We start from the raw sequence: 57671 nt of genomic DNA on the forward strand, positions 1-57671 counted from the left end.
TATCTGTTGGTTGGTATGATTACTAACTTTTTTCGTGGGTGGATCACCGATTTTACAACAGCATTGGTTGAGCGTCAGCAAGGTGTTCAGTTAGAGCGTGAAGTTCATTTTAGCTAGTGGGGAAATAGAAATGTTTCAAGTCTTACGCATAAACAAAGGCAATGGCGGCTGGGGTGGTCCTCTTGAGTTGTCTGTCGAAAATAACAAAAAAGTAGTTTACATCACTGGTGGTACTAGACCGAGCATTGTCGATCGTATCTGCGAACTAACGGGATATGAAGCCGTTGATGGATTTAAAACTAGTATTCCGGATGATGAGGTTGCAGTTGCTGTAATCGATTGTGGGGGGACTTTACGTTGTGGTCTATATCCTAAAAAACGTATACCAACAGTAAATATTCATTCTACGGGTAAGAGTGGTCCGCTTGCGCAGTTTATCACGGAAGATATTTATGTTTCTGGTGTACGAGATACTGATATTGAGTTAGTTGGTTCCGAAGGTGGAAAAATAGCATCAACATCAGATGATTTAAAGGTAGAAAGTACATACGACACGACTAAGAAGTTATCTCAGCAAAGTGATAGTTTGCTTGCCAAAATTGGTATTGGAATGGGCTCAGTTATGGCAACGTTCTTTCAAGCGGGACGCGAAACGATCGATACTGTTCTGAAGACAATTCTTCCCTTTATGGCGTTTGTATCGATGTTAATTGGGGTCATTATGGCTTCAGGTTTGGGGGATTTGATTGCTAATGCATTGACACCTCTCGCACAAAATCCCTTTGGTCTCGTCACGTTAGCATTGATCTGCTCGTTTCCTTTGTTGTCGCCTTTCCTTGGTCCTGGAGCCGTTATTGCACAAGTCATTGGTGTCTTGGTTGGAACTCAGATTGGTATGGGAAATATCCCCCCTCATTTAGCATTACCGGCTTTATTTGCCATTAATGCACAAGCTGCAGCGGACTTTATTCCTGTCGGGCTTGGTTTAGCGGAAGCAAAACCGAAAACTGTAGAGATTGGGGTTCCATCAGTTTTGTACTCACGTTTCTTGACGGGAGCCCCAACTGTTTTAGTTGCTTGGTTTGTTTCAATGTTTATCTATCAATAAGGAGCATATGAATGCTACCTCTTTATAAAGTACAAATTAAAAGAGTTGGGGAGTTTGCTAATTGCGCCCTAGAAGATGACATGATGATCATTTTTAGCGAAGTCGCTCCAAGCGATGCTGCGGATTATTGCTTTATCCATGATCACGATGAGTTGAAAGGTCTGATAACGCAAGGTGGTTTATTCAAACTCGGGCAGCAGCAATATCTAATAACCGCTGTAGGTGATGTCGTGAACCAAAACTTGGCTCAATTGGGACATATTACTATTAAGTTCGATGCATCAAATGAAGCGCAATATCCAGGATGTTTGCATGTAAAAGGTCGACGACCTCAGAGGGTGATCTGCGGTGAAGAAATTGTCTTTTTAAATTAAATATTAGTGCTTTGAGTATAGATGAATATTTTGTAAGTAAGGTGTTGAAAATGAGTAAAGTAGCTTTGGTTGTTGGTGGTGGTCAGACCTTGGGTGAGTTTATCTGTCTAGGTCTTGCTGATGAGGGATACCATATCGCTGTCGCAGATTTGAATGGCGATAACGCCAAGTTAGTGGCGAAAAAAATCAATCAAGAATATGGATCTGAGAGCGCATTTGGAGTTGAAGTCGATGCGACCAAAGAGCATAGCGTTTTAAATATGATTAAGAGTGTGGATGATCATTTCGGGCGAGTTGATCTACTTGTTTATAGCGCAGGTGTGGCGCAAGCCGCGAAAATTGACAGTTTTCCTCTAGATGCATGGCAAATGTCTATTGATGTAAACCTTACTGGGTATTTTCTCTGCGCCAGAGAGGCGTCGAAAATAATGATCCGTGAAAAACGAGGAGGCAGGATTATACAGATTAACTCGAAATCGGGTAAAGTTGGTTCGAAACACAATAGCGGTTATTCAGCATCCAAATTTGGTGGGGTTGGTCTAACTCAGTCTTTAGCGTTGGATTTAGCAGAACATAACGTAACAGTGCATTCTTTAATGCTAGGTAACTTAATAAAAAGTCCAATGTTTCAGTCGCTATTGCCGCAGTATGCTAAAAAACTTGGAGTTCCTGAGTCTGAAGTTGAACAGCTGTACATCGATAAAGTACCTTTGAAATTGGGTTGTGAATATCAAGATGTATTGAATGTGTTGAAGTTTTATGCAAGTGATGAAGCTTCGTATTGCACTGGACAGTCGGTCAATATTACCGGTGGTCAAGTGATGTTCTAATCCATCCCCCATGGATAATGCTCAATGCTCCAACTAAGAGGGCGAACAATATTGGGCAAGCTTATGCTTGCCCTTTTTTTCTGAGAGGAGGTGAATGATGGATCTTACTGGGATGTTAATCTATTTGGCGGTTATTGCTTGGGTTTTGCAGATTACCCTTGGGTTCCTACAGATTCGTGCTTTTAACCGTATGCTTCAAAGTATGGCGAAAAAAGGGCGAGTTAAAATTGGAAGGACTCAGAGGCGTTGGAAGCCTCGTACAGTTGTTGTGTTAGCTCAAGACGATTCAAATCATGTCGTTGACGCTAGAGTTATGAAAGGAATGTCTGTATTTGCACGTCCTAAAGTATTATCACTATTGGTTGGTAAAAAGATTCCTATTTCACCGGCACTTCTGACAAAACTTGAACTCAATGTTCAGGAAGCGTTAAACGTCGCAATTTCCAAGCAATAATGAAAGATTGTTTTTCATTGTCTTTTAAATTGAAAGGTAAGTGTTATAGACTATAAGTATTTAATTATTAAGTCGATGCTATGAATCTAGATAACAGAAGAGCGCAGTTGTTAGAATTCCTGCGTACCAATGGTAAGACATCCGTGAACAGCCTAGCTGATACTTTCGAAACATCTGGCGCAACTATACGAAGCGATTTACGCTCCTTAGAACATGAGGGATTGGTCGTACGTCGTTATGGTGCAGCAGAAGCTTGTCTGCTTAGTGCAAATAATGCCGAAGATCGTTCTATGGACGAAAAACAAACAGTAAACCTCGAACGTAAGTGCCTCATTGCTCGAGAAGCTGCGCAATTAGTTAATGACGGAGACTCAATTATACTTGATTGTGGTAGTACCACACTACAGATGGTTGAACACTTTGAACGTGTAATGGCATTAACATTAATGACCAATAGTATCCATATTGTTAATGCAGTAGCAAATCTTGAAAAAGAGCATACCGTATTGGTACCAGGAGGGACTTACCGGCGCAAATCTGCGTCTTTCCATGGAACTTTGGCAGAACAGGCATTTAAACAATTTTCATTCGATAAACTCTTTATCGGAGCTGATGGATTTGATTTGGCTCAAGGAACTACTACTTACAATGAGGCGTATCAGGTCAGTCAAGCTATGTGTCAAGCTGCACACCAAATAATTGTGGTAACAGATTCATCCAAGTTTGGACGACGTAGCCCGAATGTTGTCGTTCCTTTAAACAAGATCGATATACTAGTCACGGACGCTCAGATCGGAAAGGAAGATATTCAGTTTCTTGAAAGTAAAGGTATTGAAGTCATAATTGCTGCGGGATGATAGCGAACATCATTTGAACGAAGGGAAGTTATTATGCTTCCTTTTTTTGTATGTAGTTTTCATTATGTTGCCTATTTCAATTTTTAGCTTTTAAAATGAAAGTCTCTGGTGATTAAATTCACGCTTTTTTATTTTTCCTCTTTTTCAAAGTGTCAATAAACGAAACACTGTAACAATAATTGCTTTGTCTTTGAGAAATGATGATATGGATTGGATCGTCGAAGGAGCCAACTGGTTCATTGGTTTGTTTGAGGCAGGAGGGGAGGTATTCAGCAGAATGGTCTCTGATGTACTGCCTCTACTCGTATGTTTGCTCGTTGCAATGAATGCGCTAACACGATTCATTGGTCAACACCGGATCGAACGCCTAGCGCAAAAAAGTGCTTCAAATCCTTTATCACGATATTTGCTTCTACCAACTATAGGTACTTTTGTCTTTTGCAACCCAATGGTTTTGAGTTTAGGGCGATTTTTACCTGAAAAGTATAAACCGTCGTATTATGCTTCTGCCTCTTATAGTTGCCATACAATGAATGGTATGTTCCCGCATGTTAATCCTGGAGAGCTTTTTATCTATCTCGGTGTTGCTGCTGGGGTTGTTCAGCAAAATTTACCGCTAGGTCCTTTGGCAATTTCATATTTGTTAGTTGGCTTAGTAACAAATTTCTTTAGAGGATGGATTACCGATTTAACGACGAGCTTTGTAGCAAAGCAACAAGGAGTAGCCTTAAGCGATAAAGTTGATTTTCATACTGATGAGGAGAAGGTATGAAAGTGTTAAAAGTAACACCTGGACCGGGTGGTTGGGGGGGACCGCTGTCAATACCGGTTAATCCAAATAAAAAAATAGTTTTTATAACTGCTGGTATTCGCCCCAAATTTATTGATGAAGTTGTAGCTCTTACAGGGATGAAAGCTGTCGATGGTTTTGAAATGTTCGTCCCCGATGAAGATATTGCATTTGTTATTATTGATTGTGGTGGTACGTTACGTTGTGGTCTATATCCAAAGAAGGGAATACCTACTTTGAATATTCATGCGACAGGAAAAAGTGGTCCCTTAGCACAATACATTCGAGAAGACATTTATGTTTCAAACGTATGTAGCGGTAGTTTCTCCATGCAACCCTTTGAAACTGAAGATAAAACCAATTGCGATCATTATATCAGTGAAGAAAATTTCGATACGAGTAAAAAACTATCGCAACAAACTGAAGGACTTTTAGCTCGGATCGGTATGGGTATGGGATCTGTAATGGCAACATTAAACCAAGCAGGTCGAGAAACTATCGACACGGTTTTAAAGACAATTTTGCCTTTTATGGCGTTTGTATCGATGCTTATTGGTATCATCATAGCTTCCGGATTAGGGGACTTGATAGCTAATGCTTTAGCACCTTTAGCAAGCAATCCCATTGGACTGCTAACCATTGCGCTAATTTGTTCGTTTCCTTTGTTATCTCCCTTTCTTGGTCCAGGGGCCGTCATTGCACAAGTTATAGGGGTGTTAGTCGGTACGCAAATTGGAATGGGAACCATTCCTCCACATCTTGCACTACCAGCATTGTTTGCAATCAATGCCCAAGCAGCCTGTGACTTTATTCCTGTAGGTTTAGGTTTAGCAGAAGCAAAGACTGAAACCGTTCAAGTAGGTGTGCCCGCAGTATTGTACTCTCGGTTTTTAACTGGTGCGCCCACTGTTTTAGTTGCATGGGCCGTATCACTTTTTATCTATCAATGAGGGGTTATGTTTCAATATCAAACTAAAGTTGTTTCGGTAGGAGAATACGCCAAAGATTCTCTTGAAGATGATATGGTTATTTTATTTGGTCGCAAAGCTCCACTAGAAGTCCAAAATTATTGTTTTATTCATTCGGAGTCATTTCTCGTAGGAGAGATAAATCATAATACGACATTGTTAATTGGTGATTTCGCATACGTTATCACTGCAGTAGGGGATGCTGCGAACCTCAACTTAGCGAAACTAGGTCATGTTACGTTAAAGTTTGATGGGCGACGAGAACCAGAGCTCCCTGGAACAATCCATTTATTAGGACCTAAGCTCGTGACGCTAAACGAAGGAGACAGTTTAATTTTTGGTTGATAAAAGTAATTCAATTGAACGATAGAGCTTCGTAAACTATTACAGATGGCTTTTAGTTTACTTTAATCACCATAACACTGTAATGACGCCGCTTACGATTGCAAAAACGATGGTGTATTTTCTCGATTTTTAGACATTGTCTGATGTCTTTTCTTCGTCAGTCTCCTTTGCCTTCCAATATATTCTTTGAATTTCTCTCATAAGAAAGTTTCCGATCGCTCTGAATGTTCTTGAAATTTGATATTAAAAGAATGATGTTATTTTTCCTGTCAACATAACTTATCATTGGGGAAAATAAAGTGTGAGAACTTTATGATAAATAAAGATTTTATCTGTGAAGTTTTTGTGAGTTTCTGCTGTTAATTTGAGGGAAAACTAATAACAAGGAGAAGTCAGTGAAAGCCCCAACGTTACAGCCAGAGCTCAACAGTTTTGTTGGATCTTCATTAGTTGGATCGACACAACGATTCACATTTCTTTATGAGGCGTTTTCAGAGTTGTCTGCGGACGATCAAGCTTTATTTGAGGAATACGGGCAAGGTCCCTCTGCAATTCCCAAATATTCGTGTTTACATACTGCAATTGAGGCGATAGCTAAAATACAACCTGATGATATTGCAGTTGTTCATGACAATAAGACTATTACCTATCAAAAACTAAATGAAAAAGCCAACGCTTTAGCCGCTTTTTTACGTGTACATGGCGTAGAAAAAGGAGATGCAGTAGGTTTATTTCTTACGAGATCTATTCCTATGATTATAGGGATACTTGCGATACTTAAACTTGGTGCTTGTTATGTACCTCAACATGCGGGAGTTGCGCCTGCGAGAGTATTAAAGCATGTGATAAATACAGCAAAAATCAAAGTTGTTTTAACACTATCTGATTTTTCCGATCTTCTTTCAGAATGTGAAAGTCAAAAGTTATTCTACTTAGATGAATTACTCCAAACATTACACGTAGCTGAAAACTTAGAGCTGCCAATAGTAAGTTCCGACTCAAGATGTTTTATCTTGTTTACATCAGGTACTACTGGCACACCAAACGGTGTACAAGTTACGCACAAAAATGTCGCAAATATTGTGATGACATCGCCAGGTAACCTTGGGATAACCCCAGGGATGAAAGTAGGGCAGATATTAAGTATTGCTTTTGACATGTGTGCATGGGAAATCTTTGTCACACTTTGTCATGGTGCAACCTTATTAATACGCGGTAAAAATATCCAAGAGACGGTTAGTCAAGCAGATGCAGTTATAGCAACACCCTCAATACTAGCTAGTTTAAACCCTGAAAGCTGTCAATCCATCCAAGTTGCTGCGGTAGCGGGTGAGCCTTGTCCTAAACCATTAGCTGATACTTGGGCTTCCTTCTGCCGTTTTTATAATTCCTGCGGACCGACTGAAACTACAATTATTAACACTGCTCAGCACTATTCAGTGAATTGCGATGAACTAACAATAGGAAAGCCGACACCCAATAACACTGTGTATATATTGAATGACGATCTAAAGCCTTGTGCTATAGGTGAGGTCGGTGAAATGTGGGCTGGTGGCTTATGCGTCACTGCTGGTTATATTGGAAATGAAGAGCTCAACAACGACCGCTATCGTCAAGACCCATTTCTTGGCGGTGATTACAAAATGTTCCGCACTAGAGATTTGGGTAGATGGACTGAACAGGGTGAGTTGTTGCATTTAGGGCGGACAGACGATCAAGTCAAAATCCTTGGCTTCAGAGTCGAGTTGGATTCCGTTTCTCGAGTATTGGAAAAGACACCATCTTGTCATCAAGCGGTAACGTTAAAGGTTGATTGCAAAACTCTTATTGCCTTCGTGACTCCTAGAAATATTGACCCGGAACAAGCAAAAGAGACTGTTAAAAAACACCTTCCTTATTATTGCATTCCTAGAGTTATTGTCCCTCTTGAGTCATTGCCTAAAACTTCAAGAGGAAAAATTGACAAACGCCAGTTATTGGCTCTGTACGTCCAGTCACAAACACCTCTTATGGAAGGCATATAATGAATTCACTTGAACAAAATAACATTGTATTGCCAAAGCAAACATCTTGGTTTCGTCGTGTTTGGTCTTATCCTGCAATGGAGCATTATTACCGACTCATGTTTTTAGTGCTCGTTATGAATCTAGCAACACTATGGTATGGGGTCGTGAACGCTGCTTGGTTCTCGGCTCAGTCAATAGCGTTATTAACCATCGCAAATATGGTTGTATTGAACTTAACCGTTGCTGTTTTAGTTCGGCAACAATATGTCATAAACTTTTTATTTTGGCTCGCGACAAGAGCACCAACTTCTTGGCCTTTGAGCATTCGTTGGCACTTAGGGAAGATCTATCACCATGGCGGGCTTCATAGCGGCAGTGCGATTGCTGCCACTGCATGGTTTACAATTTTCGCTGGAAGTGTGGCTTATAGTTACCAGTATGATTTAACGTCTATCTCAAGTCTTACTATCGGTGTCAGTTACGTGATTCTCGCGCTATTGATACTGCTCGTATTTATGGCATTACCTAACATTCGCAAGAAATATCATAATGCGTTTGAAAAAACACACCGTTTTGGAGGATGGAGTTTACTTACGTTATTTTGGGTTCAAACCTTCTTGTTAGGCGCAGACCTTCAACCAGAATTGACTGCAAGCGCATTAATGTTGTCTTCTTTCTCATTCTGGTCTTTAGTCATTGTGACATTGAGCGTTGCTTTACCTTGGTTCCGACTTCGCCGTGTGCCGGTTAATATTGAAACTCCGTCAGATCATGTCGCGTTGTTAAAATTTGACTATGGTGTAACCCCTTTTGCTGGTTCATCGACCGCGATTAGTACTAATCCTTTAATGGAGTGGCATCATTTTGCTAATGTTCCGAGCCCTGGCCAGTCTGGTTATCGATTAACTGTATCTCGCGCGGGAGACTGGACTGGAGAGCTAATCAAAACGAAGCCCAACCATCTGTGGGTGAAAGGCATACCCACTGCCGGGGTTGCTAATATAGAAGTTCTTTTTAAGCGCGTAGTATATATCGCAACAGGTAGTGGTATCGGCCCATGTTTACCTCATCTATTAGCTAAACAAGTACCAATGCATTTGGTTTGGTCAACTCGATCGCCCCGAAAAACGTACGGCGATGAACTTGTTGATGAAATTCTTTCTGTTCAGCCTGATGCAGATATCTGGGATACAACTGAAAAAGGAAAGCCGGATATGGTGAAACTAGCCTATGCAGCATATAAAAAATTTGATGCTGAAGCGGTTATCTGCATATCGAATCAGAAACTTACTAAAGAAGTGGTATTCGGCTTAGAAAGTCGAGGAATTCCCGCTTATGGCGCAATTTGGGATTCTTAAATGATTACTTCTAGGAGGCTAAGTAATGACGATTAAAATTGAAAAGATAGACCGTGTCATACTCGTTACTATCAATCGCCCAGATAAACTGAACGCACTAAATACTGTGGTTATGTCTGAGCTTATACAAGTACTGACTAAGTATGACCAAGATCCGGAGGTCGGATGCTTTGTGATAACAGGGACTGAACGAGCGTTTGCAGCAGGAGCTGATATCGCGGAAATGTCAGATAAAAGCTACGTTGATATGTTGAGCATAGATTACTTTTCAGGTTGGGATATGTTTTGTGCAATCAGAACACCAAAGATAGCCGCTGTTTCAGGTTATGCGCTTGGTGGTGGCTGTGAACTGGCGATGATGTGCGATCTTATTTTTGCTGCAGAATCAGCATTATTTGGTCAACCAGAAATTAAATTGGGTGTTATCCCCGGCATTGGAGGAACACAACGACTTCCTCGCCTCATTGGAAGATCAAAAGCAATGGACTTAATTTTGACGGGGCGGTCGATGGATGCATATGAAGCGGAAAGGTCGGGTCTTGTAGCTCGAGTAATACAATCTAATAACCTGTTAGAGGAAACAATTACAGCTGCTAAGCAAATCGCTGGTTATAGCAAACCTTCTGTTATATTGGCTAAAGAAGCAATAGACCGTGCCGATAATCTGCCATTAAGTGAAGGAGTGTTGTTTGAGCGACGAGCATTTCATTCGCTATTTGCAACCTTAGATCAGAAAGAGGGAATGAATGCGTTTTTACAAAAACGCGCCCCGAAGTTTCAAGGATGCTAAATTAATTATAGAACTTCACCTTTGAGATTATGAGCAAAGGTAGACAAGGAGATGTATAGTGCGGTCTATCTAAAAAGTAAAAAGGAGTAATAGATAGACCGCGATGATGGATGCTAAGAGGGCAGATAACTAGTACTCTCAAAAGGTTTTTTAGGGGGCTCAAATGTATATCATTCTGGCTACGATGTTGCTTGTCTAAACAGTGGAATCGAAGCTCTGAAAATCATCGGTTGGCCACTACTTCTTTCAATATAAACACAATAGTAAAGGCTCGATCTTATTGTTTAATCGGCTCAACTATAGTGGTTAGCGCATTGGCTACGGTTTTTAGATCCTCTTCTAATCCACCAACCAAAATTATACTCGACTTTCCAACTGGCATAGTAAGAGTACTGTAATTCACCTTATTGCTATAGGATGGATCTGTGCTAGTTACATTAGTTAAGAAAACGCTAATATTTCCCTTTTGACCTTGCAGTATTAGATATAACGCATCTTCACCGCCAAACCCACAATGGTTCAAATAGCGCACGTCGTAAGGAATATTTTTTGAAAATTCGTAATTAAAAGGACTTAACTTGGCGTTTATTTCGTCGAGTGATACATTTTCTTTTATATTTTTTACAAAATCGTGATCTCTTGTGACTCGTTTCATGGCAATGTCCGCGAGGCTTGCGTTAGCACTACGAACGAGAACATTTTTCCATTCTATTTGACTAATAAATAAACCGGTTAAAAAAGCCACTGATAGTACTATTATCGTATTTTTTTGTGCGAAATGTTCCTTTAATGTTTTCATCTTTATTTAAATGTTAATTTTTAGGCGCAAAGAAGGGTTTGATTGAATATGACTTTCAATTGTTAACGTGCACGTCTAAATTCGCTATTACTGTAATTTACAAGTACTACGCTTTGTTCTTCTAGGGATTATACCAATGAAAGTCTCATATGTGTGTTAGGTTGAGTTTTATCTTATAATGCCTCCGTTATCCTTGCTGAAACGATTCAGTTGGAGGATGTTAATAAACGATTAGGTTTTTAGCAACCTTGCTTTCTTTTAATTGTGAACAACTTCTACAAGTTAAAACGAGATAAAAACGCATAAGTTTTCAGGGTATGATTCTTTAAAGCTTATGATGAGCACTCATAAACCAAGAAAAACTGAAGATATTGACTTTATTGGACAATGACTAAATGAGAAATATTACATACAAAATGGGTTATTATTTTGCATGTAGTTAACTTTTGTATCCGTACAAACTCATTAGTTAAGGTTAAACCTTGTGTTAAAGAAAAATACTTTATGAGCATTTGCTAGCTATAGTTTTACCAACCCAATAAACTTGAAACAAAGCAAACCTTTAAAATCAATCGCTTGGATTTTTTGACTTTAGAACTTCTGGGATATTCAACGACAGGAGTAGGTTTTAATTGGTGCTGCCTGGTTCGACTTAGTTACATGAAAGGTTTCGGAGAATTAAGATAGGAAAGTATGATTTCGCGTGAAAACGGTAGTTAGTGAGAGTTTTATATGGTGATAAAACTCTAGCACTTGCTACCGCTTTAGTTTTTAGTTTTTAGTTTTAGCTTATCCCCGTAATGAACCGTTTTGTGAAAATTTCGTTTCTTATTCAAAAACAGAATCTAATCGGGTACGCCTTTACAGCTCCCTTGTATTTGCTAAGGATCCACTACACCCTAGTGGAAGGAATACCCATTTTTATGCTTATTTCTATATTAGGGGGCTTGATTTCACTTAAGGTTCAAAAAATCAATATGGGCGTGCTGGAGCAACTAATCTTAATGGTAGTTCTTCTTCAAGAATATAAATATCACCATTGTCGGTATATAGGGTAAAACCAGCGTTAACTGGGACGACCCGTTCTATTCTTGCTGAAATTTTTTGGTTTCTATAACTACCTCCGGCTTCTTTAAAACCCCATGTCTTTACCATCACATATGGTTGTTCGGTAGATTGGTAATCTTTTACAAAAAGGTATGCTCCTTCATTAGAAAAGAGTTTTCCTGCTTTGCCGGATATATCGACTCCCCCTATATCTGAAAAACCTACATAGCTTGGGCGATTGTTGTCGTAGTAATAAAACTTAGTGTATTCACCAAACTCGACTTTAGCATCCAAATCCCAAATCCCTTGCCATGAAATGACAGCGCCATCGGAAAGAACAGCAGAATAACCATAACCATTTGAAGCTACGTTTACGACGTTGGTTAACTTGTGATCATGTTTTACTGGCTCAGAGTAAATGTTGCCGCCTGTAAAGATACTACCCCAAGTTACCACTTCGCCTTCAAATGTAGTTGCTGCAAATGAATTAGATGCGGCCTCAATAGACTTAACGTTGGTTAAAGGGGCTTCTAAGTTATAACTAACCGATTTTTTTACAGGTTCGTAATGTGCTGGAATCGTGACTTGTTTTTTTCGCCAGCCGCAAACAGGGTCAACGTCGTAATAACCTTCTTCTAATCGACAAGTTTTAGCCGTGGCAACATATTGTTGCTCGAAGGTATAATAGTCATAAGAGAAGGTACCTCCGTGTGCACTATTTCCCCATACACCAACACTGTTGTCTTGCGTTATATAAGCAAAGGCATGATCATTATTTATTAGAGATTGAACACCGTCACTGACATGCTCCCCTTGTGAGTTAGAAAGAGAACCCCAGCGATAGAGATTGTTTTGGTCAGTTAAGATTGCATAATTGCCAAGGTAGGAGTTTTTCAATTCGGAAAACTCAATAACTCTACCAAGTAGGGTTGAGCATGATTTACTGCCGTTTTTTATGTTGAAGATACATGTTTCTCCCTGATCAGATTCAGTCGCTAAACTCTCATTGCTGCTAAAAATGGCGTTTACACTGCTGACCAGTAGTTTCTCAATCTTATCATCTTTACCAACTAAAAAGACATTTCCCGCTTCTGTCAATACAGCGAAGTATTGATCTAAAACCCTTATATCTTTAATTCCTTCGGAGTTAATAAAGGAGAGGTGGTCATTGTTGTGATTTACAGGTCCCCATACATAAAAGTTTTCATTGCTCTTGACTCCACCAAATGCGAATTGAGTTGCAAAGATTTTTTTAAATCCAGAATTTTCAACAGCAGGTAGCTTTTGAAATCGTCCGACAGCTTGGTATGCCATTGAACCATCTAAGATGTGATCCCATTCGAGAATAGTCCCATCGTTATACAAGGTTACTTTACTGTAGTCATTTGAAACCTGATCAATAGGAAAAGCTTTCTGGAAAGTCTTGGTAAATGTTGAAGAAGGTTGGTCATGATATTGGAGATTGATAGAAACCTCTATTGGTAAAATATGTTCTCCTTTTGAAAGTGTATAGTTACAACTGTCGGATGCTTTCTTCTTGTCAATTTTCCACGAGCAAGTAAATATTTGACTCCCATCAAGCACACCATCTGTTGAGGCTAGTGCTAACAAACTATCTTGACTTGTATACTCATTTTCTCGGTGAGATGAATAAAGCTCAGATTTAAGCCTAATATCGGTAATCGATATACCTTAGTTCGGAGAAGGAGGGTTGGGTTGTGATGGAGTGATATTATTATCGTCGTTTCCTCCGCAACCGACTAAAACAAGCAAAACTAAAAATGGTGATTTGAATTTCATATCTCTACTTCTTAAAGACATAATTAGCGTGAGGGTAGTGGCTATGGCTCTTCTTTGTCCCCTCAACTGCCTAATTGTAATACTAACTACATGCTCAACCTTGCGTTTTTCAGTATACTTTATAAGTTTCAGAAGGGGTAATGATTTTAAATGTTGCGAATTAGCCTGTGCTTGGTGATTTATACCGAAAGAGTAGGCTTTCGATACACTAGAAAGAGTATTAATTTAAGGGGTGTCTTTATCTTATTTACATTGAAAAAATAGACAATGAACGGCAATTTTCAGACAAAATTCTGCTTGTTCTCTCTCGTATATTACCTTTGTGGTCAACGCGATGTAGTGCAAACACGCTCTTTTTCAAGTCAGTATCTAATACAGTCACAGCTATGTTAGTTTCTCCATTACGATCCTTATAATCCAGCGTATTATAAAGTGAACCATAAAACTATCATTCGAGTGTATGGGTTTGTATTGATTATTCTGTGCCAAGCGAACTGGAACGGTTCTGCCGGATCTTTGATAGTGCTTGCCTAGCATATGGTAAAGACCATCTACTCACTCTTAAGGAGATTGGTGTTTTACGCATAGTGAAGTATTTCATCAACCAACAATTGTCCTTCGTCGTCAGGGTCGCCAGCATGAACAATCGTGTCGGCTTTTTGATGAAGCTAAGCACGGTTTGAAGTTGGCTTTGGTGAGGGAAGTTTTCTCCGCGATATAAACCATCATAATGCCTCCTAGTGTTCGCTTGAGCCTTCGACGTAGGTGTTCCCTGCGTTGCCGAAGTAATAGGTTTCCCCGTACTGCTCGCCATCTTGGAACGTCTCAACGTAACTGATGGTATGCGAGCAGTATTTTGGGCTTGAAGTCCCCTCTTTGTGGTTAATATGGCAGCTCTGGTCTTTAATGATTTGGCTCGGTCGAACTTCTGTTTTATTGCATCGGCTCCAGTCTTTGCCGGTTTCCCACTTCACGCATTCAACGCGTGGTGGGATGTAGGCTGCACGACCATCGCGAGCAAACATTTTGGAATCATTAGACGGAGTGCCAATAGGAACGTCACCTGAAAACAAACAGGACGTAAAGCTTGGAAGGGGAGGCTTGAACTTTTTAATACGCTTTACGAACGCTTTCTTAGCGCCGCTGCAACCACTTGGAAAGCCAGTTGGAAGACAAAGCCAAATAGCGCACTCATCGTCGCTTGCAGCGAACACAGGTTGAACAGGCAATAAAAACGCCGCTGTGATAGCGACCATAAACAGTTTGTGTTTCATGGGATGTTCCTCAATGGAGTTTAAGGCGTGGGATTTCAGGGATATTTGCTTCGGAGTATTTCACTCGCTCTGCGAACACAGGCTCTTCAAAATAAATGATTTTCTCTGCAATGAAGGGGCGTTGGTTCTCTTTCAAAATCAGGGTTTTGATACCGAGCTCTTTCGCAATAGGATGCTTCTCAAAGCCAAGCTCAACGATTTCATGCGGCATCATCAACGGGCGTTTCAGCTCATCTTCACTGGTTGTTCGGCTTGAGCCTTTGCCCGTACTGCGGCTGATTTTGCGCTTTTTCACCGTTTTAGTACCCAAGGTGTCAGAGAGGCGGCGAACGTTGTCGTCCACTTCTTTTGGTGGATACACCACCTTGACGCCGTGGTTTTTGCGAATGTTTTTCGCGTTTTCTCGGCCGTACACTTCTTCGAGTTGACCTTCGTCTTGGTAAATGGTCAAAAATCGCAGGTTGTAGCCTGCGGTGTAGCTGATTGCTTTTTCGATTTGCTTGACTCGACCAAGGGCCGTGAACTCATCGAGCAAACCCAAACACTGATATTTCAGGGTGTCGTCGTGTTCAGGTAGGGTGCGGGTGTTTTCTGAAATAAGTTGCTCGAAGAATAAGTTGAACAGCTTACCGAAATTTTTGAGGTTGGCGGGTTGGCAACCGACGTAGATGGTCATGCGTTTTTTGCGCAGCTGACGAAAATCAAAATCGGAGCCGCTGACGGCTGCTGCGGTGACTCGGTCACTGAATATTGCTAACGGACTAAGCAAGTTACTTTCAACGCTCGAATACGTATCTTCAGCCATCGACAAGCAGTTATTGAACTCAAAGCGAGCATCGTCTGAGACGTAGTCGTTTTTGATTTCTCGGCGCATCCACGCTCTTAAGCCTCCCTCGATGCCGCCAAGTTTCAGCACGTAGGGCAAAGAGGGCGTGATGCCTGTGATGGACTCGGTATCGAGCATCCAACAACTGAGTCCCTTAAATAGCTTACCCGCCAATTCGTTCCAAATATCGCTCTTATCCCCAGAAATTGGGTATAAGCTGCTAGCAATATTGAGCACATCGCTTACTCGAAATACGGGACTTCTGCGAACGTAGTCGTAAGGATTCCATTGGTGGGTGCGTAGCTCTTCGCGCTCTCGCGATTGCTCATCAATGGCATACCCATCTGGCGCAAACAAGAAAACGTCTTGGCCGCATTGCTGACGAAACCCGCCGCTTTTGACCAAGTTCTCGAACTTAATATCGACACAAACCAACGAATCGGGATAGGTCACGCAGTTAGGGATAACGATGCCGACCCCTTTACCGCTCCGCGTTGGGGCAGGGACTTCAACAAACTGCGAGCTCTCTAGCTCGATGAAACGGCCTTTAAAGCGGCCTGTTGGCATCTTGCCTAACAAGATGCTTGGCTTCCTGTTCTTGGCTTTTGGGTTAGGAAAAAGACCTGAGTTCGCCAAGTCCATGTCGGTCGCGAACTTCGCACTGCCGTGGATTTCTTCTTTTTCTTGGCTGGCAATGGCTATCACGATAGTCATCAGCGTTGGAAACAAAGTGATGGCGATACTCACGGCCACACCAATCACCAAGAACTTCTTGATGTCAGGGTTGTGGCTGTAAGTTTGCCACTGGTCAAAGAGGCTGTGATACGTCAGGTGCTCTAACGAGATATTGGTGAGCTTGTAATAGGCAGCGCCGCCACCATACAGGCCACCAATTAAACACAATAGGGTAAAAAAAAGGAACATGGCGAACAATATTCCTTTTTTCTTTTTCGATAGCGCCATGATTTAGCCCTCGCTTAACAGTCGATTCTTCTCGACGGGGTCGTAAAAGAGTTCGACGAGGTGAGTGTGTTTGAAAAAGGCAATCACATCGATGCTGGTTCGAATGGTTCGCATGATGTGGTGATAATCGAGTGTTTGGCCGACTTCGGATTGTTTCACTAATCCCGCCAGTCGTGCGGGTGTGGAATAACAGTCGTTGGCGTGAATGGTGGTGATTGAGCCTTCGTGTCCGGTGTTGAGCATTTCAAGGTACGTCCATGCCTCATCCCCGCGCAGCTCGGCCAGCAACACATGGTCGGGTTTCATTCGCATACACGACTCGATGATTTGTTTCGGGGTTAAGCCGCCTTGTTTGTAAAACAGATGAAGGTGATTGGGATGGTTAGGTAAGTCGAGCTCATGCACATCTTCAATGGTGAAGAGGCGCATATCGGTGGGGTATTCATCCACCATTGCTTTCATCACAGTGGTTTTACCTGAACCAGTGCCACCGACGAGTAAGATGTTGAGCTTGCTCTTTACTGCCATGCTAAAAAATTGCGCCATGTCGCCATTTTGTCTGAGCGTAAGAAGCTGCTCTTGAATCGGTGTTAATTCAACACGGTTCACATCCATTTCTCTAAAGCCAGAGAATCGACCGCTTTCTTGGTAGCTCGACAGCGCAAATCGAGTGAGAGAAGGCTTGCGGATGGTCATGCTGACAATGCCGTTTTCAGTGGCAGGGGGAATAGCAATTTGGCCGCGCTCACCATCAGGAAAAATGACTGAGGCGACAGGATTGGCTTCACCGAGAGGAATGGTCAGCCCCGCGAACGTGGCTAACGCTTTTGCAAGATTGCTGCACATGTTTAATGATAAGTTTGGCAGCGCGTCGCGCTCCCAACCGTTACCACGATCAAACCACACCTCGTTAGGCCGATTGATGGCAATCTCGGTGAGTCCTTCTAAGTCTAAGTAGTGGCGCAGCCCGGTCATGTTGAGTAATTGATTGACCGTTGCGGCCTTATCGATGGTGTTCATGACTATCCTCTGCGTTATAGAGCGTGCTTCGCTGCTCGATTTCTTTTTGCACCTCAAGCCAATAATTGACGAATTTCGGTGAGGCATGAGCAAGAAAGTTAGGGGTGATGATGTTGAGGCGCTGCGCGAGCGCGATATCAAATTCAGCTAGGGTTTCCATGGACAATCTCCAAAGTCTTTATCCACGCGTAGCGTGTTACTCCTTTTGTCTCAACAAGCGCTACGCCCGTTATTGCAGCCAAAAGCGAGCCTGGTATTGAGGTAAGTTAAGTAGGAAGGTGGTTGGTCCATCGGGTCTAAAATTTTACATATAGATCATTTATGTAATCCCGCGGACCAACCGAATTTAGCGGTTACTCGAAGGTGTACACACTCGACATATCAATGTCGCGAGCAACAATGATGTTGATGCGTTGACCGATTTGGGTGTAACCCGTTGGTGAAATGTTGATGCTACTCTCAAGTGCCTTCTCTGCTATGTTGCTGGCATTCTCAGTTGAGCTATCAAAGGTAATATCACCATTAGATGAAGCGGCTTTTTCCGCGAGAGCGCCAAAAGCATCATCAAGGAAGGACAGTAATATTGCGCCGCCAAAGCGCTCTTTAAAGTGATTATCGACCCAAGCCTCGTTACCGCTTGCGCCGAGGCGACCTGCACCCAGTGAATTGATGCGAATGGCTATCCCGTTCGGCGTCTCGATATCTGCCCACGTTGTGAATACGCGGTTTTTCCCTGCTTCTAACTGGACATTTTGCGACCCCGTGAGCAGCGAACCGCGCTCAACCAATAATGCCTTACCATTGGCGCTGTAGACATCTTGAGTGACGCGACACATCACAATGCCCTGATAGTCAGAAATGACCTGACTGTAGAGTGCACAAGGAATGATTGAGCCATGTTTGAGCAAAAAGTCTAATCCTCCTTGCTTGCGCTTGGAGGCGTGACCCATTGCGAAGGTCGGTGCTTCATAGCTGTTGTCGTAAGAGGCAGGTTCAGGCGTGCTTTGACCACTGGCAGAGCTGCCGCTTTCAACGTTGACCATAAGACCACCCATTAAGCGACGCTCTTGCGAAGTCGGTGGCGCATTCTTGTCTCGCTTTGATGTGGTGGAAGATTGCTTTGCGACATTTGGCTCTGGAACGCCCGCTTTAGGCACGATGACTGGTTGCTGCTGCGTTGCTTGCGCTTTGGCTTGCTTGAGCTCTTGTTCTCGCCTCCATTGAGCGGCGCGTTCTTGCTGAACTTTGTCTTTTTCATGGTCACGTTTGGCTTTCTCAAACCATGCACTGTCGTTGCCGACCGTGCTTTTTTCAACGCCAACCACCTCGGCAGTAGACTCTGGCTGTAGGGGCTTTGTTTCCACTTCCGCTTCACGAAATTGATTAATCGCGAACAGAATCCCCACTACTACGACGACCAAAGCGAGTATCACCAAAGCGATCACAATGACCGCTTTGTTTTTCTTTTTACGACAGCTCACTGTGAGCTCGCCACGGTCGAGGTTGGCACTTTCATAAGCGCTTGGGATGGTGTTGTCATCGCTCATGTTCGTCCTCCTTAATGACGCGAGTGGCTTTAATCGAGGTCGCTTTTTGGTTGTGACCAGCGAACTCGACAAAGTGAGAAAGCACCCCTAAAACACGCTCACCAAGGCGCAAGCGGTATTCATTGGCAACCGAATGGATCACGATAGTGTCTTGCTCAATGTGGTAGTTCACTAAAGACTCTTTGCCGTCGGTGTTGATTTGGTAAATCACAGGCAGTTCGGCGTTTTTAGAAAACTTCATGCAGGTGAAGCGACCATTATCCCACGCGTAAGCAGGGGATAATTCCTCATCGCCCCACTTCACGTAACGGAAGTTGTATTTCCCATCGGTACAAGGGGCTTTGAGAGGGGTAGGGCTGGCTTTCTTCGGTGTTGGGTAACGCATTTTTACCACGTAGAACGGCTGTTTATTGGTGAACAGTTCAAATGAGTAAGTGCGCCCTAAATCGCTTACGATGGTTAAGTTGGTATTGGGCTGTTTGGCTTGAGGTTTAAAGAACACGTTGTTACCGCGCACGTTAAACCCCCATGCGGCGGCATCACCCATCCCTAAACCAGAGTGCTCGCCAACAATGGTTTCATTCTTGTCGAGCTGAATGAGGGTGGCGACGCCCACTTTGGTGCGTATCGCAATCACATCGCTAGGGTCGTACTCTGCATACACGATGCGGCGGTCTTTGCCTTGATGCTTTGGTAGGGTTAAGGCGTGGGTGGAGAACGCCATCAAACACGCCAAAGAGACAATCAGTTGTTTCATCATTGGATCACCCTGTTTTCTTGATAACTGGTGACTCGGAAACCAAGTGGGTTAAGTTGGCGCTCTGATTCCGTTTTGATTTCCTTGAGGTAATCAAAGGTAACGGTGGCGCTCCATTTGGTCGGTAGGTAAGAGGTGTCAGGCGTGTCATCGCTATTGAGTACCACTTTGGTGAAGGACACTTGCGCGAGCATTTGGTCTTGACGGGTTGGCAAGAACGAAATGGAAACGTCTTCTAAGTGGATTTTCTTATAGTCTTTGAACACTTCGACAGGGGAGTTCTTAGCTCGTAGCTGCATGTTGTAAGCGCTAAATACATCGTGACGACTGGTGAGTTTGATGTAGTCAAAGGCATCTTGAACGGTTTGCCATTGGTAAGAGCCACGAGTAATGACGTAACGATTCAACCAATGCTTATCTAACGCTTCGCCGTACGTGATTTCTCTTGCGTCAGCGAGTGGTTGAATGATTTGAGTCATACCTGTTTGTGGGTCGATGTAGAGCAACCGATAGTCCACGGTTTTTAGTGGCATCATTACAACAATCGCAATGCCGAGAACCAACGCGAGAAAGCTAGAGCCCGTTGTGACTTTCCATGCGGTCTTCGCGTTTTTTTTGGCGATTTCAACGCGGTCTTGCTCGAACTGCTTAATCTCTTCGAGGTACGCATCAGCTTGTTTTTGATGGTTGGCGGTTGGTTTTTTATCGGCCTTGGCATGATTGTGTTCCAAGGCAGAATCGATGGTTGTGCTCATTGCATGTCTCCTTGGGTGTACAAATCAGCAAGGTTAACTTTGGAGGGGTTAACCGGAGTGATATTGCCTTTTGGCTCCGGTGGCGGCGGTGGAGTGCTAGAGCAACCCACAGTCAAACACGCCACCAATAGCAGGGTGAACGTCTTCATAAAAATGTCCTTTTTTAGATACAAAAAAACCGCGTAAAGCGGTGCGGTGTCTAGGATGAGAGTGTGAGGAAGGTGTTAGCCTGGTCTAATTCGGTTTTTGAACTTATCGCCTAATGACTTGGCGCCACTGTATGTGCTTTTTCCAGCTTGGGTTGCAGCCCCTGCGCCACCTTTAGCTGCGTTGCTTAAGCTTCGCATTCCCATCCCCATATTGCTAACTAAGCCGTTAATACCAACGCCACCCGATAGGGATGAACAGAACACAGGTATTTGGACAGAGATTAAGATGCAGCAACCAAATAAGATAAACATTACGAAGATACTACTTAGGGTCATTTTGTCTTCACCATTAAATACTATGTATTCGATAGTTTGGGTGAAAATGCTGAACGCTAAGGGGTAAACAATGGTTAAAAGTACATAATTCAAGCATTGACCACTCCATGTCTTGAACATGTCTCGTGTTGAGGGAAAGAAAGCGAACATGATAAATAGTGGGCCAAGTATAAGTAAGAAGCTGACCATGACCTTGGCAATTAATAGGTATGCCGTAGCTACAAGTAAAAAGGGCATATACCCTAGTAAGATTAAGCAAGCTGAGAAGATAAAAAGTATAGAGCGAGACCACGAGTCGGTTAATCCAAAATTTGCTTGCTCCCATACTGCACTGAATTGCTTCAACATGGTCTCAAACATAGTCTGCAAACTCCCGCTTCCTGTACTCCCAAGTAGTGAGCTAGAAATATCATCTCCCGAGTAGTACACCATAGGAACTATGCTGTTTAAGTACCGCGAGGTGTTAAGCGCTACAGTAGTACAGAATGCTAATGAAGCCATGAATTTTAACGACTCCATTATCAACATGTTTTCAGCATCATAGAGCGCCTGAAATGCAAGGTAGATAGCATATAAAACAACGCACGCCCCAATTAGGGGCGTGATAGTGGCTGCAAATACACCAACGAAGCTGGCGATATTTTGCTGTGTTATTTGATGAACGAAGTCGAAAAGCAGGTCAAACATAGAGCCTCCTAATAGGAAATACCATCCCCATTCGTAAATTGGTCAAAACTATTTTCAAGCAGAGCTTTTCGAGCGTTTTTGCAGTTCTCGTTTGGTGTAGCCGAGCTTTTCTCACACTCACTATGAACTGTTTTAGCTTCTTCTAAGTGCTGCGAGTAATATTCGGTAGTTTTTGTTTCATTCCCACAACCAGCAAGAGTTGCAGACACGAAAAGAAGGGATATTAGCTTTTTCATTAGTAACTCCTTATTAAAATTTAATGCCATCACCATTCGTAAAGGCATTGTACTGCTTGTTAAGTTGTTGCTCGTTTTCAAGTTGTTTCCGGCGTTCTAGCATATCTGACATTGAATCCATCATGCGTTGCTCGTTTTGCATCCGCATAGTTTCAAAGTTGATGCTGTTCGCTAAGTCTTCTTTGGCTGCTGGTGTTGTTGCGGTGCCAAACTGATTGAGTAGACGACTCATTCGTTCGTTACGTTCATTGCTGCGCTCATAAAGCATTTCCTGAAAACGAAGTTGTTTCAGTTGCATATCATAGCGCCTCTGTATCACGGGGTCGTCGGAATAAAGGTCAAATTCAGAACGTAAGTCGGATATATCATCAACTGCTTCATACAAATCACTGTATGCACTGAGGTCGATCACATCGTTTAAGTTCGGGTCACTGAGTATTTCTTCGAATCCATAGTGACCTTCGACCATCGATTTATAATGCTCCGCTTGGCTTTTGAGTTGATTAAGGCGGTTGCGAGCTTCGCTTATCGACTGCGTAAACTCTTGAGCTCGCTGCGCACTATCAATCACCATTTGAGTAATACCCGCAACGTCAACAACGGGGATACCTGATGCTTGTGTTGAGGCGTTCAATGCTAATGCAATGCATAGGGCAAGCGTGGTTCGTTTAAGCATGGTTATCTCCTTTTCAGTAGTTCAGGTATCCACAAATCAGGATCATGGCCTACCTCTGCGCGAATGGTTTCACACAGCACAATATCATCAGTAGAGCCTGAGATAATCGGTAGGAACTCATCAAAGCCACCTAAATCCAGCTTTGCAAAACAACTGGTGTTCGATTGCTTAATGAGCATGGTTCGGCTTTGTTTATCGAGCGCCTTGAGCTTATCGAACTCACCTTTGGTCAGGTTGCATTGCTTGTAAGCGTCATACTCTGCATCAGGGTTAGGCAAGTACACTTTGGTTGCTGTTTGTTGGACGATCGCAGGGAAGATTTCACAATGAATCGCATCTTCTGGTGACTGTGATGACAGCACCATAAATTCATTCATTAAACGTCCAGTCTTTAACGTTCGCTTCATCACCGCTTGGGTGAGAGGAAAGTTCGCTGGCATCCAGAACTCTTCCACAATGGTTTGCAGTAACTTGCCGGACTCTTGTATTAGCTCTTTTAAGAAGAACAAACAGGCAAGAATGGGCTCACTAGCAGGATGAACATGGCCGCTTGAATCCTTCTCTAGTAGCAGAGTTGAATCAAAGCCAATGCGATCCATTGTTTTTGGGTTGAACTGGTTATGAGGTGAGTCTAAACACCAAGCGAGCTTACCGTTTTCACTGCGACACCATTTGCTGAGCCTCATGCGCAAATCCGGATTTTGAATGGATTGCAGCATCATACTGAGGCCGCGCATTGGCGCGTTAAAGGTCATCACGCTGTCTATCGCGTCTTTGATTTCCTGCTCATCATGAGCGCTGATGTGCCCTTGTGAGTCTTGCGCCAAGCGGCAAACAAGATGGTTTAAGAAGCTAACGAGTTTTGGTGACTGCTCCAATTGGAAAGGGTTGATGCCTGTATCTTCGCCTTCCTTAATCGAAAAGTATTCACCACCAAACGCTCGAATAAACAGCTCGGTAGAGCGTTTATAGTCTATACAAAAGATTTGCTGATCAAAGCGAGTGAAAAAGCCAGTAAGTGTGGCCTCTAGCGTGGTTTTACCAGAGCCCGAAGCTCCGAGGAGCATGGTGTGTCCTGTGCTCTTTTCTCCCGTATTGTTTTTGCCTATTGTCGAGGCATGACAGTTAAAGTGGAACAGGGAGTTAGACAGCGTTTTTAAAGGAATGATAGCGCTGCCATCACCAACCGGATTGCCTATTGCTTTGCCTGTTGAGTAGTTATGCAGTGACCACGTCGAGACAAGGTTAGTAATAGTTCGTGGAGAGGGTTTGATGCGCATCTTTGACGCGGGAAGGGCGCTTAAAAACGAGAACTGAGACTTGAGGTTCGAACGCTTTAATACCGTGCCTTTAGCTAGGAACTGACCATTTAAGTCAGCACTATCTATTATCACTTTATCTGGTGAGTCACTAATAACGACCAGAGATGCGTGATAGTCTCCAAAACTGACCGCGCCAGAAGCAACATAGTCTCGCGCCGCTTGCAGCTCTTCTAATTCATGTTCCGCGTTGTCACTGGACTCAATGAAGTTGACTTGCCTGTCTATTATCTTTTGAGCTTTGAGGGACTGCATGAAGATCATGGACTGAGTCAGAATAAATTCAGTTGGTTGACTTAAGACAAAATCCCACATCCCCATTTCTGTTGCGATTGGCAGGGCGTCAAGCTCGAAGAAGGTGGCGAACTTGGTGGTCTCGTTGTTCGCATTGCGAACTTCGAGCAAGTCGTGACCGAAGTGCCAATCACTATGACCGATATAATTGCGCACTTTTTCTGACGTAAGTGGCTTAGGTTGGTCGTTGTAGTTGAGTAGGTAAGAAAGAAATTCAACGTGTTCACAGCGGTGATCATCACCAACTTCAAGTACTTCACTATCAAAACGCCTTAATGCGGCTGAAACCGTCTTGAGAATATCACCAAGCTCATCTTCTCCTTCGGTGAGTGTGCCTTTGTAGTTGAGCACAAAGGTGATGTAGTAACGGACACTGAAAAAATCCTCACCGGAAAAGTCTTGCAAATAACGATCAGAAAAGCGCTGCATGAAGTCGCTCTTGAAGCTGTAGTTGGCTTCAAAACGTTCTTTGCGTTTGATGATGTGTGTCCAAATAGCAAGTTGACTACCGTACTTTTTAGCGAGGGTGCTAAGGATGTTTTTCACGAGCTCAAAGGAAGGTTTGAGCGTGTTGTAAGATTCTGACTCGAAAGGTATCCCGTTAAGGCTTATGGTTGCCATGATTTTGGAGTCATCCAAAGAAAGCATGGTTCGATTGATTGGGTAACCATAAGCAGGGAGGTCAGTCAGGGGTATTGTTTTTAAACCATTCGCTGACATGTTGCTTTCTCCTGAATGGGTGATTATCGATAGAAGTGAATGAAATGGTGTTGGACTGGCAGCGAAGGCGAGTTAAAAAGCCTTTTACCTCCCATTTCATTTCATCGATGGCTCGGCTGTCTTCCTCGCTGCGAACGCGGATATACAGTAGTCCTAAAGCAATAAAGGCTGGAAAAATCAGCCCTTTTACTCCGAAGAAACTCAGCCCAAGCCAACCAGTCAGCAGCATCAACAACATCCCTGTAATGAGAGGGATGATAGGTATCCCTAGCATGAGTGGTTTGCGAGCCAGTGAGTTATAACTGGCGTATTGATCTCGTTCTTCGTCATACATGATTAGCTTCCCCAAATAGACCAAGCGTAAGCAACTGCCGCGACGATACCGCCAGCGCCTGCCGCTTTAGCGATACTGATGCCCACATCCCCCCACGTTTTTTTCTCAGCCAAGGCCATGATGACCATGTAGGTACTATATAGAAAGACGGCTGAGCCTAAGAGTTTGTATGCCCATGCTGCGACTTCATCTACCCAGTTCGTTGCCTCATCCAAGCCTCCTGCGGCGATAGCTGGATGGCAAAAAAGAACAAGCATCATGGCGATGAATGCCACTTTTAGGCTGTTGTATGTTTGCGTGTTTGAATTAAGTGCTTGCATTGAATATTTCCTTATTAATTAGAGAAGTCACCAAAGACATCCCATAAATGGGCTTGCTTTGGTGGTGTTGGTTTTGAAGGTTGAGAAGACTCAAAGGGTGAGCTGTAAGATTCAGTAATGGTGTTGGAGGGAAGTTTCTTTGCTTGGTTGAATTTCTCAACGTAGCTCAGTCCTTTTTCTCTTTCACCTTGATAGCCTCGTGTGAAGTTATTGGAGTAATAACAAGAGGCGGCATCATCAAGTAGTTGTTGGTGTGCCTTGTTTGGTACTTGCGCTTTTGCGCGGTGGTAACACTTAGCGTAAATATCCGCTCCGACCTCAATGCTTTTACAAGCGTCAAATGCGGTTTCGATAGTCATGCCATAGGCGGGAAAGTTCTCTTTGTAGATTTGCATCAATCCCAAGCTGTACTTAAAGCCTTGCTTCTCTAGATCGGTTGCAATTTGGATGGCTTCTAGTTTGGTCTTAGGTTGATTGATAGGTTTAGCTCCAACTACAGCGATAGCGTAGGGATTACGAGAGCTTTCATTATCGATGAGACGTTTGAGAATGCTTGCGTCAACTTGGCTTTGGCAGGTATTGAGTAGAGGGATTAACGCGCTCAACTCAAGGAGCATGTTTTTCCTCCTGTACGACACCAACCGCTGATATGGTTGGGTATCGTTTTAAGTGGTCTTTTAAACGGATCGAATATTCGTCAACCAAGGTTTTCACTTTGTAATTACCTCGATACAGGCAAGGTACAACGCTTTTTCTTACCCTGATAGGGATCTTAATGGACGTTTTAAACACTATCTCATCAAGCTTGTTTTGTGGGCTGTGATGAAATCGTTGTACGTGGTCAATTAAGCGAAGGGAAGCTTCCTTTTTTAAGGAGCGAAAAGAGCGTTGAGAGGCTTGGTTGAGAAGATCGTATGTTTGTTGGTCGAGGGTGAGTTTTCCCTCTATGAGCTCTTTGTTATCCATGTGAGACTCCTTTCGTCCCAAGATTGGATCTTCTGGATTAAAAAAACGCTATGCTTTAGCGCGAGGGGGCATGTGTCGGTCGAACTTAGTCAGATGGTCACTTAAACGGAAGCTTGCTTCTTGCCGTTTTGTTCGCTTGTTGAACTCGGCAGATTCTTCTAGTTTTTGGTTGGTTTCAGAGTCCATATCGAACCAAATTCCAGTTGTATCTTTTTCTGCGTTTTGTAGCATTTCATTTACCTCATTGCTAAGAACTCACGAGCGTGAAACCGTCTGAAGTGATTACGTGTTCGCTCTAGTTCAATGTCATGTAACGTTCGTTCTTTTGTTGCTTTATCGACCTTTGATTGAGTTCTTAGGTAGCGATAAGAACGAAACTGTTTGAGTTTTTCGGTCATAATTTTTTCTCCTTACGAGAATGCTCTTTCACTTTCATCGGCTCAGAGCAAAACCGAACCCAGCCCGTTTGCGAGACGTCGGGTGTGTTTGGGGAATATTTCTCTCCACTAAGTGTTTAGTGGGGCTTCCCCGTCGATAAAACTGATGCAGTGGAGCACGTTTCCAACGTTCTGTTGCGGCGTTTTATCTGCCTAGGCACAAATTAACAAAGAGCAAAGTTTGTATGTATATTTATACATATGTTTTTCAGTTGGTGTCAAAGTTAAGGACACCAATTTTGTGTACAGTAGTTCACAGTTCTCATATTCTATTTGAATGATGGTTTTATTGTAACTTATTGAATTTTAAGGGTTATGGCTTGAGTCGTGTCAAGGTCGACTTTTGTCGGTTACTGTCGGTCTTAGAAAAAACCAGGGGGGAAGGAGGCGTTGAAGTAATTGTCAGATGTTTTACTATTTCGATATCTAATGTTCAGAACCTTCTAGACTCTAAAGCATCAGATTTAGTGGCGGCATTCGTGGCGGCACTCGTCATTTTAGGTCGGTTTTTATCGGTTATTTTGGTGTTTAACTACTGTGTTTATGAACAGTTAATTTTAAATAACATATTGATTTAAAAGTGTTTCATTGTTTTTTTATGAAATCCAACGGATAAACTTCATAATGATCCCTTGATGTTCAATGGATGAGTGTCCTTGTATGTCATGCAACGAACTTACGTAACGAAGTCGTTGAGCGTAGAAAGCCGTTGCATGAAAGGGCGTAGTCTATCAGGTGTTTGGTTTTGACAAAACCATGTATTTTATGAGGAAAACAGACGTTTTACCCAACCAAATAGCCCGCTTGCTTTTACTGGGTTAGCTTCTTTACCAAGATAGAAACTCTGCATTAAATCGGTACGAAAAGCATCCAAATCCATGCGCTTAATCACTAACTCATGTTGTAGGATATTTTGCGTTTGCTCTGCATGGTCATGAGCAAGGCTAAAATCCATATTTAGATAGCCTTGGGTGTATAGCCATAAATGCGTCACCAGTACTAAGTCTTCGGCCGACTGATTGGTGAACTTTTCCGCGTGCTCTTCACCAAGCGTGTCGTTCAACACTTGCTGCATGTGGTGAGTAGAGGTGGCATGTTGTTCATACAGGGCGCTGGCTTCGATGTGAGATTTAGTCAAAAGCCCAAGCATATGCAGCGCAGGGGCTGTGTCAGGCTTGTTTTCACATACTCTAATGAACAATGGGGCTTGTTCTTTTGTCCAACGTCGCCTTGCAGCCTTATGCTCATTAACGAAGGGAATGTTTTTGAACCCCATTTCTTGGATCAGTTCATTAAGAGGCGTCATTACTTTGCAATTCCTTCACCGTCACTTCGACGTGTTGTTCGTTAATATCAACGAAAATAGAGGTGCCGGTAATCATAACAGATAGGCTAGTGCCACGGTCAAGGTGTTGTGAAATCAAGTCGATAGCATCGTAGTCAAGGCTTGCCACATCCACTGGAAGCATGCCAAATTTGCCCGCCATCTTATCCCACCAAACGGAGGCTTTGGTGTTGTAGGTATAGACTTTTACTTTCTTAGCCAAACGGGTCGCTTTCTTGATGCGATCTGGTTCTGGTTCGCCAATCTCAATCCAGTGAGTGATAGATTGGTCGTCCTCTACACGCCACAAATCTGGTTCTTCTGTTGTAGATAGACCCTTAGTGAACTCAAGATCATCTTGTGCATTCAAGCAGTAGGCGAAAATACGAGCCAACATGCGCTGTGGCTTTTCAGAAGGGTGAAGGGCGATAGTAAGATTTTTTGAATCGTAGTAATCGTTGTTCATATCAGAGATTGCGATACGAAACTTGTAAATTGTTGGTTTTAGAGCCATAGGAAGTATCGATAAATGAAGGGCAAAAAAATAGCCAGCTAAAAGCTGGCTACCATATCAAAATCTTAAAGGATTAAACTAGAGTGATTTTCTCAGCTTGTGGACCTTTTTGACCTTGAGTGATTTCGAATTCTACTTTCTGACCTTCAACAAGCGTACGGAAGCCGTCACCTTGGATTGCAGAGAAGTGAGCGAAAACGTCAGGACCGTTTTCTTGTTGGATGAAACCGAAGCCTTTAGTTTCGTTGAACCACTTAACTGTACCAGTAGCTTTGTTAGACATGTCTATTTCCTAAATATCTAATTTTATGTAAATCTTCGCCTAATCGGCGCTTATAGCGTGGAAAAATAAATTGCTATTGCGTACCACAGGACGGGGGAGTTACGAGTAATCCAACGAAATGTGAAAACAAAGAACTTTCTTTCTAGCCGTGTTCGAGTCTAGGTTAATTACGGGTATAGTCAACATATATCGACCCATCAAGGGCAAATATTTGTATCTAGTCACTTTTTATACGGTGTATTTTTGATGAATTTTCAAATAAATGACGTTGTTGTGAAGTTTTTGGAGAATAAAATGAATTTTATTATACAAATTTGACTATTTTCCCTAATTATTGTCCAATCTGGTTCGACCATTAAGGAGGAAGTATGGTAAAGAACAAATCTAATCCTCAGCCAAATGAATTGAATCAAGATACCGAGTTTGGCAGAGGGGAAATCAAAGACAACGCACTTAAAGCTGTCGTCACTAGTCAACTGTTTAGAACGCGGGTTGTGAAAGCCAAAAAAGGCAAAGGCAGCTTCAATCGGAAAGCAAAACATAGAGGCAAAGAGCCCTATTCAAAGTTCTCACTAAAGTGGATTTTGAATAGGGCTTTTTTCTTATCTGAAGGTGATGGCGAGAGGGTGTTTTAGCGTTCTATTTTTGGAGAGTAAATTGAGTAAGCCGTGATTTGCCCCGCAACGATAGCAGAGAACATAAACAGCGCAGACAGACCAATACTTGGAATGGGTAAAATAGATTGTTCAAACACGGATTGGCTTGCGCTTACTAAGACGCGGCTACCTGGAACCAAAATGATGATGCCTTGAACAATGTAGATAGAGCCAGTCAGTTCCATCTTTTTCGCAATCCAAGTTCCGTATAATGTAATCAGAACTGTAGTTACCCAAGTCCCCACAACCCAGCCACTTTCGAAACCAAGATAAAAAGGTCCCCACATGCCCAGCATTGCAACGGGTAAGCCAAGCAGAATGTCGATAGGGCGAGCGTTAAAGATCACTCCAAGGCTGGCGGAAATTAAGAATAGTCCGCTGATGTGCATCCAAATCGGGATTTCATTGGTGTAGGCGATGGATTGCGCTTGTCCCCAAATGGCTTCACCGATATTGAGCCCCATGGTGATGCCAACAAACAACTTGATCAACGTAAGAGCGCATTGCCCCAATAAACTGGTCCCTGATACCAAATCATTAAACGCGAGACATTCAAGGGAGTTAGCGATGGAGAGTCCGGGTACAAATAAGACAATCGTTGCGATACATAGCGCCCAAACAGGGATCGGCAGTCCAGTGCTGGACAGGTACGCAACAATAATACCTGTGAACAAAGCTGCAATGAACTCAACTGCAATTGCACGTCTCGCTCGGCAAACTTGCTGGCATCCCCAGACCATAAAACCAAGAATAAAAGCAAAGCCGACCGCTTCTAAAGTACTGCCGACCAGCATCAAGTACGCGGGTGGAATGCCCATATTCGCCAATGCAATAACCCATGAAGGATATCCAGCAGGCTCTGGGACGGGTTCGCTACTCGGTTGGTTGATTCGAATGATGGTGTTAGCTAGCAAACTTAAGTTGATTGAAGCTGGTTTCAAGCGCTTGAGTACCACTGCATTGTTATCATCTGGAAATTGATAATTGATCGCGGTTGGCGTGGCTTGAATCATCACATCCACGCCATGTTTTTGCGCGTAGTGCTGAGTGTATTTCTCTACTTTGTATGGCGCACAGCCACTACGATGCAGCGTATCGCCAATTTCGACGATTTTGTTAATTCTATATTGAGAAGGCATGGCGAAAGCGAAAATTTCGAGTCACAAAAAAATTGCGCGTAAGTTAACAAAGTGATTCTTGTCGAGCGAATAATCATTAACTTTTTTGTGTGATTTTGTGGACTGTGTCAGGTGTTACTCATGTCGCGAAAAGGCTCAACCCAGAGAAACTCGGAGTTTCGAACTTTTATTCATATTAAATTCATAACAATTCGTGATGATTCTATAAAATAATCTAATGTAAAAGTGCCATTTTTCAGTGTAAAGGTACTAATTTAGATTCATATCAATAAGAGTTGCTACCTAAAGAAAGAACCTCTGCTATACCTTTAGTTCTATTTAAGTCTTAGATAGCCCTTTAGGGTAGGTTAGTGAGAAGTAGGTATGACCTTCATGCGTTATAGTACTAATGATTGGAAAAACACAATATTTGGCATGTTTCTGCTGCTTATTGTTGCGTTCCATTCCAGCGCAGTCTACGGGCACGAAACTAAGCAAGGCACCTTGATTGTTGCCAACTCCAAAGCTTGGAAACCCTTCTCATACCTTACGCCAGACGGCGAGCCGCAAGGCATCTTGATTGATTTCTGGCGCGAGTACTCCGTTCGCAATGATGTTCATGTGAAATTTCTTTTGCTTGACTGGGAAGAATCTTTACTAGCAGTAAAAGAGGGACGAGCAGATATTCATGCTGGATTGATATTTTCTGCAGAGCGCAGCCAGTATCTGAACTTTGGCACAGTGATTATGCCTATCGATACTCAACTTTATGTAAACAGTGACCTGTTAGGAATTGACGTGGAATCGGTGCTGAAAGGTGAATCGGCAATGGAAGTTGGTTTGGTGAAAGGAGGATACGAAGAGACTTTCGTTCGTAAACACTATCCGAACGCGGCAATACGGTTGTTTTCGAATAATGATGCGTTGCTAAAAGCGGTTACGAGTAAGCAAATTTTTCTGTTTGTCGCTGATACCCAGGTATCCAATTTCTACATGGCAACAACACCTGACTCGGTGACTTTCTTACCCGCATTGCATCTTTACAGCAAAGATTTAAGAATCGCGACGGGTGACGGCAGTGCAAAGTCGATTGAAGAGGTATCGAGGAATTTTGAGATAGTCATGGAGGCAAATAAGGACCGGATCCTCAGTCGTTGGATTCATGTTAAAACCGTCTATCCAGCGTATCTTGCTCCACTTGCTGTTTTTGCGCTGATTATTGCTGCCATGTTCCATATTTTTTCACTTAAGCGTACGGTTGCTTTGCGTACTCGGCAACTCACTATGGCGAATCAACAGCTTTTTGAGCTCACCCTGACTGACCCTCTCACTAAGCTTTATAATCGACGTCACTTGATAGAAAGGTTAGCGACGTTAAGTACAGTAAAAAGAAACCTGACCGTGATGGTGTTTGATATTGATGACTTTAAATCCATCAATGATCAATTTGGACATTTGGTTGGGGATCAAGCTATTGCTGCTGTCGCGAATACAGCAAGATCTGTCATCGATGAAAGAATGACTTTAGCGCGCATTGGTGGTGAAGAGTTTGCCTTAGTAACGGCTTCGCTCTCTGCTGAGGAAGCAGAAGTTCTTGCTCGTACAATTTGCACCCAAGTAAATTGCGCACCAGTGACCTTAGATGGACAAACGATTAGCGTGAGTATCAGTTTAGGGTGCGCGTATTATCCAAAATTTGATGAACAACCAAGCCTGCAAGATGCTGATCAATTTATGTACCATGGCAAGGCAAACGGGAAGAATCGCGCTGTGTTCCAAATCATCAACAGAAACAAAGTGGAACCATTACTTCGTAAAGCTCAGTAAAACTTTGAGCGTGCTCTCGCTGACCTTCATCCTCTCCTTGCTATACTGATTTGAACTCCCTGTTTTTATTGTCATTTCTGACGCGAATAGTGTTGGATTTCAGTGTCGAGGACGGTTATGCGTACTGCTTGGTTATCTCTACTGTGTTGGTCCATTTCATTTACTGCTGTGGCTGAAAGTGCTTTTGATATCGTGCAAAAGTCAGATCAAGCAATGCGCGGTGATTCCAGTTATACCGAATCTACCATGGAGATCATTCGTCCTGATTGGACTCGGTCGATGACCATGAAGAGTTGGACCAAAGGGACGGATTTGTCTTTGGTGTTGGTTACAGCGCCAGCGAAAGATAAGGGCAGCGCTTCTCTAAAACGACAAAGAGAAATGTGGAATTGGGTGCCGAGTATTGAACGCGTCATCAAAATCGCGCCATCTATGTTGAGCCAATCGTGGATGGGCTCTGACTTCACCAATGATGACTTAATTAACCAGTCCTCTATCGTGGTCGATTATCAACATGAATTGAAAGGTGAGGATGTGTTTGATGGTGACAAGGTTTGGGTGATAGACGCCGTTGCGAAGCCCGATGCTCCCGTGGTTTGGAGCAAAGTAACGTTGTGGATTTCCAAATCGACCTATCTGCAGCGCAAAGTGGAATTCTACGATGAGTTTGATGAGCGAGTGAACGTGATGACGACTTATGACGTGAAAGAGCTCGGCGGGAGAAAATTAGCGACCAGAATGGAAATGCAGCCGCTTGATAAGCCAGACAACAAAACCGTACTCATTACCCACCAAGCGCAGTTTGACTTCGGTATCGATGACAGTTTTTTCTCTCAGCAACAGATGAAATCGCTGCGCGACTAAGTTTGGATAAATCAACGGCTAAAAGAAGAAACGGATAATCAAACATCAACGGAAGGAAGCGAATCAATGCTCGTGAAACTAGCTTGGCGAAACCTCTGGCGACAAAAACGCAGGACACTACTGACGGCGTCTGCGTTGGCATTGGTGCTGTTTCTTTCACTTATTACGCGAGCGTTTCAAGAAGGGAGTTATACGTCCAATATCAAAAATGCCGCCAAGTTTTATACCGGGTTGATTCAACTGCAAACCCCCGAGTTTGGTGACTCTTCCAGTATTGATGATGTCTTGCCACAAACCGCTTCTTTCATTTCCGCGGCGAAAAACAATCCCAATATTGATGTGGTATTACCTCGGGTAGAATCTTTTGCTTTAGCCGCAAAAGATGAACGCTCGAAAGGCGTGATGGTACTAGGCGTTGAGCCTGAAGCTGAAAATCAGTACTCCAATATCAGCGACAAATTGATTGAGGGAAGCTACATCCAATCAGGGCAAAAATCAGTGCTAGTCGGTGGTGGTTTAGCCAATTATTTGCAACTCAAGGTTGGCGATGAACTGGTGCTTTATGGTGCCGGTTATAGGGGACAGACCGCGGCAGGTTTGTATCAAATCTCGGGCATTCTTCATTTTCCTTTGCAGCAGCTTGATTCTCAGTTGGTGTACATGCCGCTCGATACAGCGCAAAGACTGTATTCATTGGATGACCAAGTCACCGCGTGGGTTTTAAATACGGAGAGTTTAAGAGCGTTACCCAATACCGTCGCACAGCTTAAAGCCGAGTATGGCAAAAATGTCGCCGTGAAAGATTGGAAAGAGTTGTCGCCAGAAATGGCACAGCAAATCGCCTTAGATAAAGCGGGCGGTATTTTCTTGATTTATATTCTCTACGGTATTGTTGGTTTTGGCTTGTTCGCGACAATCTTGATGACGACATTGGAACGCCAGCGCGAGTTCGCCGTCATGCTGGCAACCGGAATGCTGCGCTCCAAGCTCGTCCTTCTGCTCACGATAGAGTCTCTGTTTATGTCCGTTATTGGCATCATTATTGGGCTTATCGTGAGTGCTCCTGTGTTGGGATATTTCTACTTTAATCCAATCGAAATTACCGGCGATGCTGCCAAGCTCATGCGGGAAAGTGGTTTTGAGCCTATTGTGCCCGTTTCGCTCGACCCACACTTACTGCTCAATCAAATCGCCGTCGTGCTGTTCATTCTTTTATTATGTCTGCTTTACCCAATGGTTCGCATGTTTCGAATGCCCATTGCGGCAGGGTTAAAAGGAGGTGCTCATGCTGGTTAAGTTGGCTTGGCGTAACTTGTGGCGCAACAAGTTGAGAACCTCAATCATGCTCGGAGCTATGGTATTTGGCTTGATGGGCGTGGTTGCCATGATGGGATTCATGAATGGCTTGGTCGATAGCATGATTAAGAACGCCATCTCTTGGCAAACCAGTCATTTGCAGATCCAGCAAAAGTCCTACTTAGTCAATCCAGAGCTAAAAGATGTGATTCCCGATGCGGATAAGATAAGCAAAGTGTTGGCGAGTAACCGAGAAGTGAAAGCTATCTCTGAGCGATTTTTAGCAGATGGCATGATAGCGTCGGCGCGCAGTACACGTGGTATTCGCATCAATGGCATTAATATCGAGCAAGAGCAAAACATCACGCCACTCTCGAAACATATTGTCGACGGGGAATGGTTGAGCGAAGAAGGTAGAAATCCGATTTTAGTATCGAGCAAGATAGCTGAGCGATTAAAGCTACGTGTCGGCTCCAAAGTGGTACTCACTTTGTCTGATGTCAATGGAGAGGTTGCAGGTGCGGCATTTCGTGTTCGAGGCATATTCAAAACACCATCGACAGGGTTTGATGACGGGAATGTCTACGTTCGAAAAGCGGATCTTGAAAAGGTAGCGGGGCTGAGTGGCACGCACGAAATCGCGATACTCCTTACTTCTAATAACGATGCTGAGCTCAAGCAGTTACTGGCGTTCACTCACTCTATTTTGCCGCCGGAAAGTAAAGGCTTGCTCAGTGTGAGACCTTGGCAGGAGATCCAACCTTTGCTCTCTACCATGATGAGCACGATGGATGTTTCTAACCAAGTGATGCTGGTGGTTTTTGTGCTGGCGATGACCCTTGGCATCATCAATATCATGCTGATGTCGGTGTTTGAACGCACGCGAGAGTTCGGTGTGTTAATGGCTGTCGGCATGCAAAAACACAAGATACGCTTGTTGATTGTTTTTGAAACCTTGTTCCTCGGATTAAGCGGTTGTGCGCTTGGGTTGCTCGGGAGTGCAATAATGCTCAAGGTGCTGAGTATTACCGGATTGTCGCTGGCTGGTATGGCGGAAGGGCTAGGGGCTTATGGCGTGGATACCTTGCTTTATCCACGGGTATCAATAGCGGAATATCAAATGATCATTGTCGCAATTTTTGTTGCCAGCCTTATCGCAGCCCTGTATCCCGCACGACAAATTTTGAAGCATCGACCAGTGGATGCCATGGCGGAGAAAAGCTAATGACCATCAAACTACAAAACCTAACTAAGATTTACAACGCCGATGGTGATTACCCTGTGCACGCAGTGCAGTCGGTAGACTTGGAGATTAAGCAGGGTGAATTTGTTGCGATCATGGGACCATCCGGTTCGGGAAAAACGACGTTGCTGAACATGATTGGAGGTATTGATGCCCCAAGCTCTGGCAAAGTGGAAATCGACGGTTGCATGATTTCATCGATGTCAGAAAAAGAACTGATTGCCTATCGTCGCGATAATATAGGCTTCATCTTCCAAGACTATAGTTTGTTACCAGTGTTAACCGCGCTTGAGAATGTGGAATTCGTCATGCAGCTGCAAGGTAAAACTGAGCGAGAGTGTCGTGAACGTGCGACGTCCTTACTTGAGCAAGTGGGATTGGCGGAACAGATGAATAAGGTGCCAGGTAAGATGTCCGGCGGGCAGCAGCAGCGTGTTGCGGTTGCCCGTGCTTTAGCGCCAAAGCCTCGTTTTGTCATGGCGGACGAACCTACTGCCAATCTAGACGCCAAAAGCACCGCGGAGTTGCTCGACATTATGGAGCAACTTAGTGAACAAGAGGGAACGACGTTTATCTTCTCGACCCATGATCCGCGTGTGATAAAACGTGCACACCGAATTATCGTGTTTGAAGACGGTCGTTTGGCGCGTGATTTCAGTAATATTGATAATCGTGCAGAGAGGTCGCATGCATAGAGCTGTTTCCTATTTGTCTGCGACTTGCACCAAAGCTCTCCAATTCAATACTGGCTTGCTCAGAACAAAAATAAATGCAGTGTTTATTAAGGCGTTAAGCCTTTCATTGCTTAGTCTTCAGGCTGGTTCTGCCTTGTCTGCTGTTCCCGGATTAGAGCCTCAAAAGTCATGGGATTTGGATGGTTACATCAAATACATGGCAACCTACAGTATTCCTGATGGCACTGATAATGCGTTCGATAACCTGATACACAATCGACTTAACTTTGAATACCGTTTTTCCTCTAGCTGGCGTGTGAATGTTGGGCTACGAAATCGAGCACTTTGGGGCGATTCTACCGACTTTCCTGGCTATGCCGATTTGGTTGCGTTGGATTCTGGTTACATGGATTTAAGCAAAAACTGGCATGAAGATGATGTGGTCATTAACAGTCAGCTTGATCGTCTATATCTCACTTGGCAGCAAGATGACTGGGGAGCGCAACTAGGGCGCTTTCGTATCAATTGGTCGATGAATACGATATGGAATCCAAACGATATCTACAATGCGTATTCGATTTACGACTTTGACTATGAAGAGCGGGCAGGTACGGATGCGGTCATGCTGAGCAGAAAGCTGGGCTTTGCCGATGGGGTAGATTTGGTGTTTTCACCAGCTCGTCAGTCAGGGCAGGACAGTACCTCACTGCGTTACTTCGCCAATCAATCGGGATGGGATTATCAGTTTATTGCAGGGCGAGCTCGGATGGATTACGTACTCGGCGCTGGTTTTGCAACGGATGTGTTTGATGCGGGTTTTCGTGGAGAGCTCACGTGGTTTGATCCCATTGATCCAGAATTTGAGGGTGAACCGACTAAAAAGACCACAGTTGCCAGTATTGAATCGGATTACAGCTTTGGCGGCAAACGCAGCTGGATGGGGCGTGCAGCGTGGTTATTTATCTCTGAACCGCAAGATACATCAAGCGCATTGGCGTATTTGAATCTTCCTCTCGATGCAAAAACGTTGAGCTTTACACGAAATACATGGTATGTCGATGTGAGCTTTGACTTAACGCCTCTAAACCGCGTCACGCTCTCAACCAGTTACTACGATGATCATTCCTATTTCCTTGGGATATCGAGTAACTACTCCCTCGCTAATGACTGGCAATTGCTCACGGTAATTCAAAGCTTTAACGGTAGCAGTGGCAGCTTGTTTGGCGAGGTACCTGCGACTTTGTTGTTTGCTAATGTAAAGTACAGTTTTTAAACATATGTTTTAAAAGTGAATTTATTTAACTGTTAGTAAGTGAAGCTCTCCTATCAACTCTGATGTAAATACGATACTGAATGTTGCTCCATAAATCCCAACCCGCTCACGCTTTGACAGTTGAGTGCAGGGTTGATATGAAATTAAATGCAATTTCTTGGTAAAGCTAAAAAGCCTTGTCTACACTCAACGTAAAACGAATGTTATTCGTTGGGTGGCATATTAATTGAGCCACGGAGAAAAGTAGCCAAAGAGCTACACCAGTAAAGTTGGCTGATAAGGACGGGGAAATGAACAACGAGTGTTTTGCTAGGTCCCGAGGTGTCACGGATGAGATGCCAATGAAAGAAACGTTTTCTGCAGGTAAAGATCCTTATGCACATTACCTAAAAGACATCGTGGGGATTGATTTACTCTCTCGAGAAGATGAACTGCATTATGCCAAACTCAATCGAGCGGGGGACAAAGAAGCGCGCGAGGTGATGATCGAATCTAATTTGCGTTTAGTGGTGAAGATTGCCAAAAGCTACTTAAAACGTACTGGTAACAACTTCACGCTGCTTGATTTGATTGAAGAGGGCAACATTGGCTTGATCAAAGCCATCGACAAGTATGATCCTGAGCCGGGTTATCGCTTTTCAACTTACGCAGTGTGGTGGATTCGCGAAAACATTGAAGCGGCATTAATGAACAACGGTCGCACGGTGCGTCTACCTGCTCACGTTTGTAAAGAGATAAATAGCCTTGCGTCGAAAAAGCACGATGCGAGCAAAACCATGAGCAAAGACATCTCCATTTCAGAGTTGTCCCATTGTTCAGGCGTAAAGGTAGAGCGTGTTGATGAGTTAGTCGCGTTGAGCGGCTTTATCGATGTTTCAACAACTGTCGACCTTAATCATGCGCCATTTGTGCTCGAACAGTGCGAAAGCGAATACACAGCAGATCCACAGCAAGATTGCGAAGACCATTGCTTTACTCAAGCACTGGAGCACGTCGTTAACACATTGCCTGTGAAGTTGCAGCAAGTGTTAATTCATCGCTTTGGCTTGTTTGAGCATAATGTGAAAACACTAGCTGAAGTCGGGGACTTACTGAATGTCTCTAATGAACGTGTGAGACAAATGCAGAAAGAGGCAGTAGAGCGAATACAAAAACGTCTTCAGTTTGATGGATGGGTGTAATACCAGTTCAATAGCTTCTAAAAAGCCAGCGTCATTGCTGGCTTTTTTCTATCTGCGTGTTGCTCAGTTGGTCTTTGCTTGTTCTTCGGCAAAAAGCAGTAACTCAAGTTGTGCTTTTGCGGAGGGTTCGAGTGTCCAGATGCTCAACATGCGGTTAAGGGCAGCTCGATACACACGACTCTTGAGTAAAAAAGCGAGGGTGCTCGTGTAGTTGTTCACCACTTGAGTTTGTGTTGCCACTAGCTCCGCTTTGTTTGCGATGTCGATTTGCTCAAGATTGAAATCAGGCAAAAATGCACACTCGTACCACACCTCGACAATCTCGCGGATTTCGAGTTCTTCTTCAGGCACATCAAAGTCCTGTAATGCGTGGTTTTCCGGTATCGCTGATAAATAAACCACATCCAATTTGTCAGCAACAAATGTATACATCTGAATCCTAAATACCTTTATATCTCGGTCGAATCATCTCTCTGGTTTATATCTTTGTCAATTGCATCTGTCTGATTAAAGAGTTAATTGTGAATAAGCGCCACAGTATTAACTTAAGCTGTTTAAGTATTTGTCTGTTAAGCCAAAATATTTCAAGTTGCCGTCTGGCTCTAATACCAAACTCATGTTCGAAGTGGCGATCAACCCCGGATCATTGGTAGAGAACACCACGGTTTTGTTTAGCAATTTATCGGTGAACAAGCGGTTGAAGTACTGAGCATTTTCTTGCTCAGCGCCATTAAATGGTTCATCAATGATGATCAGTGATTGTTCACAGCTTCCAAGCCCCAGCGCGAGGCGCAATTTCTGTTGAATACCGTTAGGTAAATTCTTGCATTTATCTACGCTTAGCTGAGTGTTCAATCCTTCTGGTAACCATGCGTCGAGTTCGAAAAAGCTCACCATCTCTTGCATCTTTTCTGTAGGGATGAGTCCATTATGCAAGATGAAGTTAGTCTCCAGAGAGCCTTCAAAAATATGCAAATTAAACGGGATGTAGTTAATCGAGGTTCGGTAGCGATAGCTGTTGAACTGTTTGATGTTGTAGCCGTCTACCGACACTGCACCTTGGTATCTATCTTCTAAACCCGCAAGGATGGAAATTAGCGTGGTTTTTCCGCAACCTGTCGGTCCACAAATCACCACCTTCGCCCCTGGGGCAATTTTAAATCCGAGATTGGTTAAGCCCGTTGCTGCGCCAGTGTAGCGATGGCTCACACCGCTGCCGACAATGCTGCCTTGGAAGAGGCGAATAGGTGGGCTTTTCTCCAATGTTAGCTTGTCGTCATTCATTGCCATAAGGTTGTTGATTTGCGCAGAGGACGCCTTAATCGATTGGAATTTGGAAATGGAGTTGTAGATACCCATTATCGGACCTAACGCCTTCCAGACTAAAATTACGGTTGCAAGCATGGCACCAGCGTCAGACGTTCCATCCATTACACCAATAACCGCGGTCACGATACTTGCGGTACCTATCACCTGAATCAAACTGCCACCTGCGGCTTGAACCTTGCTGTTGGTCACCGCAACGTTCTCTGCGTCGTTGGTGCTTTGCATGTGTGAAGCACTGAAGCGAGATTGAATCACTCGCAACAGTGGCAAGCCTTGGATGGTTTTGATGCCGCGAAGAATCTCATTCCATTGGTAAGAAACCATGGCGTTGGCGCGAGAGCTCTTAGATGTGGCTTGTGAGTAGATGTAACGAGAATAAACACAGAACACCAACATCAGAATCAAACCCGCCATGACGACCAGTGCAGCAGTTCCTGACATGATGGCAATCGCGACAATGAACACAATAACAAACGGCATGTCGAAGTAGCTCAAGGTTGATTCTGCCGTTACTAATCGGCGGAATGTGTCGATGTCTTTTAAACGTGCCAACTGAGAAGACACGCCGGCGGTGGATGTCATCGCATACGGGAGCCATAACAGCTTGGATATAACCGCTTGAGAAATGTGTACCGCCAAGTCCTTACCTGACGTGGAAATGATGTTGACCCGCATTTTCTTAAAAAAGTATTCCGAGAATCCAACAATCACCGCAAACAACGTGAGCCAATAGAGCGTGGCTTGCGAGCTAGACGTCAATGCGAAGTTGTACACACTCATGATAAAGAAGGGTTGGAGTGCGCCCAAGATACTGATCACGAAGCTGAGGATAATCAAGCTTTTGAGTTCATTGTTGTAGCGATAAAACGCGTATTTAATCCAGTTACTGCGGTCTTGAGATTCAGGTGGCGGCTCCCGGAACAAGCGCGAGTATTCGCTGATCGAAACCAACAAGCACGGCTTCTTGCAGAGCGGGTATTCAATGGTGTTGTTATTGGTGTAATCAAACAGGATCAGTTTGCCGTCTTTAGTGCCCAAGAAAATCGCAGTGAGGTTTTCTATCTCGATAAAACAAGGATGAGGGTGCCCCTCGATGTGCTCCAACGTTTTTAATTTGGTGACGTCACAACGGTAACCAAGGCGTTCAATGGTGGCGATAAAACTGTCGCTGTCTTTTGGTTTAGGGATAAAAGCGTCGCTGAGGATAGAAGGTGTGCCTTCCCATTCAAGCGCAATGAGGGTGTAAGCCAAACCACGAATCAAAGGTGACTGATTGTATCGCTCGTCATAACTGCGAGCCTCAAAGTCCAACAAGCGCTGAGGGACATTATTAAAATCAACCAAAATACTCATTGGTCACCTCCGGTAAGTTTGACGCGTTTGAGGCGATGATTGAGTTTGTCCATCTTGTTGCTGACGATGATGAGGATTTTGTCGTTGGCGCGATAGGCGGTACTGGTCAAAACCAATCGAGCAAAGTCGTCATCATAAACACAGTCGATATCGTCGAAGATCAACACACGTTTGTTCGCGAGTAAGGCACGCACTAACAACAAGGCATAAGCGACTTGGCGCGAGAATGGGTTGCGTAAATGTCCCTTAAGCTCGGTATAAAAACCAGCGGGAAGGGCATCGATTTGTGCTTTGATGTTCATGGTCTCGCAAAGCGCAAATGCGGTGTTGTTTAAGCTCGGGCGGAAACAAGTCAAGTTGTCGATGATGGTGCCTTCAACGAACGAACTGGTTTTGTCGACCATGAGCACGCTATTGCGCCAGACGTTGTAATTGACGTCATCAAGCGGTGTCTCGTTGATTTGGATATCGAGCTTGCTGTCGGTGTTTTGCCGCGTAATGCAATTGGCAAGATGGGTTTTGCCTGCGCCGCTTTTCCCCGTCAGCAAGTAAGCCTGACCGCGTTCAAACTCAATGCGTTGTTTTTCCGAATACTTCACCGAGATGCGCTCGACTTCTGTCGTGTCATTTTGTTGTTCTACAGACGCAGCAAGTTCAAGCAACTCGGCGATTCGTTGAATGTGAAGCTTGTTCAACTCCCAGCGGCTCACCGTGCGCATCACTTGTTGGTATGGTGCGAAGTAACGGTTGGTAAGCATGATGATGGCAGCCATGATGCCCTGGCTAGATTGCATGTTGATAACTGCCGTTGCCAAAACCACGACCACACAAGCGATGGAGAGCTGTTGTATGAGCGACAAGATAAGGCTGAAGTTTGATTCAATTTGCTCGTACTTGATGTTCTCGACTTCACGTTCTTCCACCATTTGTGTCATCAAGCTCTCAACGCGATATTCCATATTGCGCGCTTTGATATCGAGGGGGCTAGAGATGATCTCGATGATTTTCGAAGTGGTTAATCCTTCGATGTCGGATTTGTTTTCTAGGCTGTTGATCTTTTGCTTAGAAAGACTGAGTGCGAACACCGCCAAAACGATGGAGGCGAGCAAGATGGTCACCCCAGCCCAGATGTTGATCAGACCGATAATCAGAATGGTCAGTATGCTGACGGCAAGGTTGATCAATGCCCGTACAGATTCTCCGCCAAAGAAGGATTTAATCTCTGGAATGGTGGCAATACGCTCTAGGTATTCACCGGGTTCTAGACGACGAAACTTCGAGATCTCAGCCAAACAGATGGATTGAAACACCTTGTTGGTTAGGTTGGTTTCGAACTGCTTCATGATCACCGACGAAATCTTCTCTTCCTGATTCTTTAAGTGATAGTCGAGGAAGATGGTGATCAAGATAATGGCAAACAGAAGAAACAGTGTGTCTTTGGCTTGGTTAGGTAAAACACGGTCAAAGATAATCAGAATCGAAAAGGGCAGCACTAAACCAAACAGTGTTGAGATGACCGTTGAGAAAGTCAGATAACACTTGTCAGCAAAGTTAATCTTCTGGGAAAAATGCTCAGTTTGCATTGCGACCTCCTTTCTTAATCGATGGTTTGGAGAGAAGGTGTTTTGGAACTAAGTCTTGATTGCTTCTGCCTTCGATATCGCTCATCAATTGCATGATGCTTTCGATGGATTGCACCGACAGCATGCCTTTGATTTGCTCTAGATTGATCGATTCAATGATGTAGTCATACCGCGCGCTTTCGTAATCACGTAGCGCGCTAAACAGTTTACTCTCCGCTGCCAGTAAGTCGGTTATGGTTCGTGTACCAAGTTGGTAAGCGCGTTGAATGCCTTTGTAGGAGGCGTAGTTGGCACGGATGATGTTCTCGTAACTGCTGATGGCGCGGGAGAAGTCATTAATGTTGAGTACCGAGGTGTTAACGCTATTGCGCGTAGTGAACAACGAATCTTGGTACAGAAGTTCGGTTCGCTCGATGGCAGTTGATGATTTTTGATAACCGTAGTAATCCGAACCGCCGGAGAAAATCGGCACATTCAAGTTCAAACCGACGCTGGTGGAGTTACTGTCTCCTGTTGCGGTTGGGTCGGTTCGGTCATAGTTGTTCGCGTCGTCGTAACGGTAACTGGCAGAAAGCGATACGGTCGGCACAAAGTTTGAACCGCTTTCTTTCAAGCCTCTTCGGCTGCGTTCGACGGTTTTCTTCGCAACCAATAAGTCGTTATTGAGCTTCAAAGCTTGTTCAAGAATCGCGCGTTGTTCGGATTCGCTGATTTCCGCCAAGGGCACGCTTTCGTAGATGTCCTGCGATGGGGTGACTGGGTATTGAACTTGAATCTCTAAACCGTTCAAAATCACACGTCGATCTTTCTCTAAGGTTCTCAAGCGATTGGCGATGCCTTCTTTCTGAGCAATCACCTCATACAACTCGCTCGCCGCAGTGTTGCCAAGCTCCACGTTGCGACGCATTTGGCGTTCACGTGTTTCAGACGATTTAAGCTCGACTTTGGTGGCTTTGATTTGCGCGTTGTTTTTCAGGTACTCGAAATATTGCGTCGCGATTTCAGAAATGGTGCTCTGGATTTTGTTCTCGTGTTTGATTTCTTCAATGTTGAAATCAAGCTTCGCGGTGCCGTATTTGAAGATGTCGCCAAGGTTAAACACCGATTGAGATAAAGACACGCTGTAGCTGTTCGAGTTGTAGCTAGAACGTGTATCCGGTGTTCCCGTTAAGATGGTTTCGTTTTCATTCCATGTGGTATCAGCGGCACCGTTTAAAGAGGGCAGGAACTTAGAACGGCTAATGTCGATGTTGTATTCGTTTTCTTCCACGCCTTTGTCACTAGCGCGCAGAGATAAATTGTTTTCCAAGCCGAGTTTGACCGCCTCAAGCAAGGTGGTCGCCATTGCCGAAGGAGCATTGCTCAATGTAAGCGCTGCCAATACGCAGCTAGTTAAGTTTCTGTACCGCCACATACTTGTTGATCACCTTGATGATTTCGTCGTTTTTATAAGGTTTGCTGATCACGTAATCCATTCCAGCTTCGATACAAGCTTGGTGTTCATTGCTGCTGGTCAATGCTGTCGCACCTATGATGGTGCAAGGGTTTTGTCCGCTCTCTTGTTCGTATTGTCGAATGCGTTTGGTTGCTTCAATACCGCCCATGCCTGGCATGATGCAGTCCATAAAAATGATGTCCGAGCGCTGATTCATGAAGTGCTGAACGGCGTCTGCGCCATCGCCAACGGTGTCGGCTTCGTATTCTTGCTTGCTCAAAATACGTTTGAGTAGAATCTGTTGAACACGGTCATCCTCAACAATCAGGAATGAGCTGTTCTCCATCTGATCTTCAGAGGCTTCCGCTTCCATGATTGCTAACAGATTAGGGATGAACTCATATGGAATCGCAGGAGAGTTCAGAATCTTGTCGACAAAGGTATGGCTCTCTTGTGCTTGCTGAGTGCTAGTAACTGAAAGCAGCAATTTAGTATTTGGGTGATTGCGCAGTTGAGATTTCACGGTTTTGCTCAGTGAGGGCAGTTTGTTTGGCTCAAACGTGTCAGTCAGCATGATGGCGTCGTATTCGCCAAAGGTTTTTGCCGCAGAGAAGAGCTCGTTCGGCGTGCGAATTGGTGTGATCTCTAATCCCAAGTTGACTAACATTTTGTTCATCACATCAATGCGCAGCTGAGAGTTGGCACATAGCAACAAACGTTTATTGTCGAAGCGAGTTTTCTCGGTGTGGAAGCTTTTGGCTTTCAAATCGAGCTGAATTTGAAAACGTTCCTGATTGCCCGATTGATACCAATGGCTCTCGTAATAGCCATAATCTTTCAACACGCTTTTTGCCAAATCGTCTTTGGTTGCTGTGTGCTGTTTATGGTCGCTCCAGTGTAGGGTATTGAGCTTGGCAAACGGCACATCCAGTGTGGTTAAGAAGTTTAGATTGATGGTCAGGCGAGTGTTTTCAATGTCTGACGCCGCGCCCGATTCAATGGTGACAAACAGTTTTTTGTCGGCTTTGAGTTGGATGGCGTTCGATAGCTGTAGGAACAACACCCAGAATAAGCTGGTGGATTGCCCTTCAACACGATTTGGTAAGTTATCCGAAATAAAGCAGTCTAGTTCACCTTCATTTCGCTGCACTTTGGAACTGATGTGAATCATCAATTCAGACAGCACATTCAGCAGTGAAAACTCTTTCGATTTGCTCTCGGTTCCTTGTGAAATGAGTCGGTTGTAGTTCTCTGCCAATTCAGACAGGGTATTGGCAGCCGACGTTATATCTTGCGCCATCAACACGCCGCTCTCATCGGTCTCTTGTACGAGGTATTGCACGCCGCCGTTAATGGTGTTGGTGATGCCACGAATCTCGTAACCAATCAGAGCATAGAGCTGCTTGTAGAGATCGTTATTACGTTTTTGCTCTTCGAGTTTGCTGAAAATCAGTTTTAGGTGAGAGTAGATCTGACGCTGCTTCGGATTGATGCTCACTTCATTGAGCAACTCTTCCAACCTTTGTAAATCCAGTTGTTTGAGTTCTTGATAAAGCCCGTCAAATTCTTGATCAATGTCGCGCTCATTCGAACTGGATTTTCTCAGTTTGAGGATTGCCACTAAATTCGATAGAACGGCGATACCAACTAACACAACAACGACCATAAACAACCAAATGAAGAACTCGTTTTTCTCCATCATTAGGTCGCTCGCATGGTTGTTAAACATGGTGCGATAGTTGTCGTCCATTTGTAGGTAGTTATTGGTGAGCGAAAGATACAGTGCCAACACATCGTCACGCGTTTTTGAGCTGTCCGAGAAGCGATTAATCGCCAGTTCAAGCTGCGTATATTCGGTCGCGCCTACCAAGCTAAACTCGGTTTTGTTGAGTGACGCGAGAGACTTAAACTGGTCAATTTCGTTTTTCAGAACCTCAAAATTGAGCTCTGTTGTACTGCAATAACGCGCGGCTAAACAGCGCTGAAGCGTTTGGATATCAAGTTCGATGGTTTGGTTGAGTTGTTGGGCTTGAACTAACAGAGGTGCGTTTTGCACTTGCTCCACTGAATCCACTTTTTCCCAAGAGACATACAAATAAAAGGCGAGGGCAGCCAGCACCAAGCTGAAAGCAATGCTTAGGCGCATAACAGGAACGGAAATATTGTAGGAAGGTTTGTTACTCATCCATTACCTCTCATCGAACGCGTCTTCGATAGCCGACATAACCGGCTTCGCAGCGTATTCGATAACCCGACGCGACCCTGTTTTCACGTCGGCGGTAAACTCCATGTAAGGGGATAGTTTGTATTGTGTGCCTCCGCGCTCTAGATAGTTTTGGCTGATTTGGATTTCAGCGAGGTAGAATTCAGCGTCCTCTTCTTCATAGGACGAACGGCTGATCGACGCGATTCGACCTTCCAAAAATCCGTATTTGGCAAAGTTGTAGGTGTCCATCTTCACTTTGACTGCCTGTCCGATTTCAACAAAGCCCATGTCTTTACGTGGAATCTTCGCTTCGCCATGAAGGGAGTTATTAATCGGCGCAATGTCCGCGATACTTTCCCCCGGCGGTATCACTGCAGAACGGAAGTTGAAGTGCACTTTATCCACCACACCATCAATAGGGGCGTAGACCACGAGGCGATCCACTTTGTCTGAGTGTTGAGGACGAAGAATGCGTTTCAGCTTGAGATCTTTCTTCGCTTGAATGATTTGCGCTTGGTATTCGGAGTTGCGATTTTCCACCAAGTCTCGGTACTGCTTTTCTAGTTTGTCGAGTTGGAAGCGCTCATTCATGACCGACTCATCGAGATTTTCAATCTCACGCACCATGTTTGATTCTTGAACCTGCATATTCAGAACATCGACATAAGATGCCATTTCTTCTTTGTACAAGGTGTTCTTGATATTGAGCTGCTTGCGAATCAACGAAAGCTGGTTCTCGGAACTTTTGCGGCGCTTAAGCATAGAATCAATCAAAGAATTCTTATGATTGATGTCGTGGGTGATCAACTCTTCATTCGAGCGGTTTTTGGAAAACTCTTGCTGCCAGGTATTCATATTTACCTGAACCAATTCTGGATATTTTTCGATGTAGGCAGAGAAATCGGGCTCCACCATATCGCGCAAGCTTTCATAACGGAGTTTGTCTAACTCGAGCTGAATGATTTCTGTGTTTACCGTATCGAGTTGAGTGTTTCTATCCAAAGAGCGAATGCGCGCAATGGGTTGACCTTCGTAAACCACTTCGCCTTTGCGCACTAACATTTCTTCGAGAATACCGCCTTCAAGGTGTTGCACTTTTTCTACGTCAGACTCCAGCAGTAGCTCACCGCGCACCGACACCACAATGTCGATACGAGCTTGAGACGCCACGGCGATCGCCACCATTGAGAGCAAAAAGATAACCAGCAAGGTTTTGTGGACGCTGGTCATCGCACTGGCTAGCACGATCGTATCGTCTGCGGTCACCTTCGAAGACTCGTTATTGGAAACGAGTGCTTTTCTGAGGTGGTGCTCGATCTGCTTGTTACTCATGATCCACCTCGGTTATTCATCATCTGCGCTGTCATCGATAGAGTTTTCGATATCTAACAGCTGGCTAATTTGCTTGTTCACGTTGTTGAGCTCAGTTTTGATGTCCTCAATCAATTCATTAGGTGCAGGGAAGTGGTGCTTACTCAAATGCTCCAGCTTTGCCATCTTGGGTGGTAAATCATCATCACAAAGCAAGACCAGAATAGTCTTCAGCTTTTTTGAGTAGCCGCTCAGTTCTTCAAAACGGTTTTGTTTATGCAGCATTTCGATGTTGATCGCCGCGCTGCTGAAATCCTTGTAAAAATCTCCCAATAGCAATTGCAGCCCTTTGTGGCTGTTGTCGACTGAGCGCAACAGATTCGTCATGTTTATCATTGTTCCACCGCCCTAATTGCTTTAATGACAATAACTAAGGATCTTTAAATTGCGTTTTCAAATTTTTTTTACCTCTTTCTGGTTAAGCAACAGGAGTATGAAAAAAGTTGGATAAAAAAGTTGGTTTTCCAGAATGGTGTCCTTTACTGCCTCTAAACACGATCAGTTAGCTAATGGCAACGGAGGCTGTAATGGCAGGTGACAACAATCAAAATAACCAAAACAAAGACCTAAATGACGCGGTAGAACAAACGGAAACCAATGACGCGGGCACGCCCTCCCAGCAGCAGAATCAACAAAACCAACAGAATACGATTGCTTCGACCGTAGCAACGGGTGCTGAAAATACCGATGCAGCAGACGAAGCCAATCAGGCGATGGAAGACAACCCAAGTGGTGCCGGTACTGAGGAAGAAGCCTCGGCGTCCGGTGGTGCGGTACAAGAAGACGCGCCAGAGAGTAGCGGTGGTTCGGATGCCGCTCAATCGAACGTGGTAGACAGCGTGGCATCAGACGGTGGGTCTGGTGAAGAAGCGTCTGGCAGCGGCGGTGCGGCTTCCGGTGCGGGTGCACAAGCCGTTGGTGGCGGTGATGCCTCTGGCTCTGAAGGTGGTTCGGACGCAGAAGGCAATGAAGCACAAGGACAAGCTGTACAAACTTCGGCTGCGCCAAGTGCCTCTTCATCTGATTCTGAAGGTTCACAAGGTGGTGATAACCTAGATTCAGAAACCACAGAAGAAACCTTTGCGGTGGACGTTCAAGACACCAGTGAAGAGACCACGACGCAAGTAGAAGATGATTTCGACTCTGAAACCACGAGCGAAACGTTCCAAATCAAAGTCGAAGGTGAAAACGATGCGCCAGAGGTAGAACAAGATCTGGCTTACATCATGGATGAAGACGGCACCATTACCTTCACGCAAGAACAATTACTCGAATACGCCAGTGATGTTGATGGCGACGACCTTGTTGCGTCTAACGTCCAAGTCGGTGCGAATGCATCGGTTCAAGACAATGGTGACGGCACGTTCACCGTGGTTCCGGACGCTGATTTCAATGGTGAACTCGACTTAACGTTTGATATCAGTGATGGTCAAGAAACTGTTTCAAGTTCTATCGATTTAACCGTTCGTCCAATCAATGACGCACCAGTGCCTGAAGATAAAACCTTTGAGGTGGAAGAGGACGGAACTCTGATCTTCACCGATGCTGACCTGCTTGCTGGCGCAACGGATATTGAAGGCGATAACCTAACGGTTGAGGGCGTAAGCTACGACGGTGGCGACGGCATCCTGACCGACAACGGTAACGGGACTTACACTTTTGCGCCAAATGAAAACTTCAATGGTGACGTAAACTTCAGCTTTGATGTGTCCGACGGTACGGATACGGTTTCTGCCAACATTGATGTCAGTGTTACGCCAGTTGATGATGCGCCAGTGTCTGGCAATCTTGCTTACTCGGTGGATGAAGATGGCTCGATTCGTTTGAGCCAAGAGCAGTTGTTGTCGCAAGCTTCCGATGTGGAAGGTGATACACTGACGGCTTCTAACCTTTCGGTAGATGGCAATGCGACGGTGACTCAAAACGACGATGGTAGCTTCACCATCACGCCAGACGCAGATTTCAATGGTGATATCGACATTAGCTTTGATATCTCAGATGGCACGAATACCGTTCAAGCAACCGCTGACCTAACCGTTAATCCAATCAACGATCTGCCTGTTCCTCAAGACCAACAATTCAGTGTGGAAGAGGACGGCACACTGCAATTTACTGATGCGGATCTGCTTGCAGGCGCGACCGACATTGAAGGCGATGACCTTTCTGTAACGGGAATTAGCTATGAAGGCACCGACGGCGTTCTAACTGATAATGGCGATGGCACGTATAGCTTTGCGCCAAATGAGAACTTCAATGGAGATGTAAACTTCAGCTTCGACGTATCTGATGGCACAGATACGGTTTCAGCGAATGTAGATGTGAGCGTCACGCCGGTGAATGATCCTCCGGTGGCTGGTAATCTTGCTTACTCGGTGGACGAAGATGGCTCGATTCGTTTGAGCCAAGAACAGTTGTTGTCGCAAGCTTCCGATGTGGAAGGCGATGCACTGACGGCGTCTAACCTTTCGGTAGATGGCAACGCGACGGTGACTCAAAATGACGATGGTAGCTTCACCATTACGCCGGACGCAGATTTTAATGGTGATATCGACATCAGCTTTGATATCTCAGATGGCACGAATACCGTTCAAGCAACCGCTGACCTAACCGTTAATCCAATCAACGATCTGCCTGTTCCTCAAGACCAACAATTCAGTGTGGAAGAGGACGGCACACTGCAATTTACTGATGCGGATCTGCTTGCAGGTGCTACCGATATTGAAGGCGATGACCTTTCTGTAACGGGAATCAGCTATGAAGGCACCGACGGCGTTCTAACTGACAATGGCGATGGCACGTATAGCTTTGCGCCAAATGAGAACTTCAATGGCGATGTAAACTTCAGCTTCGACGTATCTGATGGCACAGATACGGTTTCATGTGGCTGGTTCAACGTCTTACACGGTTCACGAAGACAACTCTATTACCATTTCTGACACGCAACTGTTGGCAAATTCTTCGGATTTAGAAGGGGATGTCTCGATTGATAGCGTGAGCTACTCTGGCAGCGATGGTGTGTTGCAAATCAATGGCGACGGTACGTACACCTTCTCTCCAAATGAAAACTTTAATGGTGAAGTGACGCTTGATGTTGTCGTCGCTGATGAAGAAGGAGCAACGGATGCCACCACTGCTGGCATTACGGTGCTGGAAGTGAACGATCCACCAGTCGCTGGACCAACTTCTTACACCATTGATGAAGATTCTGTTCTGACCTTTAGTGAGTCGCAAGTGCTGCTGAATGCCTCTGACGTGGAAGGCGACGTAGAGCTTGTTGGCATTAGCTACGATGGTCCGGATGGCATTTTCACCGTTAACGATGATGGCACGTGCAGCTTCGCGCCAAACGAGAACTTTAACGGACAAGTTCAACTTGATGTGACCATTCGAGATGAAGACGGAGCAGAAGTTGATACCGTCATCAATGTGAATGTATTGCCAATCAATGATGCGCCAGTATCGGGTGATTTGGCTTACAGCGTTGATGAAGACGGTGCGATTACACTCAGCCAAGAGCAGCTTCTTTCTCAAGCGTCTGATATTGAGGGCGATGACCTGACTGCTAGCGATTTGACTGTAGATGGAAACGCAACCGTTACAGCGAACGATGATGGCAGCTTCACGATTACACCAGATGCGGACTTTAATGGTGACATTGATATCCAATTCAACATTACGGACGGCACAGACACTATCCAAGCAACGGCGGATCTAACGGTTAATCCAGTTAACGATCTTCCTGTTCCTCAAGACCAGCAGTTCAGTGTTGAAGAAGATGGCACGCTGCAGTTTACCGACGCGGACCTACTTGCTGGCGCGACCGATATCGATGGCGACAACTTAACGGTTGATGGCATTAGCTACACAGGCAGCGATGGTGTACTGACTGACCACGGTGATGGTACTTACACCTTTGCACCAAATGAAAACTTCAACGGTGATGTCAGCTTTAGCTTTGGTGTTTCTGACGGCACTGAGACCGTACCTGCCAATGTGGACGTGAGCGTCACTCCAGTGAACGATCCTCCGGTTGCGGGTTCTACGTCTTACACGGTTGATGAAGATAATGCGATTACCATTTCCGACGAGCAGCTTCTGGCTAACTCTTCGGATGTGGAAGGCGCAGTGTCTATCGATAGCGTGACCTATTCAGGCACCGATGGCGTATTCCAAGACAACGGTGACGGCACTTACACCTTCATGCCGAATGAGAACTTCAGCGGTGATATCAGCCTTGATGTCATTGTGGCGGATGAGCAAGGTGCGATTGACGAAACGACCGCAGGCATTACCGTCATTGAAGTGAATGACCCTCCAGTTGCCGGTCCAACGTCTTACACGATTGATGAAGATTCAGTACTGACATTCAGTGAGTCACAAATTCTTGCCAACGCGTCTGATATCGAGGGCGATGTAGAGCTTGTTGGCATCAGCTATGAAGGCTCGGATGGTATCTTTACCGTCAATGGCGATGGTACTTGCAGCTTTGCACCAAACGAGAACTTCAATGGTCAAGTTCAGTTGGATGTGACCATTCAAGATGAGAATGGGGCAACTGTTGATACGCACATCAATGTCGATGTCTTACCAATCAACGATCCACCAGTCTCGGGCGATTTGGCTTACACCATCAACGAAGACAGCTCAATAACGCTAAGCCAAGAGCAATTGCTTGCCAAAGCGGGAGATATTGATAGCGAGAACCTTGAAGCCATCAATCTATCGACAGATGACAACGCGACAATTCAATACAACGATGATGGCAGTTACACCATCACACCGGATGAAAACTACAACGGCGATCTAGACCTGACCTTCGATATCATTGATAACGATGGTGGCTCGGTACAAGTTGGTCTGGATATTACGGTTAATCCTGTGAATGACTTGCCACAAGCGCAAGATCAACAGTTCACGGTAGAAGAAGATGGCACCTTGCTGTTCACGGATGCAGACCTATTGGAAGGCGCATCGGATATTGATGGCGATGATCTGTCTATCGAAAACGTACTCTACACAGGTGCGGATGGTGTGCTTACCGACAATGGCGATGGCACTTACAGCTTCGCGCCGAATGAAAACTTCAACGGTGATGTTCAGTTCACATTCGATGTGTCTGACGGCACAGGTTCAACACCAGCATTCATTGATGTCAGCGTGACACCAGTGAACGATCCACCGGTTGCAGGTTCAACGTCGTACACGGTTCAAGAAGACGGTCAAATCACCATTAGTGACGAGCAGTTGTTAGCCAACTCTTCTGATGTGGAAGGCGATGTAGCCTTGGCGAATGTTAGCTACTCCGGTAACGACGGTAGCTTCGTGGACAATGGCGACGGCACATATACCTTTACGCCAAATGAGAACTTTGACGGTAACATTTCGCTCGACGTTACGGTCATCGACCAAGATGGTGCAACAGATACGACAACCGCAGGCATCGATGTTATCGCGGTGAACGACGCACCTGAAACGTCAGGCATTCAAGCTGAAGTGGATGAAGATAACGCCATCACCATCACGCAAGAACAATTGCTTGCGAATGCGACAGACATTGAAGGTGATGACCTTGTTGCCAGCAATCTACAAACCAATGACCCAGATGCGACGATTGTAGCCAATGAGGATGGTTCTTTCACCATTACGCATACGGAAAACTTTAACGGTGAGTTGGACTTCACTTACAACATCAGCGATGGCGAAAATGATGTTCTGACCACGTTGGATCTGACCGTTAATCCTGTCAACGATGCGCCAGAAGCGGGCGACGAGATCTTTATTCAAGCGGAAGAAGACCAAACAGTGGGTGTTTCTCTGCGTGAAGAGCCTGCGTTACGTCTCGACCAAGCCCCTGAAAACGGCATCATTGAAGCAAATCTAAATGACGAATGGGTACAGCTAGAAGTCGGGCAGGAGGTGCCTGCAGACACGGAAGTGCGCTTCATTCCAAATGATGATGCATTGGCGAACGGTACGCACACGAGTCAAATTGGTACCTTTGACGACAACGCCAGCCTTGATGATTGGGGTACAGCTGTTGACCCTTACACACGTGAGTTTGTCGATGGCGATTTGAAAGTTACTGTTCAAAGTAATGATGACCCACTCGGTGCGTGGAATGGTAAAACACACATCGGTCACGGTATTGGTGATACTGACCGTCAAGGCTTGAGTGGTGATGAAAAACTGACTGTGACCGTTGAAGGTCAAGACATCAACGAAATCAGCTTCCACCTAGATGGTCTAGGCGGCTGGTTTATGGAAGAGTCTCGCCACTTTACCGAAGTCGAAATTCGCGCATTCAACTCTGATGGTGACTTGATCGACTCGATGACTTACCACAAAGAAGATCGTGGTAGTTATGAGACGGATTACACCCTAACGGTGAACGAGCCGGTATCTTACTTTGAGCTAGGTACGATTCAAGGTAACGGTACTTACGTGGTTCAAAACATGACGGTTTCCCAAACTTGTCATGATGAAGCGGTGTTCACATCTATTGGCGTGGACGGCACGGAAATCACGGAAACGGTAGAGCTTAATATCCGTGAAGGTGACAGTGAAATCGAACTGACCGCTGATCTACCAAATGTGACCATTGATACCGAAGGTTCTACGCAGTTTGCCTCTGTGGTAATCACAGAAGAGCAGCTTCTCACACAAGCGAGTGATATCGATAGTGATGTACTTGATATTCAAAACCTAGAGCTGGTGGGGGATAACGCGGAGCACGCTACGTTAACCGACAACGGCGATGGTACATGGACAGTCACACCAGATGAGAACTTCTACGGTGAGATTGAGCTTGGTTACCAAGTCACGGATGGTGAACTCACTGACGACAACATCATCAACATCAACTTCGAAGCAGTAAACGATGCGCCAATCGTTTCTGGTCCGATTGTGTTGTCGACTGATGAGGATGTGGGCATTACGTTTAGCGCGGACGATCTGCTTGCCAATGCAAGTGATGTGGAAGGCGATGCGCTGTCTATCTCTGATATCTCTTACAGCGGTAATAACGGTGAGCTTGTCGACAATGGCGACGACACTTACACCTTTATGCCGAATGAAAACTTCAATGGTGAAGTCGACATCGATTACAAAGTCTTCGATGGCACCGATGAAGTCGATACCCATCTAGATCTGACCGTTATTCCGGTCAACGATGTGCCAGTTCCTGGTGCACCGCTGCATACTCAAATGCTAGAAAACGGCACCATCATCATCGAAGCAAAAGACCTGTTATCAGGTGCGACTGACGTGGATGGCGACATTCTGCATATCGAGAATCTGCTGCTTGTTGACCAGTCACAAGGTACGTTGACAGATAACGGCGACAACACCTTTACCTTCGAGCCAACTTCGAACTTCTACGGTGAAGTGAACCTGACCTTCGACATCAGCGACGGTCAAGCAAGTGCACCAAGCACTGCGAAGATCGATGTTGAGATCGTTAACGAAGGTCCAGAGGTCAGCGGTCCTGTTGATGCGGTCGTTGATGAAGATGGCTCAATTACCATAACTCAAGAAGACTTGTTAGCGAACGCGACGGACGTAGATGGTGACAACCTTGAAGCGGTGAACCTGTCGACCAACGATCCTAATGCAACCATCGTTGAGAACGCTGATGGTAGCTTCACGATTACACCGAGCGAAAACTTCTTTGGTGAAATCGAATTTACTTATGACGTAACTGACGCGATTGAAACCGTCGCTGCGGATCTAAACCTCACCGTTAACCCAGTGAACGACCTGCCAGATGTGCCTGATTTGTCCTTCACCACAGAAGACGGTGAAGCGATCACTATTACTGAAGCAGAGCTGCTGGCTCAAGCGACGGACATCGAAGGCGATGACCTGTCTGTTGTTAACGTGACGAGTTTAAGCGACACGGTTCAAGTGACAGACAATGGCGATGGCACTTACACGTTAACGCCGGAGCAGGGCTTCTTTGGTAATGTTGACCTCACGTTTGATGTGAGCGATGGCACCGACGTGGTGGCGGCAAACATCGACTTGAAAGTTGAGTTCGTTAACGATGCACCAGAAGCAGCACCAATCGTGGCAGACGTGGACGAGGATGGCTCTATCCTCGTGACACAAGAAATGCTGCTTGAAAATGCCAGCGATCAAGATGGTGATGACCTATACGCAACGGCACTAGAAACCAATGATCCTAATGCCTCTATCGTGGATAACGGCGACGGCACCTTTACCGTTACGCCTTCACAGCACTTCAACGGAGACATCGAGTTTACGTATGAAGTGAGCGACGGTGAATTGAGTGTTGCCAATGAAATGACATTGACGGTGAACCCAGTCAATGACATTCCAATTGTTGCGCCTGGCATGTACCACATTGAAGAGGATGGCAGCATCCTGTTCACGCAAGAAGATCTTCTAAGTGGCGCGATTGATATTGATGGTGACGACCTCACCGTTACCAGCATTAACTACTCGGGTGATGAAGGTACTGTAACGGACAACGGTGACGGTACATTTAGCTTCGTACCAGAAGAGCACTTCAGTGGTGACTTGCAGTTCAGCTTTACGGTTTCTGACGGTACTGATGAAGTTGAGCAAGACATTAATGTTCACATCGAAGCCGTAGCAGATGCGCCAGACCTAGTCATCACCGATGGCGATGGTCGAAACGTGGATGACCAAGCGATCTTGGTTGAGCCAGGCGGTATTGTTGAAGTGAACATCGCCGCAGCATTGGTTGACCAAGACTTGTCAGAAACGCTGACGGTGACCGTGGATGGTGTTCCAGAAGGTTCGGTGATCAGCTACGACAACGAAGGGGTACTTAACGATCAAGACAACGGTATCACTAGTTTCAACGATACTGAAATCACGGTTACGTTTGAAGGTGAAACCGCGGGTTACCAAAACACAGCGGGTTACTACAAAGTCGATGAAGATGGCAACATCACGGGCGTTGAAGTAGTGTACGAAAACGCCTCTCAAGTTGGTGGCGGCGGTGATTTGGTTCCTGG

At 44.7% G+C, this 57671-nt stretch carries 51 protein-coding genes and 1 pseudogene (2 of these 52 cut by a window edge); 21 read left to right on the top strand and 31 right to left on the bottom strand.

The features are described 5' to 3' along the window. The 12 genes from srlA (AACR11_RS29545) to AACR11_RS29600 form a co-directional block, all read left to right on the top strand. Positions 1 to 117 carry the end of a PTS glucitol/sorbitol transporter subunit IIC gene (gene srlA / locus AACR11_RS29545; protein ID WP_017188826.1) on the top strand. It extends 432 nt beyond the left edge of the window, so the window shows 117 of its 549 coding nt (coding positions 433-549); the start codon falls outside the window, past its left edge; it ends in the stop codon at positions 115 to 117. 13 nt (positions 118 to 130) lie between these two features. Beyond that, on the top strand, positions 131 to 1108 hold the full coding sequence (gene srlE, locus AACR11_RS29550; RefSeq protein ID WP_017188827.1) for a PTS glucitol/sorbitol transporter subunit IIB: 978 nt from the start codon (positions 131 to 133) through the stop codon (positions 1106 to 1108). 11 nt (positions 1109 to 1119) lie between these two features. Beyond that, positions 1120 to 1482, top strand: a complete 363-nt coding sequence (locus tag AACR11_RS29555) for a PTS glucitol/sorbitol transporter subunit IIA (RefSeq protein WP_017188828.1) — start codon at positions 1120 to 1122, stop codon at positions 1480 to 1482. Between the two features lie 50 nt (positions 1483 to 1532). Next, entirely contained in the window at positions 1533 to 2312 is a 780-nt protein-coding gene (gene srlD / locus AACR11_RS29560; RefSeq protein WP_017188829.1) for a sorbitol-6-phosphate dehydrogenase, read from the top strand. Positions 2313 to 2406: 94 nt separating this feature from the next. After that, a complete protein-coding gene (locus tag AACR11_RS29565; protein ID WP_223295794.1) occupies positions 2407 to 2766 on the top strand; it encodes a transcriptional regulator GutM in 360 nt (119 codons plus the stop codon). 80 nt (positions 2767 to 2846) lie between these two features. After that, a complete protein-coding gene (srlR, locus tag AACR11_RS29570) occupies positions 2847 to 3623 on the top strand; it encodes a glucitol operon DNA-binding transcriptional repressor SrlR (RefSeq protein ID WP_017188831.1) in 777 nt (258 codons plus the stop codon). A gap of 205 nt (positions 3624 to 3828) precedes the next feature. Next, positions 3829 to 4395: a PTS glucitol/sorbitol transporter subunit IIC gene (gene srlA, locus AACR11_RS29575; protein WP_017188832.1), complete on the top strand. Its 567-nt coding sequence runs from the start codon at positions 3829 to 3831 to the stop codon at positions 4393 to 4395. Continuing rightward, entirely contained in the window at positions 4392 to 5363 is a 972-nt protein-coding gene (srlE, locus tag AACR11_RS29580) for a PTS glucitol/sorbitol transporter subunit IIB (protein ID WP_079325411.1), read from the top strand. Before srlA (AACR11_RS29575) ends, srlE (AACR11_RS29580) begins: the two co-directional genes overlap by 4 nt. Before the next feature lie 6 nt (positions 5364 to 5369). After that, positions 5370 to 5726, top strand: coding sequence for a PTS glucitol/sorbitol transporter subunit IIA (locus AACR11_RS29585; RefSeq protein ID WP_017188834.1), 357 nt, complete (start codon positions 5370 to 5372; stop codon positions 5724 to 5726). A gap of 395 nt (positions 5727 to 6121) precedes the next feature. After that, positions 6122 to 7750, top strand: a complete 1629-nt coding sequence (locus tag AACR11_RS29590) for an AMP-binding protein (RefSeq protein ID WP_029790198.1) — start codon at positions 6122 to 6124, stop codon at positions 7748 to 7750. Next, positions 7750 to 9090, top strand: a complete 1341-nt coding sequence (locus tag AACR11_RS29595; RefSeq protein ID WP_029790199.1) for a membrane protein — start codon at positions 7750 to 7752, stop codon at positions 9088 to 9090. Before AACR11_RS29590 ends, AACR11_RS29595 begins: the two co-directional genes overlap by 1 nt. A gap of 25 nt (positions 9091 to 9115) precedes the next feature. Continuing rightward, entirely contained in the window at positions 9116 to 9880 is a 765-nt protein-coding gene (locus tag AACR11_RS29600; protein ID WP_047515443.1) for an enoyl-CoA hydratase-related protein, read from the top strand. A gap of 277 nt (positions 9881 to 10157) precedes the next feature. Here AACR11_RS29600 and AACR11_RS29605 read toward each other — a convergent pair whose 3' ends face one another. From AACR11_RS29605 to AACR11_RS29715, 23 genes are all read right to left on the bottom strand, one after another. Continuing rightward, entirely contained in the window at positions 10158 to 10679 is a 522-nt protein-coding gene (locus AACR11_RS29605) for a DUF3379 family protein (RefSeq protein WP_047515446.1), read from the bottom strand. A 972-nt stretch (positions 10680 to 11651) separates the two neighbouring features. Next, positions 11652 to 13337, bottom strand: a complete 1686-nt coding sequence (locus AACR11_RS29610; protein WP_223295795.1) for a hypothetical protein — start codon at positions 13335 to 13337, stop codon at positions 11652 to 11654. A 926-nt stretch (positions 13338 to 14263) separates the two neighbouring features. Then, positions 14264 to 14800 (bottom strand): conjugal transfer protein TraL, encoded by a 537-nt coding sequence (locus tag AACR11_RS29615; RefSeq protein WP_079325413.1) that lies wholly within the window; start codon positions 14798 to 14800, stop codon positions 14264 to 14266. Between the two features lie 10 nt (positions 14801 to 14810). After that, on the bottom strand, positions 14811 to 16550 hold the full coding sequence (locus AACR11_RS29620; RefSeq protein ID WP_079325415.1) for a type IV secretory system conjugative DNA transfer family protein: 1740 nt from the start codon (positions 16548 to 16550) through the stop codon (positions 14811 to 14813). A gap of 42 nt (positions 16551 to 16592) precedes the next feature. After that, a complete protein-coding gene (gene virB11 / locus AACR11_RS29625; RefSeq protein WP_079325417.1) occupies positions 16593 to 17609 on the bottom strand; it encodes a P-type DNA transfer ATPase VirB11 in 1017 nt (338 codons plus the stop codon). Then, positions 17593 to 17769, bottom strand: coding sequence for a hypothetical protein (locus tag AACR11_RS29630; RefSeq protein WP_189338783.1), 177 nt, complete (start codon positions 17767 to 17769; stop codon positions 17593 to 17595). The genes virB11 and AACR11_RS29630 overlap by 17 nt, the downstream gene beginning before the upstream one ends. Positions 17770 to 17962: 193 nt before the next feature. Next, positions 17963 to 19156, bottom strand: a complete 1194-nt coding sequence (locus AACR11_RS29635; protein ID WP_079325425.1) for a TrbI/VirB10 family protein — start codon at positions 19154 to 19156, stop codon at positions 17963 to 17965. Further along, entirely contained in the window at positions 19146 to 19916 is a 771-nt protein-coding gene (locus AACR11_RS29640; RefSeq protein WP_079325427.1) for a TrbG/VirB9 family P-type conjugative transfer protein, read from the bottom strand. The genes AACR11_RS29635 and AACR11_RS29640 overlap by 11 nt, the downstream gene beginning before the upstream one ends. Then, positions 19913 to 20668, bottom strand: a complete 756-nt coding sequence (locus AACR11_RS29645; protein WP_047515455.1) for a virB8 family protein — start codon at positions 20666 to 20668, stop codon at positions 19913 to 19915. Before AACR11_RS29645 ends, AACR11_RS29640 begins: the two co-directional genes overlap by 4 nt. After that, positions 20665 to 20817, bottom strand: coding sequence for a hypothetical protein (locus AACR11_RS29650; RefSeq protein WP_170926996.1), 153 nt, complete (start codon positions 20815 to 20817; stop codon positions 20665 to 20667). Before AACR11_RS29650 ends, AACR11_RS29645 begins: the two co-directional genes overlap by 4 nt. Before the next feature lie 75 nt (positions 20818 to 20892). Then, a complete protein-coding gene (locus tag AACR11_RS29655; protein WP_079325429.1) occupies positions 20893 to 21840 on the bottom strand; it encodes a type IV secretion system protein in 948 nt (315 codons plus the stop codon). Between the two features lie 8 nt (positions 21841 to 21848). Then, on the bottom strand, positions 21849 to 22076 hold the full coding sequence (locus AACR11_RS29660) for an EexN family lipoprotein (protein ID WP_047515459.1): 228 nt from the start codon (positions 22074 to 22076) through the stop codon (positions 21849 to 21851). Positions 22077 to 22089: 13 nt separating this feature from the next. Beyond that, a complete protein-coding gene (locus tag AACR11_RS29665; RefSeq protein WP_047515460.1) occupies positions 22090 to 22752 on the bottom strand; it encodes a type IV secretion system protein in 663 nt (220 codons plus the stop codon). Positions 22753 to 22754: 2 nt separating this feature from the next. Beyond that, positions 22755 to 25085: a VirB4 family type IV secretion/conjugal transfer ATPase gene (locus AACR11_RS29670; RefSeq protein WP_079325431.1), complete on the bottom strand. Its 2331-nt coding sequence runs from the start codon at positions 25083 to 25085 to the stop codon at positions 22755 to 22757. Further along, positions 25048 to 25419 (bottom strand): hypothetical protein, encoded by a 372-nt coding sequence (locus tag AACR11_RS29675; RefSeq protein ID WP_050569153.1) that lies wholly within the window; start codon positions 25417 to 25419, stop codon positions 25048 to 25050. The genes AACR11_RS29670 and AACR11_RS29675 overlap by 38 nt, the downstream gene beginning before the upstream one ends. A gap of 2 nt (positions 25420 to 25421) precedes the next feature. Beyond that, the gene (locus AACR11_RS29680) at positions 25422 to 25739 is read right to left on the bottom strand and encodes a hypothetical protein (protein WP_029790213.1); all 318 of its coding nucleotides are present in this window, start codon (positions 25737 to 25739) and stop codon (positions 25422 to 25424) included. 14 nt (positions 25740 to 25753) lie between these two features. Beyond that, positions 25754 to 26356: a lytic transglycosylase domain-containing protein gene (locus AACR11_RS29685; RefSeq protein WP_047515463.1), complete on the bottom strand. Its 603-nt coding sequence runs from the start codon at positions 26354 to 26356 to the stop codon at positions 25754 to 25756. After that, a complete protein-coding gene (locus tag AACR11_RS29690) occupies positions 26346 to 26705 on the bottom strand; it encodes a TraY domain-containing protein (RefSeq protein ID WP_029790216.1) in 360 nt (119 codons plus the stop codon). Before AACR11_RS29690 ends, AACR11_RS29685 begins: the two co-directional genes overlap by 11 nt. A 48-nt stretch (positions 26706 to 26753) precedes the next feature. After that, positions 26754 to 26936, bottom strand: coding sequence for a TraY domain-containing protein (locus AACR11_RS29695; RefSeq protein ID WP_079325433.1), 183 nt, complete (start codon positions 26934 to 26936; stop codon positions 26754 to 26756). Positions 26937 to 26941: 5 nt separating this feature from the next. Beyond that, positions 26942 to 27103 (bottom strand): hypothetical protein, encoded by a 162-nt coding sequence (locus AACR11_RS29700; RefSeq protein WP_162860697.1) that lies wholly within the window; start codon positions 27101 to 27103, stop codon positions 26942 to 26944. An 802-nt stretch (positions 27104 to 27905) separates the two neighbouring features. Beyond that, a complete protein-coding gene (locus AACR11_RS29705; protein WP_029790218.1) occupies positions 27906 to 28448 on the bottom strand; it encodes a hypothetical protein in 543 nt (180 codons plus the stop codon). Continuing rightward, positions 28435 to 28980, bottom strand: coding sequence for a YaeQ family protein (locus tag AACR11_RS29710; protein WP_005453677.1), 546 nt, complete (start codon positions 28978 to 28980; stop codon positions 28435 to 28437). Before AACR11_RS29710 ends, AACR11_RS29705 begins: the two co-directional genes overlap by 14 nt. A gap of 73 nt (positions 28981 to 29053) precedes the next feature. Continuing rightward, positions 29054 to 29263, bottom strand: a complete 210-nt coding sequence (locus AACR11_RS29715) for a cold-shock protein (protein ID WP_005433440.1) — start codon at positions 29261 to 29263, stop codon at positions 29054 to 29056. Between the two features lie 368 nt (positions 29264 to 29631). On the opposite strand from AACR11_RS29715, the gene AACR11_RS29720 reads away from it, so the two are divergent. Next, positions 29632 to 29898, top strand: coding sequence for an alternative ribosome-rescue factor A (locus tag AACR11_RS29720; RefSeq protein ID WP_029790220.1), 267 nt, complete (start codon positions 29632 to 29634; stop codon positions 29896 to 29898). Here AACR11_RS29720 and AACR11_RS29725 read toward each other — a convergent pair. After that, positions 29895 to 31058, bottom strand: coding sequence for a threonine/serine exporter family protein (locus tag AACR11_RS29725; protein ID WP_005453681.1), 1164 nt, complete (start codon positions 31056 to 31058; stop codon positions 29895 to 29897). The genes AACR11_RS29720 and AACR11_RS29725 overlap by 4 nt on opposite strands. Before the next feature lie 363 nt (positions 31059 to 31421). Here AACR11_RS29725 and AACR11_RS29730 point away from each other — a divergent pair, with 363 nt between their 5' ends. The 7 genes from AACR11_RS29730 (at position 31422) to AACR11_RS29760 (ending at position 39395) form a co-directional block, all read left to right on the top strand. Continuing rightward, positions 31422 to 32864: a transporter substrate-binding domain-containing diguanylate cyclase gene (locus tag AACR11_RS29730; RefSeq protein WP_029790222.1), complete on the top strand. Its 1443-nt coding sequence runs from the start codon at positions 31422 to 31424 to the stop codon at positions 32862 to 32864. Positions 32865 to 32981: 117 nt separating this feature from the next. After that, on the top strand, positions 32982 to 33728 hold the full coding sequence (locus AACR11_RS29735) for an outer membrane lipoprotein-sorting protein (RefSeq protein WP_029790223.1): 747 nt from the start codon (positions 32982 to 32984) through the stop codon (positions 33726 to 33728). A 66-nt stretch (positions 33729 to 33794) separates the two neighbouring features. After that, positions 33795 to 35024: an ABC transporter permease gene (locus AACR11_RS29740; protein ID WP_029790224.1), complete on the top strand. Its 1230-nt coding sequence runs from the start codon at positions 33795 to 33797 to the stop codon at positions 35022 to 35024. Beyond that, a complete protein-coding gene (locus tag AACR11_RS29745; protein WP_029790225.1) occupies positions 35014 to 36249 on the top strand; it encodes an ABC transporter permease in 1236 nt (411 codons plus the stop codon). The genes AACR11_RS29740 and AACR11_RS29745 overlap by 11 nt, the downstream gene beginning before the upstream one ends. Next, positions 36249 to 36962: an ABC transporter ATP-binding protein gene (locus AACR11_RS29750; protein WP_009699547.1), complete on the top strand. Its 714-nt coding sequence runs from the start codon at positions 36249 to 36251 to the stop codon at positions 36960 to 36962. Before AACR11_RS29745 ends, AACR11_RS29750 begins: the two co-directional genes overlap by 1 nt. Next, a complete protein-coding gene (locus AACR11_RS29755) occupies positions 36955 to 38214 on the top strand; it encodes a hypothetical protein (RefSeq protein WP_029790227.1) in 1260 nt (419 codons plus the stop codon). Before AACR11_RS29750 ends, AACR11_RS29755 begins: the two co-directional genes overlap by 8 nt. A 290-nt stretch (positions 38215 to 38504) precedes the next feature. Next, positions 38505 to 39395 carry a sigma-70 family RNA polymerase sigma factor gene (locus AACR11_RS29760; RefSeq protein WP_029790228.1) on the top strand — a complete coding sequence of 297 codons (891 nt, stop codon included), beginning with the start codon at positions 38505 to 38507 and terminating at the stop codon, positions 39393 to 39395. 63 nt (positions 39396 to 39458) lie between these two features. On the opposite strand, the gene AACR11_RS29765 is transcribed toward AACR11_RS29760, so the two are convergent. From AACR11_RS29765 to AACR11_RS29795, 7 genes are all read right to left on the bottom strand, one after another. Beyond that, positions 39459 to 39827, bottom strand: a complete 369-nt coding sequence (locus AACR11_RS29765; RefSeq protein WP_005453700.1) for a hypothetical protein — start codon at positions 39825 to 39827, stop codon at positions 39459 to 39461. A 108-nt stretch (positions 39828 to 39935) separates the two neighbouring features. Continuing rightward, on the bottom strand, positions 39936 to 42074 hold the full coding sequence (locus tag AACR11_RS29770; protein ID WP_079325435.1) for an ATP-binding cassette domain-containing protein: 2139 nt from the start codon (positions 42072 to 42074) through the stop codon (positions 39936 to 39938). Continuing rightward, positions 42071 to 43657: an ATP-binding cassette domain-containing protein gene (locus AACR11_RS29775; protein ID WP_041053448.1), complete on the bottom strand. Its 1587-nt coding sequence runs from the start codon at positions 43655 to 43657 to the stop codon at positions 42071 to 42073. The genes AACR11_RS29770 and AACR11_RS29775 overlap by 4 nt, the downstream gene beginning before the upstream one ends. Continuing rightward, entirely contained in the window at positions 43647 to 45071 is a 1425-nt protein-coding gene (locus tag AACR11_RS29780) for a TolC family protein (protein WP_017821589.1), read from the bottom strand. The genes AACR11_RS29775 and AACR11_RS29780 overlap by 11 nt, the downstream gene beginning before the upstream one ends. Then, entirely contained in the window at positions 45046 to 47277 is a 2232-nt protein-coding gene (locus AACR11_RS29785) for an ATP-binding response regulator (RefSeq protein WP_079325437.1), read from the bottom strand. Before AACR11_RS29785 ends, AACR11_RS29780 begins: the two co-directional genes overlap by 26 nt. A gap of 3 nt (positions 47278 to 47280) precedes the next feature. Next, positions 47281 to 48630, bottom strand: coding sequence for an HlyD family type I secretion periplasmic adaptor subunit (locus tag AACR11_RS29790; protein WP_009704725.1), 1350 nt, complete (start codon positions 48628 to 48630; stop codon positions 47281 to 47283). A 12-nt stretch (positions 48631 to 48642) separates the two neighbouring features. Continuing rightward, complete coding sequence (locus AACR11_RS29795) at positions 48643 to 48996, bottom strand: hypothetical protein (protein WP_029790234.1); 354 nt, start codon at positions 48994 to 48996, stop codon at positions 48643 to 48645. Positions 48997 to 49196: 200 nt separating this feature from the next. Between AACR11_RS29795 and AACR11_RS29800 the strand changes: the two are divergent. Then, positions 49197 to 57671: pseudogene (locus tag AACR11_RS29800) on the top strand (tandem-95 repeat protein) (its annotated part continues 5542 nt past the right edge of the window); the annotation flags it as partial.

The organism is Vibrio sp. L85 (assembly GCF_963871815.1).
GTDB classification, from domain to species: Bacteria; Pseudomonadota; Gammaproteobacteria; order Enterobacterales; family Vibrionaceae; genus Vibrio; species Vibrio harveyi.

Bases quoted from the DNA above. Each gene is read 5' to 3' on its own strand.
- srlE (WP_017188827.1), top strand. From the start codon at position 131: ATGTTTCAAGTCTTACGCATAAACAAAGGCAATGGCGGCTGGGGTGGT.
- AACR11_RS29555 (WP_017188828.1), top strand. From the start codon at position 1,120: ATGCTACCTCTTTATAAAGTACAAATTAAAAGAGTTGGGGAGTTTGCT.
- srlD (WP_017188829.1), top strand. From the start codon at position 1,533: ATGAGTAAAGTAGCTTTGGTTGTTGGTGGTGGTCAGACCTTGGGTGAG.
- AACR11_RS29565 (WP_223295794.1), top strand. From the start codon at position 2,407: ATGATGGATCTTACTGGGATGTTAATCTATTTGGCGGTTATTGCTTGG.
- srlR (WP_017188831.1), top strand. From the start codon at position 2,847: ATGAATCTAGATAACAGAAGAGCGCAGTTGTTAGAATTCCTGCGTACC.
- srlA (WP_017188832.1), top strand. From the start codon at position 3,829: ATGGATTGGATCGTCGAAGGAGCCAACTGGTTCATTGGTTTGTTTGAG.
- srlE (WP_079325411.1), top strand. From the start codon at position 4,392: ATGAAAGTGTTAAAAGTAACACCTGGACCGGGTGGTTGGGGGGGACCG.
- AACR11_RS29585 (WP_017188834.1), top strand. From the start codon at position 5,370: ATGTTTCAATATCAAACTAAAGTTGTTTCGGTAGGAGAATACGCCAAA.
- AACR11_RS29595 (WP_029790199.1), top strand. From the start codon at position 7,750: ATGAATTCACTTGAACAAAATAACATTGTATTGCCAAAGCAAACATCT.
- AACR11_RS29600 (WP_047515443.1), top strand. From the start codon at position 9,116: ATGACGATTAAAATTGAAAAGATAGACCGTGTCATACTCGTTACTATC.
- AACR11_RS29605 (WP_047515446.1), bottom strand. From the start codon at position 10,679: ATGAAAACATTAAAGGAACATTTCGCACAAAAAAATACGATAATAGTA.
- AACR11_RS29615 (WP_079325413.1), bottom strand. From the start codon at position 14,800: ATGAAACACAAACTGTTTATGGTCGCTATCACAGCGGCGTTTTTATTG.
- AACR11_RS29620 (WP_079325415.1), bottom strand. From the start codon at position 16,550: ATGTTCCTTTTTTTTACCCTATTGTGTTTAATTGGTGGCCTGTATGGT.
- virB11 (WP_079325417.1), bottom strand. From the start codon at position 17,609: ATGAACACCATCGATAAGGCCGCAACGGTCAATCAATTACTCAACATG.
- AACR11_RS29630 (WP_189338783.1), bottom strand. From the start codon at position 17,769: ATGGAAACCCTAGCTGAATTTGATATCGCGCTCGCGCAGCGCCTCAAC.
- AACR11_RS29635 (WP_079325425.1), bottom strand. From the start codon at position 19,156: ATGAGCGATGACAACACCATCCCAAGCGCTTATGAAAGTGCCAACCTC.
- AACR11_RS29640 (WP_079325427.1), bottom strand. From the start codon at position 19,916: ATGATGAAACAACTGATTGTCTCTTTGGCGTGTTTGATGGCGTTCTCC.
- AACR11_RS29645 (WP_047515455.1), bottom strand. From the start codon at position 20,668: ATGAGCACAACCATCGATTCTGCCTTGGAACACAATCATGCCAAGGCC.
- AACR11_RS29650 (WP_170926996.1), bottom strand. From the start codon at position 20,817: ATGAAGACGTTCACCCTGCTATTGGTGGCGTGTTTGACTGTGGGTTGC.
- AACR11_RS29655 (WP_079325429.1), bottom strand. From the start codon at position 21,840: ATGTTTGACCTGCTTTTCGACTTCGTTCATCAAATAACACAGCAAAAT.
- AACR11_RS29660 (WP_047515459.1), bottom strand. From the start codon at position 22,076: ATGAAAAAGCTAATATCCCTTCTTTTCGTGTCTGCAACTCTTGCTGGT.
- AACR11_RS29665 (WP_047515460.1), bottom strand. From the start codon at position 22,752: ATGCTTAAACGAACCACGCTTGCCCTATGCATTGCATTAGCATTGAAC.
- AACR11_RS29670 (WP_079325431.1), bottom strand. From the start codon at position 25,085: ATGTCAGCGAATGGTTTAAAAACAATACCCCTGACTGACCTCCCTGCT.
- AACR11_RS29675 (WP_050569153.1), bottom strand. From the start codon at position 25,419: ATGTATGACGAAGAACGAGATCAATACGCCAGTTATAACTCACTGGCT.
- AACR11_RS29680 (WP_029790213.1), bottom strand. From the start codon at position 25,739: ATGCAAGCACTTAATTCAAACACGCAAACATACAACAGCCTAAAAGTG.
- AACR11_RS29685 (WP_047515463.1), bottom strand. From the start codon at position 26,356: ATGCTCCTTGAGTTGAGCGCGTTAATCCCTCTACTCAATACCTGCCAA.
- AACR11_RS29690 (WP_029790216.1), bottom strand. From the start codon at position 26,705: ATGGATAACAAAGAGCTCATAGAGGGAAAACTCACCCTCGACCAACAA.
- AACR11_RS29695 (WP_079325433.1), bottom strand. From the start codon at position 26,936: ATGCTACAAAACGCAGAAAAAGATACAACTGGAATTTGGTTCGATATG.
- AACR11_RS29700 (WP_162860697.1), bottom strand. From the start codon at position 27,103: ATGACCGAAAAACTCAAACAGTTTCGTTCTTATCGCTACCTAAGAACT.
- AACR11_RS29705 (WP_029790218.1), bottom strand. From the start codon at position 28,448: ATGACGCCTCTTAATGAACTGATCCAAGAAATGGGGTTCAAAAACATT.
- AACR11_RS29710 (WP_005453677.1), bottom strand. From the start codon at position 28,980: ATGGCTCTAAAACCAACAATTTACAAGTTTCGTATCGCAATCTCTGAT.
- AACR11_RS29715 (WP_005433440.1), bottom strand. From the start codon at position 29,263: ATGTCTAACAAAGCTACTGGTACAGTTAAGTGGTTCAACGAAACTAAA.
- AACR11_RS29720 (WP_029790220.1), top strand. From the start codon at position 29,632: ATGGTAAAGAACAAATCTAATCCTCAGCCAAATGAATTGAATCAAGAT.
- AACR11_RS29725 (WP_005453681.1), bottom strand. From the start codon at position 31,058: ATGCCTTCTCAATATAGAATTAACAAAATCGTCGAAATTGGCGATACG.
- AACR11_RS29730 (WP_029790222.1), top strand. From the start codon at position 31,422: ATGACCTTCATGCGTTATAGTACTAATGATTGGAAAAACACAATATTT.
- AACR11_RS29735 (WP_029790223.1), top strand. From the start codon at position 32,982: ATGCGTACTGCTTGGTTATCTCTACTGTGTTGGTCCATTTCATTTACT.
- AACR11_RS29740 (WP_029790224.1), top strand. From the start codon at position 33,795: ATGCTCGTGAAACTAGCTTGGCGAAACCTCTGGCGACAAAAACGCAGG.
- AACR11_RS29745 (WP_029790225.1), top strand. From the start codon at position 35,014: ATGCTGGTTAAGTTGGCTTGGCGTAACTTGTGGCGCAACAAGTTGAGA.
- AACR11_RS29750 (WP_009699547.1), top strand. From the start codon at position 36,249: ATGACCATCAAACTACAAAACCTAACTAAGATTTACAACGCCGATGGT.
- AACR11_RS29755 (WP_029790227.1), top strand. From the start codon at position 36,955: ATGCATAGAGCTGTTTCCTATTTGTCTGCGACTTGCACCAAAGCTCTC.
- AACR11_RS29760 (WP_029790228.1), top strand. From the start codon at position 38,505: ATGAACAACGAGTGTTTTGCTAGGTCCCGAGGTGTCACGGATGAGATG.
- AACR11_RS29765 (WP_005453700.1), bottom strand. From the start codon at position 39,827: ATGTATACATTTGTTGCTGACAAATTGGATGTGGTTTATTTATCAGCG.
- AACR11_RS29770 (WP_079325435.1), bottom strand. From the start codon at position 42,074: ATGAGTATTTTGGTTGATTTTAATAATGTCCCTCAGCGCTTGTTGGAC.
- AACR11_RS29775 (WP_041053448.1), bottom strand. From the start codon at position 43,657: ATGCAAACTGAGCATTTTTCCCAGAAGATTAACTTTGCTGACAAGTGT.
- AACR11_RS29780 (WP_017821589.1), bottom strand. From the start codon at position 45,071: ATGTGGCGGTACAGAAACTTAACTAGCTGCGTATTGGCAGCGCTTACA.
- AACR11_RS29785 (WP_079325437.1), bottom strand. From the start codon at position 47,277: ATGAGTAACAAACCTTCCTACAATATTTCCGTTCCTGTTATGCGCCTA.
- AACR11_RS29790 (WP_009704725.1), bottom strand. From the start codon at position 48,630: ATGAGTAACAAGCAGATCGAGCACCACCTCAGAAAAGCACTCGTTTCC.
- AACR11_RS29795 (WP_029790234.1), bottom strand. From the start codon at position 48,996: ATGACGAATCTGTTGCGCTCAGTCGACAACAGCCACAAAGGGCTGCAA.